The sequence below is a fragment of the Streptococcus sp. SK140 genome (assembly GCF_000259525.1).
Taxonomy (GTDB): domain Bacteria; phylum Bacillota; class Bacilli; order Lactobacillales; family Streptococcaceae; genus Streptococcus.
In genome coordinates this window covers 1-57,671 of the sequence record NZ_AJML01000016.1, presented here as the reverse complement: position 1 = coordinate 57,671, position 57,671 = coordinate 1, and the positions used below count along the sequence as shown (strand labels likewise).

The 57,671-nt window shown below is 40.5% G+C and carries 52 protein-coding genes, 1 tRNA gene and 1 pseudogene (1 of these 54 running past the window's edge); 4 read left to right on the top strand and 50 right to left on the bottom strand.

Translation table 11 applies throughout. The features are described 5' to 3' along the window. The 19 genes and pseudogenes from HMPREF1116_RS11660 to HMPREF1116_RS04785 all read right to left on the bottom strand — a co-directional run. Positions 1-2,314, bottom strand: partial view of an alpha-L-fucosidase gene (locus HMPREF1116_RS11660; protein WP_007554785.1) — the beginning only. Its footprint begins 2,804 nt before the window's first position; only the first 2,314 of its 5,118 coding nucleotides appear in the window; it begins with the start codon at positions 2,312-2,314; the stop codon falls past the left edge of the window. Between the two features lie 322 nt (positions 2,315-2,636). Further along, complete coding sequence (locus HMPREF1116_RS04870) at positions 2,637-3,521, bottom strand: ROK family protein (RefSeq protein WP_000186504.1); 885 nt, start codon at positions 3,519-3,521, stop codon at positions 2,637-2,639. A gap of 15 nt (positions 3,522-3,536) precedes the next feature. Continuing rightward, on the bottom strand, positions 3,537-4,454 hold the full coding sequence (locus HMPREF1116_RS04865) for a dihydrodipicolinate synthase family protein (protein WP_001281464.1): 918 nt from the start codon (positions 4,452-4,454) through the stop codon (positions 3,537-3,539). 163 nt (positions 4,455-4,617) lie between these two features. Further along, positions 4,618-5,268 carry a YesL family protein gene (locus HMPREF1116_RS04860; RefSeq protein ID WP_000940563.1) on the bottom strand — a complete coding sequence of 217 codons (651 nt, stop codon included), beginning with the start codon at positions 5,266-5,268 and terminating at the stop codon, positions 4,618-4,620. Between the two features lie 20 nt (positions 5,269-5,288). Then, positions 5,289-5,741 carry a YhcH/YjgK/YiaL family protein gene (locus tag HMPREF1116_RS04855; RefSeq protein WP_000575435.1) on the bottom strand — a complete coding sequence of 151 codons (453 nt, stop codon included), beginning with the start codon at positions 5,739-5,741 and terminating at the stop codon, positions 5,289-5,291. Between the two features lie 200 nt (positions 5,742-5,941). Next, on the bottom strand, positions 5,942-6,784 hold the full coding sequence (locus tag HMPREF1116_RS04850) for a carbohydrate ABC transporter permease (RefSeq protein ID WP_001183246.1): 843 nt from the start codon (positions 6,782-6,784) through the stop codon (positions 5,942-5,944). A gap of 15 nt (positions 6,785-6,799) precedes the next feature. Then, a complete protein-coding gene (locus HMPREF1116_RS04845) occupies positions 6,800-7,666 on the bottom strand; it encodes a carbohydrate ABC transporter permease (RefSeq protein WP_075227343.1) in 867 nt (288 codons plus the stop codon). A 233-nt stretch (positions 7,667-7,899) separates the two neighbouring features. Beyond that, the gene (locus HMPREF1116_RS04840; protein WP_000669443.1) at positions 7,900-9,225 is read right to left on the bottom strand and encodes an ABC transporter substrate-binding protein; all 1,326 of its coding nucleotides are present in this window, start codon (positions 9,223-9,225) and stop codon (positions 7,900-7,902) included. 117 nt (positions 9,226-9,342) lie between these two features. Beyond that, a complete protein-coding gene (locus HMPREF1116_RS04835; protein WP_001135656.1) occupies positions 9,343-10,041 on the bottom strand; it encodes an N-acetylmannosamine-6-phosphate 2-epimerase in 699 nt (232 codons plus the stop codon). Between the two features lie 294 nt (positions 10,042-10,335). After that, complete coding sequence (locus HMPREF1116_RS04830) at positions 10,336-13,659, bottom strand: SIALI-17 repeat-containing surface protein (RefSeq protein WP_000682248.1); 3,324 nt, start codon at positions 13,657-13,659, stop codon at positions 10,336-10,338. Between the two features lie 623 nt (positions 13,660-14,282). Continuing rightward, positions 14,283-14,579 (bottom strand): SIALI-17 repeat-containing surface protein, encoded by a 297-nt coding sequence (locus HMPREF1116_RS04820; protein ID WP_007554787.1) that lies wholly within the window; start codon positions 14,577-14,579, stop codon positions 14,283-14,285. 15 nt (positions 14,580-14,594) lie between these two features. Further along, a pseudogene (locus tag HMPREF1116_RS12485) lies at positions 14,595-14,645 on the bottom strand (SIALI-17 repeat-containing surface protein); the annotation flags it as partial. A gap of 47 nt (positions 14,646-14,692) precedes the next feature. Continuing rightward, positions 14,693-17,971: an SIALI-17 repeat-containing surface protein gene (locus HMPREF1116_RS04815; protein ID WP_007554775.1), complete on the bottom strand. Its 3,279-nt coding sequence runs from the start codon at positions 17,969-17,971 to the stop codon at positions 14,693-14,695. A 368-nt stretch (positions 17,972-18,339) separates the two neighbouring features. Beyond that, positions 18,340-19,323, bottom strand: coding sequence for an acetylxylan esterase (locus HMPREF1116_RS04810; RefSeq protein WP_001245640.1), 984 nt, complete (start codon positions 19,321-19,323; stop codon positions 18,340-18,342). Between the two features lie 437 nt (positions 19,324-19,760). Then, positions 19,761-20,687, bottom strand: a complete 927-nt coding sequence (locus HMPREF1116_RS04805; protein ID WP_001291283.1) for an ATP-binding cassette domain-containing protein — start codon at positions 20,685-20,687, stop codon at positions 19,761-19,763. Positions 20,688-20,697: 10 nt separating this feature from the next. Beyond that, positions 20,698-21,765, bottom strand: coding sequence for an ABC transporter ATP-binding protein (locus tag HMPREF1116_RS04800; RefSeq protein ID WP_000589653.1), 1,068 nt, complete (start codon positions 21,763-21,765; stop codon positions 20,698-20,700). An 8-nt stretch (positions 21,766-21,773) separates the two neighbouring features. Beyond that, positions 21,774-22,700, bottom strand: coding sequence for an oligopeptide ABC transporter permease OppC (oppC, locus tag HMPREF1116_RS04795; protein WP_000104373.1), 927 nt, complete (start codon positions 22,698-22,700; stop codon positions 21,774-21,776). Then, on the bottom strand, positions 22,700-24,196 hold the full coding sequence (locus tag HMPREF1116_RS04790; RefSeq protein ID WP_000761009.1) for an ABC transporter permease: 1,497 nt from the start codon (positions 24,194-24,196) through the stop codon (positions 22,700-22,702). Before HMPREF1116_RS04790 ends, oppC begins: the two co-directional genes overlap by 1 nt. Positions 24,197-24,261: 65 nt before the next feature. Next, on the bottom strand, positions 24,262-26,262 hold the full coding sequence (locus HMPREF1116_RS04785; RefSeq protein ID WP_000749589.1) for a peptide ABC transporter substrate-binding protein: 2,001 nt from the start codon (positions 26,260-26,262) through the stop codon (positions 24,262-24,264). Between the two features lie 181 nt (positions 26,263-26,443). On the opposite strand from HMPREF1116_RS04785, the gene HMPREF1116_RS04780 reads away from it, so the two are divergent. Continuing rightward, positions 26,444-26,514 (top strand) — tRNA-Cys (locus HMPREF1116_RS04780). A gap of 86 nt (positions 26,515-26,600) precedes the next feature. Here the strand turns inward: HMPREF1116_RS04780 and HMPREF1116_RS04775 are convergent. From HMPREF1116_RS04775 to HMPREF1116_RS04720, 12 genes are all read right to left on the bottom strand, one after another. Further along, positions 26,601-27,932: a hemolysin family protein gene (locus HMPREF1116_RS04775; RefSeq protein ID WP_000390006.1), complete on the bottom strand. Its 1,332-nt coding sequence runs from the start codon at positions 27,930-27,932 to the stop codon at positions 26,601-26,603. 254 nt (positions 27,933-28,186) lie between these two features. Then, positions 28,187-29,017 (bottom strand): DNA/RNA non-specific endonuclease, encoded by an 831-nt coding sequence (locus tag HMPREF1116_RS04770; protein ID WP_001036767.1) that lies wholly within the window; start codon positions 29,015-29,017, stop codon positions 28,187-28,189. A gap of 40 nt (positions 29,018-29,057) precedes the next feature. Next, positions 29,058-29,180 (bottom strand): hypothetical protein, encoded by a 123-nt coding sequence (locus HMPREF1116_RS12315; RefSeq protein WP_000693547.1) that lies wholly within the window; start codon positions 29,178-29,180, stop codon positions 29,058-29,060. A 202-nt stretch (positions 29,181-29,382) separates the two neighbouring features. Then, the gene (locus HMPREF1116_RS04760) at positions 29,383-29,577 is read right to left on the bottom strand and encodes a DNA-directed RNA polymerase subunit beta (RefSeq protein ID WP_081478784.1); all 195 of its coding nucleotides are present in this window, start codon (positions 29,575-29,577) and stop codon (positions 29,383-29,385) included. Beyond that, the gene (gene murA, locus HMPREF1116_RS04755) at positions 29,564-30,850 is read right to left on the bottom strand and encodes a UDP-N-acetylglucosamine 1-carboxyvinyltransferase (protein WP_000411925.1); all 1,287 of its coding nucleotides are present in this window, start codon (positions 30,848-30,850) and stop codon (positions 29,564-29,566) included. Before murA ends, HMPREF1116_RS04760 begins: the two co-directional genes overlap by 14 nt. 25 nt (positions 30,851-30,875) lie before the next feature. Further along, on the bottom strand, positions 30,876-31,106 hold the full coding sequence (locus HMPREF1116_RS04750; RefSeq protein WP_000615324.1) for a DUF1146 family protein: 231 nt from the start codon (positions 31,104-31,106) through the stop codon (positions 30,876-30,878). 56 nt (positions 31,107-31,162) lie between these two features. Continuing rightward, positions 31,163-32,200 carry a SepM family pheromone-processing serine protease gene (locus HMPREF1116_RS04745; RefSeq protein ID WP_000730763.1) on the bottom strand — a complete coding sequence of 346 codons (1,038 nt, stop codon included), beginning with the start codon at positions 32,198-32,200 and terminating at the stop codon, positions 31,163-31,165. Next, the gene (coaD, locus tag HMPREF1116_RS04740) at positions 32,184-32,672 is read right to left on the bottom strand and encodes a pantetheine-phosphate adenylyltransferase (protein ID WP_001280757.1); all 489 of its coding nucleotides are present in this window, start codon (positions 32,670-32,672) and stop codon (positions 32,184-32,186) included. The genes HMPREF1116_RS04745 and coaD overlap by 17 nt, the downstream gene beginning before the upstream one ends. After that, positions 32,662-33,201 carry a 16S rRNA (guanine(966)-N(2))-methyltransferase RsmD gene (gene rsmD / locus HMPREF1116_RS04735; protein WP_000706935.1) on the bottom strand — a complete coding sequence of 180 codons (540 nt, stop codon included), beginning with the start codon at positions 33,199-33,201 and terminating at the stop codon, positions 32,662-32,664. The genes coaD and rsmD overlap by 11 nt, the downstream gene beginning before the upstream one ends. 60 nt (positions 33,202-33,261) lie before the next feature. After that, complete coding sequence (gene asnA, locus HMPREF1116_RS04730; protein WP_000747986.1) at positions 33,262-34,254, bottom strand: aspartate--ammonia ligase; 993 nt, start codon at positions 34,252-34,254, stop codon at positions 33,262-33,264. Between the two features lie 96 nt (positions 34,255-34,350). Beyond that, the gene (locus HMPREF1116_RS04725; RefSeq protein ID WP_001076859.1) at positions 34,351-35,034 is read right to left on the bottom strand and encodes a Bax inhibitor-1/YccA family protein; all 684 of its coding nucleotides are present in this window, start codon (positions 35,032-35,034) and stop codon (positions 34,351-34,353) included. 53 nt (positions 35,035-35,087) lie between these two features. After that, the gene (locus tag HMPREF1116_RS04720) at positions 35,088-35,828 is read right to left on the bottom strand and encodes a TrmH family RNA methyltransferase (RefSeq protein ID WP_025171248.1); all 741 of its coding nucleotides are present in this window, start codon (positions 35,826-35,828) and stop codon (positions 35,088-35,090) included. Positions 35,829-35,861: 33 nt separating this feature from the next. On the opposite strand from HMPREF1116_RS04720, the gene HMPREF1116_RS04715 reads away from it, so the two are divergent. Both HMPREF1116_RS04715 and yidC read left to right on the top strand, forming a co-directional pair. Continuing rightward, positions 35,862-36,140: an acylphosphatase gene (locus HMPREF1116_RS04715; RefSeq protein ID WP_001174500.1), complete on the top strand. Its 279-nt coding sequence runs from the start codon at positions 35,862-35,864 to the stop codon at positions 36,138-36,140. A 77-nt stretch (positions 36,141-36,217) separates the two neighbouring features. After that, complete coding sequence (gene yidC, locus HMPREF1116_RS04710) at positions 36,218-37,144, top strand: membrane protein insertase YidC (protein ID WP_007554779.1); 927 nt, start codon at positions 36,218-36,220, stop codon at positions 37,142-37,144. A gap of 83 nt (positions 37,145-37,227) precedes the next feature. On the opposite strand, the gene pflA is transcribed toward yidC, so the two are convergent. The 14 genes from pflA to HMPREF1116_RS04640 form a co-directional block, all read right to left on the bottom strand. Then, entirely contained in the window at positions 37,228-38,022 is a 795-nt protein-coding gene (gene pflA, locus HMPREF1116_RS04705; RefSeq protein WP_001287990.1) for a pyruvate formate-lyase-activating protein, read from the bottom strand. A gap of 133 nt (positions 38,023-38,155) precedes the next feature. Then, a complete protein-coding gene (locus HMPREF1116_RS04700; RefSeq protein ID WP_000856495.1) occupies positions 38,156-39,409 on the bottom strand; it encodes a diaminopimelate decarboxylase in 1,254 nt (417 codons plus the stop codon). Between the two features lie 72 nt (positions 39,410-39,481). Continuing rightward, a complete protein-coding gene (purR, locus tag HMPREF1116_RS04695) occupies positions 39,482-40,306 on the bottom strand; it encodes a pur operon repressor (protein WP_006146682.1) in 825 nt (274 codons plus the stop codon). A gap of 102 nt (positions 40,307-40,408) precedes the next feature. Continuing rightward, entirely contained in the window at positions 40,409-41,350 is a 942-nt protein-coding gene (locus HMPREF1116_RS04690; RefSeq protein WP_000703215.1) for a 3'-5' exoribonuclease YhaM family protein, read from the bottom strand. Beyond that, positions 41,340-42,596, bottom strand: coding sequence for a DNA recombination protein RmuC (gene rmuC / locus HMPREF1116_RS04685; protein ID WP_000444717.1), 1,257 nt, complete (start codon positions 42,594-42,596; stop codon positions 41,340-41,342). Before rmuC ends, HMPREF1116_RS04690 begins: the two co-directional genes overlap by 11 nt. 1 nt (position 42,597) lies before the next feature. Further along, positions 42,598-43,260: a thiamine diphosphokinase gene (locus HMPREF1116_RS04680; protein ID WP_001001241.1), complete on the bottom strand. Its 663-nt coding sequence runs from the start codon at positions 43,258-43,260 to the stop codon at positions 42,598-42,600. Next, complete coding sequence (gene rpe / locus HMPREF1116_RS04675) at positions 43,223-43,879, bottom strand: ribulose-phosphate 3-epimerase (RefSeq protein ID WP_000085013.1); 657 nt, start codon at positions 43,877-43,879, stop codon at positions 43,223-43,225. Before rpe ends, HMPREF1116_RS04680 begins: the two co-directional genes overlap by 38 nt. Positions 43,880-43,889: 10 nt before the next feature. Continuing rightward, entirely contained in the window at positions 43,890-44,768 is an 879-nt protein-coding gene (gene rsgA, locus HMPREF1116_RS04670; RefSeq protein ID WP_007554798.1) for a ribosome small subunit-dependent GTPase A, read from the bottom strand. 1 nt (position 44,769) lies between these two features. Continuing rightward, positions 44,770-45,642: a 16S rRNA (adenine(1518)-N(6)/adenine(1519)-N(6))-dimethyltransferase RsmA gene (gene rsmA / locus HMPREF1116_RS04665; RefSeq protein ID WP_001216832.1), complete on the bottom strand. Its 873-nt coding sequence runs from the start codon at positions 45,640-45,642 to the stop codon at positions 44,770-44,772. Between the two features lie 19 nt (positions 45,643-45,661). Continuing rightward, entirely contained in the window at positions 45,662-46,375 is a 714-nt protein-coding gene (locus HMPREF1116_RS04660) for a hypothetical protein (RefSeq protein WP_000013639.1), read from the bottom strand. A 191-nt stretch (positions 46,376-46,566) separates the two neighbouring features. Next, on the bottom strand, positions 46,567-46,902 hold the full coding sequence (locus HMPREF1116_RS04655) for a hypothetical protein (protein ID WP_025171247.1): 336 nt from the start codon (positions 46,900-46,902) through the stop codon (positions 46,567-46,569). A gap of 7 nt (positions 46,903-46,909) precedes the next feature. Then, positions 46,910-48,337 (bottom strand): SseB family protein, encoded by a 1,428-nt coding sequence (locus HMPREF1116_RS04650; RefSeq protein WP_000510796.1) that lies wholly within the window; start codon positions 48,335-48,337, stop codon positions 46,910-46,912. A 133-nt stretch (positions 48,338-48,470) separates the two neighbouring features. Next, positions 48,471-49,034 (bottom strand): ribonuclease M5, encoded by a 564-nt coding sequence (gene rnmV / locus HMPREF1116_RS04645; protein ID WP_000727291.1) that lies wholly within the window; start codon positions 49,032-49,034, stop codon positions 48,471-48,473. Next, complete coding sequence (locus HMPREF1116_RS04640; protein ID WP_000575651.1) at positions 49,031-49,807, bottom strand: TatD family hydrolase; 777 nt, start codon at positions 49,805-49,807, stop codon at positions 49,031-49,033. Before HMPREF1116_RS04640 ends, rnmV begins: the two co-directional genes overlap by 4 nt. Before the next feature lie 154 nt (positions 49,808-49,961). Between HMPREF1116_RS04640 and HMPREF1116_RS04635 the strand changes: the two genes are divergently transcribed. After that, a complete protein-coding gene (locus HMPREF1116_RS04635) occupies positions 49,962-51,806 on the top strand; it encodes an APC family permease (RefSeq protein ID WP_000494455.1) in 1,845 nt (614 codons plus the stop codon). A 182-nt stretch (positions 51,807-51,988) separates the two neighbouring features. Here the strand turns inward: HMPREF1116_RS04635 and rpmH are convergent, their stop codons facing one another. From rpmH to HMPREF1116_RS04610, 5 genes are all read right to left on the bottom strand, one after another. Continuing rightward, positions 51,989-52,123: a 50S ribosomal protein L34 gene (rpmH, locus tag HMPREF1116_RS04630; RefSeq protein WP_000831905.1), complete on the bottom strand. Its 135-nt coding sequence runs from the start codon at positions 52,121-52,123 to the stop codon at positions 51,989-51,991. A gap of 144 nt (positions 52,124-52,267) precedes the next feature. Beyond that, complete coding sequence (locus HMPREF1116_RS04625; protein ID WP_000657743.1) at positions 52,268-53,482, bottom strand: pyridoxal phosphate-dependent aminotransferase; 1,215 nt, start codon at positions 53,480-53,482, stop codon at positions 52,268-52,270. A 591-nt stretch (positions 53,483-54,073) separates the two neighbouring features. Continuing rightward, the gene (gene gltX, locus HMPREF1116_RS04620) at positions 54,074-55,534 is read right to left on the bottom strand and encodes a glutamate--tRNA ligase (RefSeq protein WP_000031064.1); all 1,461 of its coding nucleotides are present in this window, start codon (positions 55,532-55,534) and stop codon (positions 54,074-54,076) included. 130 nt (positions 55,535-55,664) lie between these two features. Next, the gene (locus tag HMPREF1116_RS04615) at positions 55,665-57,014 is read right to left on the bottom strand and encodes a glucose-6-phosphate isomerase (protein ID WP_000018249.1); all 1,350 of its coding nucleotides are present in this window, start codon (positions 57,012-57,014) and stop codon (positions 55,665-55,667) included. A 169-nt stretch (positions 57,015-57,183) separates the two neighbouring features. Further along, a partial coding sequence (locus HMPREF1116_RS04610) for a gamma-glutamyl-gamma-aminobutyrate hydrolase family protein (RefSeq protein WP_000295486.1) occupies positions 57,184-57,671 on the bottom strand: 488 nt, incomplete at its 5' end.

Genomic DNA, 57,671 nt, shown 5'->3' with positions numbered 1-57,671 from the left:
CCATATTCATGTCATACTTCGTTGCTGATTTAGAGATTTCTTCGAGAAGGTCTCCCTTACCGTCTTTCCATGGACTTGCAGCTACCGTATGGTCTGTGTATTTAGATGGATAAATTACAAAACCGTCGTGGTGTTTGACAACCATGATTGTTCGTTTGAACCCAGCATCCTTCAAAGTCTTAATCCACTGGTCTGTATCAAGGTTTGTTGGATTAAAGTTTTGAGGATTTTCTCGACCATTTCCCCACTCAGAGTTGGTATAAGTGTTCATACCATAGTGGATGAAGGCAGCCAATTCTTCCTTGTGGTAGTCCAATTGGGCCTTGCTTGGTAGTGGTCCATAGTTTCCAATTTCTGTTTCTTCGTCTTTTGGATCCACTACTGGAGTTGCAGGAGTTACTGGTTTTGGATCTTCAATTTTTTCGTATTCCAAAATAACTTCATTCACCCCTTTATGTTGGATTGTTGCTTCTTGGCTTGCATTGACTGCACGGTAGCCTGCAATGTCTTTGGCTTGGAATCTGTGAACAAAGGAAACTTCATATTCTTTACCATCGTTATCATCCACAGTTGCAGTTGCCAATTCTTGGTCGGTACCTTTCAAACGATAATGAACGTCAAAGGAACCTTTATTGACCTTATAAACAACCTTGATAACGCGAGTTCCTGCAGGAGCCTTGCTCACAACGCTATAATCATCTTCCCAAGCATCTTTTAGTTGCTTATTGACAGTTTTGCCATCAATCGATACAATCTCATATTTTTCTTTATTCTTCTTGAAGAAGTCAGTCTTTTCAATTTCTGTTTTATAGTTATAGTCGAACTGAGTTCCAACTTCTGTCTTTTCAACAAAAGTATCGTTTTCTTTGACTGGATTATCATTTTGGTCTAGGTGTTCGACAACAACTCGTCCATAGTCAACACCTTCAAGGAGAGTTGCTACACCACTTTCATCGAAGGAATATTTGTTTTCACCGATAACAGCTGTCTTATTTCGAAGCATTTCTCCCTCTGGAGTGAAGTAATAACGATTGCCGTTATCGCCTTGATACCAGCCTTTAACACCGTACTTGTCAATGATTTCTTTGACCCATGCCAATTGTTCTGGTGAGAGGACAAGCCCTCCTCCAAAGCGATCTTTTTCAGCAATGTTTGCATTATCAACAGTACCACGTTGGTGAATTCCGATAACTTTTCCTTCACCGTTGATAATTCCACCACCTGAAAGACCTGATACAGAAGTCAAACGATAGGTAACACCCACTGTTCCCTTATCATCATACTTTTCAGTACCTTTAACAACACCGTCCGCCTTATACAATTGACCTGGAACAATTGGTTCCTTCAATTCTGGAGACGTTGAATCTGTAGGGTAACCGATGGTGCTAACAGGTTCTCCAGCTTTGTATTCTCGATGTTCTGCTAAAGGAGTAAAGGTAGCTGCCTTATTTGGACTTGCAATTGAAAGTGGAACTGGGGCTACAACCAAGGCTAGGTCATTCTTATAGCCTTCACCGAATTTTTCTTTGTTCCAGAAATGAATATCTTTTTCCTTGAACAAAACAGTATTTCCTGAGCTTGGCAAAGAATTATTCTTAGCAGTATTTGAACCTACATTGTAATAGAACTTAGCCGTATCACCACCACGGATAGAACCCGCATTAGTATCTGCATCCTTGACCAAGAAGTTGTGGGCCACTGTCAAGATGACATTTGGAGCAACAAAGATACCTGAACCTGAGTTAAGGTATCGCTGACTACCGCCATTGGCCAAAGGTGAGCTAAAGATTGAATAAACCATAGTAGCAGATGTTGCTGGTTGACCTTCATAATTGATATGCTTAAGGTCTTGTCCACCATTGATAATGGCTCTATTTTCTTTTCCAGCTTCAGATGGAGCTGCTTCTGTAGGTTTCAAAATGCTCTTAGTCTCTACTTGTGGACTTTCTTTCTCTGAAACAATTGCTGAAGTATCAAGCTTTTTCACTGGTGTATCAGGATAAGCACGATCAGAAATTTCTTCAGGGAGTAAATCGCCAGCCACTTCAGCAGTCTTTCCTTCCCCTGCTACTTTCTCGATAGCAGGTTCTGTTTTTTCAGTTACTTCTTCTTTAACTGCTTCTTCTTTTTTATGATCTACATCTGCCACTTCTTTTGCTTGACTATCTACTTCAAGTTTTGGTTCCGTCACAAGTTCACTAGCCGCAACATTACCAGATGCAAAAAAAGCAAGACCGACTGCTACAGAAGCAACACCAACAGTCAGTTTACGAATACTAAATATTCGACCTTTTTCTAAAAAATATTGTTTCATCAAATACTCCTAATCTTCTAGAGCAGTCAGCTACTGCCCGAGCCCAGTTTTATCTGGCGACAATTTTTGTTTGATTCCCTAGCTTAAAATTCTTTTTCAGAGCTATTTATTTTGAGTAAATATAAGATTGTAGAAATCGCTTACATTTTCTAAAAATAAAATAATGCTTCCATTAGCAAGAATTTTTCTAGAGTTTTCGCATTATTATAAATATACTATGTTATATTAAAAAATGCAAGGGTTTTCAAATTTTTAACTAGATTTTTACTAAATGATCATTTTGCTGTTTATGACTAAAAAATCCTAAATTGGCAAGGCCAACTTAGGATTGTTTTGTTTTGAAGTGATAGTAAGCTCCAAGCATACCCGCAGTATTTTGATGACGCGCAAACTCTAATCTTGTTTTTTCCGCTAAACTTGGAACAAGCGCATCTTTCAGAGCTGTACGAATTTTCGGTTTCAAAATCGCTTCCTGCCCCATAATACCACCACCTAGTATAACAACCTCTGGATTGGCAACATAACAGATGTTAGCAAGACCTTTCCCAAGATAGTCTACCATACGGTCAATTCCCTCCATACAGAGTTTATTGCCTTCTGTAGCTTCTTTGAAAATTCTACGACCATTCCAATGGGCTACTTCTTCACCATGAGCCTTGGCTACATACTCGACCAAGGCAGTTGTAGAAGCTAAATCTTGGAAAGCCCCATCTTGCATATGCATATAGCCAACTTCACAGGCAGAATTACTAAATCCATGGAAAATCTGGCCGTCAATGATTAAGCAACCACCGATACCTGTCCCAATGGTTAAGCATAGCGTTATGCCCGCACCATCTCCTGAACCAGATACCGCTTCTGCTAGCCCTGCGCAGTTGACATCATTTTCAATCTCACAAGGAACTTGGAAACTTTCTTCAATTTCTTTTTTAAATTGAGTCCCAGCATAGTTCGGAATCTGAGGACCAGCATAAAAAATCTCACCTTTATCAGGGTCAACCATTCCCGCAGAGGAAATCGCCACACCTGCCACTGGACCTTTTTCGAGATAGCTAGCTACAATGTCTTTTGTTTTTTGTAAGATGTGTGGACCACCCTTGTGTGCCTCAGTTGCTACTTCGTGAGACTCTACCAGTTGTCCATCTTGGTCAATCAAACCATATTTGATATTAGTTCCACCAATATCAATTGCAACGTAATTAGTCATAAAGCCTCCTATTGATTAGAGGAAACGCTCCTTAGTTTCACGAATCAATTGAGCAGCTGCTTCAACAACTGGACGATCTTCTTCGGTCACTGGTGTAAGTGGAGAACGGACTGATCCGATATTAAGTCCTTCATTGATTTTCAAGACTTCTTTGATAACACCGTACATGTTTCCATGTGCAGCAGTCAATTTACCAATGATAGCGTTGATTGCATATTGCAATTCACGCGCTGTTTCTAGGTCTTTATCTGCAATCAATTGGTTGAGTTTCAAGAAGAGTTCTGGCATAGCACCATAAGTACCACCGATACCAGCTTTAGCACCCATGAGACGACCACCGAGGAATTGTTCATCTGGACCATTAAAGACGATATGATCATCACCACCAAGACTTACAAAAGTTTGGATATCTTGAACTGGCATTGAAGAGTTTTTAACACCGATTACACGTGGGTTCTTCAACATTTCTGTGTAAAGACTTGGAGTCAAAGCAACTCCTGCCAATTGAGGAATGTTATAGATAACGTAGTCTGTATTTGGTGCTGCTGCACTGATGTCGTTCCAGTATTTTGCTACTGAGTACTCAGGCAAACGGAAGTAAATTGGTGGGATTGTTGCAATAGCATCTACTCCCAAGCTTTCAGCATGGCGAGCAAGCTCGATACTGTCTTTGGTATTATTGCAAGCCACGTGAGCAATGATTGTCAATTTACCTTTAGCAACAGCCATGACTTCTTCCAAGATCAACTTGCGGTCTGCTACACTTTGGTAGATACATTCACCTGAAGAACCGTTAACATAAAGTCCTTGAACACCTTTATCAATGAAGTATTGCACCAAAGCACGAGTACGTTCTGGGCTTACTTCTCCCTCATCATCATAACATGCGTAGAAGGCAGGAATAACACCTTCATATTTTTTTAAATCTGACATAGATTTCTCCTAAGATTTCTTATTTTCTGCTTTGAGCAGATGATTTTTACTATTTTAGTATACACCTTGTGAAAAGCGCTTTCAATACATCCAAGCCACTTAGATTTTAATTTCTATTCATCTTCCATAGCTTTTCATGTTTGAAAGTAGTTTCATATCATTTTCAATCTGTTTGATATTTAGCAAACAATTTTTCCATTAATCCAGCCTGGCAAAATGCAAGAAGACCAAAGCCAAAGAGTAGAAATGCTGATCCACCGAGCACTAGAGTAAAGCCTGATAGATAGAGAAGCATAATGATTAATAAAATAATCGCAAGCATCAAGAAGAACCACACGAAGTTAAAGCTGACCAAGAGCAAGCCCTTTTGAAGAACTTCTTTCCAAGTCAAGTCATAGCGCGCTGCAATAGGATAGCTAGCCAACATAACTAGGGTTAAAAATATCAGAATACCCAAGCAAATGGCTTTAATGAGCTGGAAGCCTAGGCCTGTTTGCCCCCAGAATAGAGACAAGTCAACTACACTAATTAGAAAAATTCCTAGTTCCAACAAACCTAACTGGAGACCTAATTTCAAATTTTGCTTAAAGGCTCTCATATAAGTTTTAAAAACAGGAACACGACGACTACCCTTAACTTCGAAGATTGTCTGATAGAGACTGATCTTCGCTACTCCGATTGTCACAATAGGCAAACAAGACACAACAAAGAGTAGGTTGACCGTCACGATGTCTAAAACCTTCTCACAAAATCGCATAAGAAAGTTATCCGTATCGAATGCTGCTTTTATCAATCCAGATCCTTTATGTGCCATTGTTTGCTCCTCCTAACTGACTAATCGATTAAAATTTTAAATAAGTATTTGCGAACTTTATCTTCCATACCTGCATAACCATTAGGTTGATGAGGTTCACCTGGGAAAAAGACTGCAAAATTGTGATAACCCAATAAAAGTGGGTATTGTTCATGACAATGAACAAAGCCGATATCGCTAGCTTCGTCAAAGGCTACAGCCTCGTCTTTTACACGAGAACCGTAGCTAGAGTACTCATGCCCTTCAACCAGCAAATGCAAATCTGCATATTTTTTATGATGTTCAAAGCGATCATTTTCCTCTTGGTTAAGAACATTTTCCTGTACAACTAAGAAAACCTTATCTCCATCAATCTCGTATTTTCCTAATTCAAAGTTATCTTTACGATGCTCATAGAGATAATCAATGGCCTTATCGAGATTAGGATGAATTCCCTTGTAAAAGCTAATGTTTTTTAAATCATCAAAAATCATAGTAATTTCCTTTACCTGATTGTTACCTTCAGACATACGATGTCTAGCCAGTAAGTTTATAAGTGTCTAACAAAACTTCATGAAGTAAGCAACTCCTCTCCATTTTGTAGACACTTATATATCCTGTATTCTCTTAGTCTATCAACTATACTGCTGCATACTGATAAACAATTTGTACTATATTCAATTTTCGCAGAGGACTATCCTTTGACAGCTCCCATAGTAATCCCTTGAGTGAAGGATTTTTGGAAGACAAGGAAGACTGTTACGATTGGCACAGCTGCAAGGGCAGCACCTGCCATGATCAAACCGTAGTTAGTTGCCATCTCGGCCTGCATAGTCGCAACCCCGAGTGAGATGGTCAAGTTTTGACGTGAAGTCAACATTACCAATTGCATGAAGTAGTCATTCCAAGTATTGATGAAGGTGAAGATTGCAAGAGCTGCAAATCCTGGCTTCACAATAGGGAAGGCTACGCTCCAGAAGGTACGAATCTCGCCGCATCCATCGATTTTAGCAGATTCCAGCAATTCTGTCGGAATGTTTTCACTGAACTGTTTCATAAGGAAGACCCCGAATGGCCATCCGATTAAAGGCAAGATAACTGCCCAAAGAGTGTCATGGATTCCCATGAAGTTGACGATACGTACCAATGGTACAAGGACAACTTGTTTTGGAAGAGCCATGGCAGCGATAAAGATTGCAAAGAGAATGCGTTGTCCATAGAAACGTTTCTTAGCCAATACATAACCTGCTAGTGAAGAGGTTGCACAAACCAAGAACATCGTTACTAAAGAAATGAACACTGAATTCCACATCCATTGCAAGGCTGGGTTTTGCACCATCAATTGTTGGAAGTTCTCCATGGTTGGAGCTTTAGGGAACCATTGTGGTGGAATCATAATGGTATCTGGTTGTGATTTGAATGCACCTGTCAAGATCCAGTAGAATGGGAAGATAAACAGTACAGTCAACAAGAGCAAAATGATTGTTGAAATAACAGTAAAGGCTGTTAATGGTTTCTTTTGTTGTGTAGGTTGCATAGCTGTCTCCTTTCCTTAGTATTCTACATCGTTTCCGAGGATCTTGAATTGAGCGAAGCTGACAAGGGCAATCATAACTGCCAAGAATACACCAATAGTATTGGCATAGCCATATTCAGTCAATTGGAAGGCTTTTTCGTAGAGGTAGTACATAAGTGTACTTGTTGAGTAGTTTGGACCACCAGATGTCAACAACTGAATCAAGGCGAAACATTGGAATGAGTTGATGGTTGTAATGATTGCGATATAAAGTGTTGTTGGAAGAAGGCTTGGCCATTTAATCTTCCAGAATACTTGGAACTCAGTCGCACCGTCAACACGTGCTGCTTCTACAAGTGAGTTATCAATATTACCCATTGCAGCGATGTAAAGAATGATTGGTTGACCAACTGATGTTGTCAAAAGGATAATCATAATCGCCATCAAAGCCCAGTTTTTATCTCCCAACCAAGAAATGTTTTGGCTGATGATGTGGCTTGACTTAAGCACGAAGTTCAAAATACCTGATAGTGGATCGTAGATCCATTTCCATACTACTGTTACGGCAACACTACCTGTTACTACAGGAAGGAAGAAGACGAAACGGTAGAAAGATCTAGCGATGGCATTTTGTTGGTAAGTTTGTGATGCTACAAAGAGCGAGAAGAGTACAACGACTGGTACAGACCCAATAACCAAGATTACGGTATTAATCAAAGATTTTGTAAAGACAGGGTCTTTAAACATACGGATGTAGTTGTCCAAGCCCACAAACTCAAAGCTAGTCATCGAATAGTTGAAGAAACTAGTGATGAAGCCCATGATCATTGGAGCTAAAACGAAGACAGTAAAGAAGATTAATACTGGTGCTAGGAATGCGTAGGAAATAATAGTTTCCCGCATGCGAATTTTATTGATTTTCACAGTCGGCACCTCACTTTCACATAGTTTTGTTTTTTTGACTGTTATCTGACCCTGATCTAAAATCAAAATGAAATTTTTCTAAGATTCGTCAATGTAAAAACTTCATTTTAATTTTGACCTGTCAGTTGCTTCTATTTCAAACAAAAGTCCCCCTTTTCATACACAGATATGCTCAGGGAAAAGGGGGGAACTCAGTTTTTATTTAGGGCTTATTATTTAGCTGCTTTTTTGATTGTTTCATTCGCTTTTTCAGTGAATGCTTTCAATGCTGCAGCAGGTTGTTCGTCACCATTTGATACAGCTTGCAACATTGGGAACCAAAGTGTTCTCATTTCAGCAAATCCGTCGATTGTGTTGTAATATGGTGAGTAGTATTGAGTCCAGCTACCGATTGTTTCCATACGTTTGTCATCATAAAGTTTTCCAAATGAAGTACGAACTGGGAATGCACCTGTACGAACTACGTCTTTAGGACCCCATTCTTTGTCATCTGCGATGAATTGGATGAATTTCTTAGCTGCTGCGACTTTCTTTTCGTCTTTGTTGTTAAATACTGCAAATCCGTTTACAAGGTATTCAAGAGCTGGTTTACCTGAATCAGATGGGAATGGTACTTCTACCACTTCAACTTTACTTGCTTCCAAGAGTTTAGCTTGGATACCATTTTGAGCTGGTGCCCAAAGGATTGTGTAAGAAGTTTGACCGTTTGCAAAGTTTTGGATGTCTGCTCCACCGTCAAATTGTGAACCATTGTTCAACAAACCATCTTTGATCCAGCTTGATGCTTTTTCAAGACCTTTAACGAATTTAGGATCGTCAGTTGTATATTTAGTTACTTCTTTATCAGTTACAGAACCGCCATAAAGGTTAGCGATGAAGGCACGTGTTCCTTGGTCTCCCCCTTGACCTGAACTGAACAATGAACCTGGTGTATATCCTTTATCTTTAAGCGCTTTCAAAACTTTTTCAAAGTCATCAGTTGTCCAACCTTCTTTTACAAGGTTTGCAACTCCTGCATCTTCCAACATTTTCTTGTTCATAGCCATGTAGAATGGTGCAGAACTGATTGGATACATGTAAGCTTTATCACCAGCTTTACTTGCTTGGATGATGTTTTCGTTGTTGACATCTTTAACAAATTCATCTGTAAAGAGGTCGTTCAACTCAGCCAATTTACCATTTTTACCGTATTGGATGATACGTCCTGGTGCGTCAAAGAGAACGTCTGGCGCAGTTCCTGCTTCGATTGCTGTTGTGATTTTTTCTGGACCAGATTTGAAGTCGATTGTTTCTAGTTTAACTTTAACATCTGGATTTGCTTTTTCAAAAGCTTCGATGATAGATTTTTCATAAGTTCCTACACCATCGCCAGTTTTTTCTTGAGTAAAGACTGGGAATGCCCACCAAGTGATTTCAGTTTTTCCACTGTCACTACCAGAGCTAGCAGCATCTTTGTTAGCATCTGATTTGCCACAAGCAGCAAGAGATAGAACCGCAGCACCCGCAAGTACTGTACAAGCTAGTTTTTTAAATTTCATTTGTATTCTCCTAAATGATGATAAGCGTATCCGAATCGGATAATGAGTAATGTCAACTTTGTATACGTTTTCATTTTTTCCTACTAATCAACCACTCTCCTCGTTTTTTATATTGTGTTATTTAAGACCCGCAACAAATCGTTCCGTAATCTCTTTTGGTCTAGTAATAGCGCCACCAACTACGATACCTCGCACTCCGTAACCTAGGATTTGCTTAGCTTGTTCTGGTGTGTGAATTTTTCCTTCAGCGATGACGTCCACCCCTGCATCACAGAGTTTCTTGATGAGTTCAAAGTCTGGGCCATCCACTTTTGGACTGTAAGAAGTGTAACCTGACAAGGTTGTTCCGACAAAGTCAATTCCCGCTTCAACTGCTGTTAGACCTTCCTCAAAGGTACTTGTGTCAGCCATCAAGAGTTGATTTGGATATTTTTCTTTGATCTGACGGATAAATTCTTGGATCTCCAAGCCATCATGACGTTCACGTTTGGTACAGTCAAGAGCAATGACTTCGATGTCAAGAGCTGCTAGTTCATCTACCTCTCTCATAGTCGCTGTGATGAATGGTTCCTGTGGTGGATAATCACGTTTAATAATTCCGATAATCGGAAGTTTAGTGACCTCTTTAATTTCCTTGATATCTCGAACACTGTTTGCTCGGATACCGACTGCACCACCTTGTTCAGCTGCTTTCACCAACAAGGGGATAACTCCTCCCGCTTCTGTGTAGAGCGGTTCATGAGGAAGTGCCTGACAAGAAACGATGATTCCATCTTTGATTTGTTCAATCAAGGCTTCTTTACTAATTTGTGGCATCTACTTTCCTCCTTTTCTTTTCCTTTGTGTTTATGTGACTATTATAGCTTATTATTAAAGCGCTTTCAATAACTTGTGCTAGAATAGATTGGAGTTTCAAAACAATTTTATGCAACAGTTTCTTCTGAAAGTAGTTTCAGGGACATAAAATCTATCCCAACACCTCTTAAATCTTGAAACCAGCCCTTTTTTCTCGCAAACATGAAAGAAAAAAGGCCGTAACAAATTTTCGTTACGACCCTTTCTAACTAAGATCTAGTTTCACTAAGGAAACCTTCACTTTCAACTATTTGACTAATCTTCTTTTCTCTTCCCCAAAGCAAACATACCAAGGAGCATCCCCACAAGTCCTACTGATGCAAGGGCAGAGGCATCTTCGTTTCCTGTCTTAGGAAGAACATCTTGACGAACTGCAGGTGCTTGATAGGTCTTATCTTGTGACATAGCCTGTGATACAATAGACTGCTGACCTTTGTGATCTGGATCTTTATGTCCTGCTCCTTCTGAACCTTTGGTACCAGCTGTAAGTCCTGGTTTTTCTGTCGGTGCGATGTCATTCTTCACACTGCCCGTGAATGCTGGCACTTCATGCACCGCTGGTTCAAGACCATTAACGCCACCCACAAATCCTGGTTTTTCAGGAGTTACAGGACTATCAGCGCTTACTCCGCCTGTGAATTCTGGTACTTCATGTACAGCTGCTTCACTACCATTGACTCCACCTGTAAATTCTGGAAGTTCAGCTATCGGTGCTGCTTCTTCGCCTACTGTACCAATAGGTTCAGTATACTCTGGGAGCTCCGTTACAGCAGCTTCTTCACCATTCACCCCACCTTCGAATTCTGGTACTTCATGTACAGCTGCTTCTACACCGTTAACACCACCTGTGAATTCTGGTACTTCGTGAACAGCTGCTTCACTACCGTTGGCAGCTCCAGGAATACCTGCTCCTTCAAGACTCACTGGAAGATTGTGCATACTCTCGATTGCTCCAGAAGCAAGTCCAGTTATTTCTTGACCAAGATCTGACTTGTCTATTGTAAATAGAAGAGTCTTAGTATCATACTGGGTCATGAAGTTTACTTTTTTACCATTTGCCAACTGAAGTGTTGGAATTTTGTTAACCAAAACTTCTGAATCAAACTCTACTGCAAGAATTCCTGGCCATTTTTCAATAACATTTTTAACTTTGGCTTCTTTAGGAGAAATTCTTTCCTTCGTTAAGAAATCCCAGTTGAATTTCTTGAAGGATAGAGTATAAGGATTGCCACCAGCTTCATGATGTTCATACAAGAGACCAAATTCTTTTGGTCCAATCTGTTGAAGTGAGTTATAGGCATATTCCCCTTCTTGAATCAAATGATGATGCAGCCAAGTCAACTCGCCATCTTCTTCTACGCGAGCCACTCGAATGTAACCATTCTTACGACCTGGGCCATTGGCATTTGCTAGAAGGATATATTCCTTACCATCTTGAACCGTATGAGTCGCTGCCATTTGAACATAGACATCTGGTACATCATAGCGTGCTACATAGTTGTCCCATGTAATACCACCATCATTACTTGTCGCAACTTGCAAATCACCAGTCAAACCACGCATAAAGAGTTTCAACTGACCATTGTTCAACTGAACAACAGAAGATTCCGTATTTTGAGCGTAATAATTGTTCATGTTGCTTGAATCAACTACTGTACCATCATAAAGTGTACGGTTATCATTGACACCGCCACCCATATGCCAAGTCTTACCATGGTCATCTGAGTAGATGATACGAGATGATTGAGAACCATTGAGGTGGTTTGTTCTATTCGTCGTATAGACAGGAACGACGATTCGACCTTTATGAGGTCCATTCTGGAGGGTAATGCCCACTCCAGGTCCCACACCTAAGAATTTCATCCAATCAGCTTTGACCATTGGGGTAATATCTTGTGGCGCAGACCAAGTCTTACCGTCATCATCACTGTAAGACATCCACAGGTAGCTGTCTTTAGCAATTCTAAATGGAGAGGTTTTATTGCTTGTAAAGTAGATATTTCCTAGCAGTTGCTCACCCTGATAAAGATCACCTTTATCGCTATAAGCCGGCTTGACAGGATTTACAACAACACGGTAATCCGTTGCCTGACCATCTGGTGTGTAGACAACACCATTTTCACGAATGGTATAGGCTCCATTTTCTCCTTCACGATAAAGAATTTGGTAGGTTTTCCCATCAATTTCTTTATAAGCTTCCTCTTTTTCAGCTGACATCCCAAAGATACCTTTTCCTTCTGGGAACATATCATAGACTGAAAAGATTCGTTTGGTTTCAGTATCTTGGGCTAAAACCATATCGATATTTACTGGTGAACCAACAGATGGATCAGTAGCTTTTGGATTGTCACGTAGATTCGTAAGTGTGATACGATCACCCCATGTTTGACCATGATCTTCACTTCGTTTGACGACCATACCGATATCGCCCCAGTCATAGTGGTGCAAACGACGTTCATCAGCTCCAGCAATCAAAGTTCCCTTGTCAGTCTTAAGAAGGGCTGGAATACGATAACTATTAATACCATCTGGATTTGACTGCCCATTTTTACCAGCTTCAAAAACATCCTTTTTATCTGTTATCTCAGCTCCTTCTGGAAGCTTTTTCTCTAATTCGGATCTTTCAAAGAGGTAGCTACGATTTTGAACTTCTTCTGGACTCAAGGCACGATCGTAAACAGTTAGATTACGAACTTGTAAACCTGCCCCCCAAACCATACTTCCTGCACGATTTGTGGAACCAATTTGCATATGATTCACATCAGGCATATCTTTGATAAAGCGTCCTGATTTCTTACTTGTTCGTGACAAAACTCCGTTTACATAGAGACGAACTTGCCCATCTGGAGAATCTGCACTTGGTCTTTCAACTGTAAAGGTTACTGAGTTCCACTGACCTGGTTTGACAGTTAATGGTGCGTCTGTGTATCTATCATAAAATTGATCGCCGTTTTGATCGCGGCCCTCAATCAAGGCAACATTGTTGTAAACAGCCATGGTGAAATATTCATTTCGAACCTTATCACTTGAGACTGAGAAAAGGTTGTAAAATGCTGGTGCAGAAGCATCTGGTTTGAACTCCATATGAATGGTCGCATTTTGAAGCTGTTTCAGTTTTTCCAATTGCTCTGTCAGATCAATTCTATTGCTATTTGCAGCATTAGTCTCTACATCTTCCTTTTCAAGAACAGTATTGACATTTTCCAACTCTCTAGCATAGTAATCACGTGGAAGCGCAGCTGGATCTTTTTCGGTTTCTCTAGTTGCTTCTGCCGTTTCTGCTGTTGCAGTTGTTTCTGCCGTTGCAGTTGTCTCTGTTCCAGTATGTGCTTCTGTAGATGCATGTGTGACTGTATCTACCCCATTAGACTCTGTCGCACTCTTTTCAGTATCTACTGCTTTTTCTGCCTGTTCCTTCTCTACTCCTAGTTCTGTCGTCTCCTTATTGGTAGTTGTTGCTTCTTGTGCTAATACCGGCGATGCACCAAAAACAACTGCTCCAATCACTACTGAAGCGGCTCCTACTGTAAATTTGCGAATTCCGTATCGTTGTTTTCTCTCCAACTGATTATGCTTCATCTTTCTTCCTTTCATTTTTAAAAATAAAGCGCTTTCTTTTTTGCTTAAAATTTTTAGCCATCTGACTAAATGACAAAAATTACTTTTTCACGAATGGTTACACTCGCTCTTTCAAATTTTCTCTCACTTAACGACCCATCGTTAACTAGAGTCTCCTACTCCTTTCAAATTTTATCTTATTCTCATTATATAATAAATTTCCCTATTTTAAGATAGATGAATATAGAACAGATTTCACTTTCAGTTTTCGAAACATAAACTCAGACATTTGAAACTACTTTCGGGTACTTTGGATTTTTTCAAACAGAAAATTGCTTCATTCGGTTGAATCGTTTTTTTAATGAACTTTATCTCAAACTTATACTCAATGAAAATCAAAGAGCAAACTAGGAAGCTAGCCGCAGGCTGCTCAAAACACAGTTTTGAGGTTGTGGATAGAACTGACGAAGTCAGTAACACATATACGGTAAGGCGAAGCTGACGTGGTTTGAAGAGATTTTCGAAGAGTATTAACTATTTGACTCCTGATTTATCTAGATCAAAAAGGCCGTAACTAGTTCTAGTCACGACCCTTTCTAATATAAGATCAAATTTCTCTATGAATTTCGTTGATTTTAACTATTTCATTGATCTTCTTTTTTCTTGCCCATGGCAAACATACCTAGGAGCATGCCTACAAGTCCTAGAGATGCAAGAGGAGCAACAGCTTCACTTCCTGTTTCAGGAAGAAGTTGCTGACGAGCAGCAGGGGCTTGATAAGTTTTATCTTGTGCCATAGCTTGAACTACAATTGACTGTTCTCCCTTATACTCTGAGACCTCATGGATAGCAGCTTCAGCACTGTTTGCACCACCTACATAGGCTGGAACTTCTGTACTCGCAGATTCTAGACCATTAACACCGACTGTATATTCTGGCACCTCTAACTGAGCGGCCTCTACTGCATTGACGCCACCTGTGTACTCTGGAACTTCTAACTTAGCGATTCACGCATTGACACCACCTGTATATCTGGACTCTAACTTAGCAGATTCTACGCATTCACACCACCTGTATATTCTGGCACCTCTAACTTAGCGGATTCCACTGCATTGACACCACCTGTGTATTCTGGAGAATCTAACTTAGCGGATTCTACTGCATTGACGCCACCCTCAAATTCTGGGACTTCTGATGTAGTTGCTTCCTCACCATTGACACCACCTTCAAAAGCTGGAACGTCATGAATGACAGACTCTCCTTTTGAGCTTTCTACTAGACTACCCTCTGGAACTTCATGGACCGCGGCTTCCTCACCGTTCACACCACCTTCAAAGGCTGGCACATTATGAACAGCGGCTTCCTCACCGTTGACGCCACCTTCAAATTCCGGAACTTCGTTAATAGTTCCTGGTGGATTTTCTTCAACCTCTATTTCTGAAACTTCATGAACAGCGGCTTCTTCGCCGTTCACACCACCTTCAAAGGCTGGCACATTATGAACAGCGGCTTCCTCACCGTTGACACCACCATCAAAGGCTGGAGCCTCATGAACTGCACCTTCTTCACCATTGACTGCACCTGTAAATTCTGGGACTTCATGGATTTCTGCTTTTGCTCCATTTTTACCACCAGGGACTCCTGCACCTTCAAGACTTACAGGCAAATTATGCATGCTCTCAATTGCACCATCAATGATTTCTGTAATTTCTTGACCAATATCTTCCTTGTTAACTGCGAAAAGCAATGTTTTTGTATCGTATTGCGTCAAGAAAGTCGCAAAGTTCCCATTTGCCAATTTAAGAACTGGTGGTTGATTCACCAATACTTCAGAATCAAATTCTAGAGCAATGACATTTTTGCTCATCTCCACAGCATTTTTCACAGTTGCTTTTGTTGGAGCAATTCTATCCTTGCTTAAGAAATCCCAGTTGAATTTCTTATAAGATAAGGTGTATTCATTTTGAGTGGCAGTTGCATGCTCATAAAGTAAGCCAAATTCACCATTTCCAAGATCTTGCAAGGAGTTATAAGCAAATTTACCACTTTGAATTGGATTATGTTTGAGCCAAGTTAGGTCTCCATTAGCTTCCACACGTGCCAAGTGTACCAAACCATTGTAACGTCCTGGCCCACCTGCATTACTGAGGATGATATATTCCTTACCATCTTGCACCGTATGAATGGCAGACATTTGAACGTAGACGTCTTGGACATCTGAATAGCGTTTTACATCTTTTTCCCAAGTCGCTCCGCCATCTTTACTTGTTGCAACTTGCAAATCCCCTGTCAATCCACGCATGAAGAGTTTGAGATCCCCATTATTCAACTGAACAACAGTTGACTCAGTATTTTGAGCACCTGGATTATTCATAGTTGAAGAATGAATTGTTTGGTTACCTACTGGACGGTTATCATTGACCGCTTCACCAGCGTGCCAAGTTTCACCATGGTCATCTGAGTAAATGACGCGTGAAGACTGAGAACCACTTAGGTAGGATACGTTATTTGTAGTGTAGGCAGGGATAACCAGACGACCTTTATGAGGTCCTGAATGTAAGGCAATACCTGTACCAGGTCCAGTACCTAAGAAGTGCATCCAGTCCTTACGAATTCCGTATGTAATATCTTTTGGTGCAGACCAAGTTTTACCATCGTCATCACTATAAGACATCCAGAGATAGTTGGTGTTTGAAACTCTAAAGATATTCTTGTCGCTATAATCGAAGTAGACATTACCAATCAGTTCTTCACCCTTGTAAAGATCACCCTTATCACTATAGGCTGGTTGCTTAGGATCAACTACAACACGATATTCTGTCTTTCTATTTTCAGGGTCAAAGACTTCACCATTTTCACGTATTGTATAACGTCCCGCTTCACCTTTTTTGTATAGAACCTGATAAACCTTATCTCCAATTTGCTCATAGGCTTGTGGTGCTTTTCCTGGTAAATCTCTTACCGCTTCACCTTCTACGAACATATCAAAAATAGAGAAGATTCGCTTAGTTTTCGGATCTTGGACTAGGGTCATGTCAATGTTGACTGGTGATCCCGCATGAGCTCTTCTGGCATTCTCATTGTCCCGAGGATTTGAGATGACAATTCTATCACCCCACGTTTTGCCCTTATCATCACTACGACGAACAACCATACCGATATCGCCCCAGTCAGAGTGATGCAAGCGTCTCTCATCTGCACCAGCAATCAAGGTTCCTTTATCAGTTTTCAGCAGGGCAGGAATACGGTAGCTTGCGATACCATCTTTATTTGGCTTGCGGTTCTCACCACCTTCAAAAACATCCAGTTTATCAGTAACTTCTGCTCCTTCAGGAAGTTTCTTCTCCAACTCTCCTCTTTCAAAAAGTTGGCTACGTTTTTTAACTTCTTCTTGAGAAAGAGCACGGTCATAAACAGTTAGATTACGGACTTTAAGATTAGCACCCCAGAAGTTTTTGCCTGTGCGTTTTGTTGTACCGATTTGTACATGGTTGACATCTGGCATGTCTTGGATGAAGCGACCAGACTGAGGACTTGTGCGCGACAAGACACCATTTACATAGACGCGAACCTGACCTTTTGGTTGGTCAGCATTTGGTCTTTCAACTGTAAAGGTTACAGAGTTCCACTCACCTGGCTTAATCTTCAAAGGAGCAGTTTTATAATCACCATAGAATTGGTTTCCATTTGCATCACGACCTTCAACGATAGCTGTGTTATCAAGGATGGCCATAGTGAAATACTCATTTACTTTGGTATCACTAGAGACTGAGAAGAGGTTGTAAAAACGTGGAGCAGATGCATCTGGCTTAAACTCCATATGAATGGTCGCATTTTGAAGTTTTTTAAGCTTGTCGAGCTCCTCCTTCATGTCAACTCTTTGACCGTTTGAAGGATTGGTTTCAACATCTTCTTTCTCTATAACAGTATTGGCATTTTCCAACTCTCTTGCATAAAAGTCACGGGGAATGTTTCCAACTTCCTCGTCTTCACTCTCTGTAGCTGGAGTTTCGTTTGATGCTTCTGTTCCGGTTGGTTTTTCAGACCCTGGGTTTGCTTGCAACTCTTCACGTCTCACTTCTGTTCCACTATTATTTACTGTGGTTACTTGGCCTGCAAGCTCCTTATCTAAATTAGCTAGATTTCCTGTCTCTACTTCCTTAGGCAATTCTGGCAAAGATTGCCCCGCTGTTTCACCATTCGTTGATGGTGCCTCTTGAGCCAAAGCCGGTGCAGCACCAAAAACAACGGCTCCAATCACTACTGAAGCTGCTCCAACTGCAAATTTCCGAATTCCATATCTCTGTTTTCTATCAAAATCTCTCTGATTCATGTGTTCCCTTCCGTTATTTTTAATAAATAAAGCGCTTTCTTTTTTGCTTAAAATTTTTAGCCACTCAGACTAGATGCAAATAAGAAACTGTATTATTGAATGGAATTTCCATTCTTTGTAATGAAATGCTGTTGCGCTTTTATAAATTCCAAGTTAAAAGATTCGCAACTAGCTATACTCCTTTCACTTTTTATCTTAATCATATTATATAATAAATATTCTAAATTTTAGACTTCATAATCTATAATAGATTTTACTTTCAAAGATATTTAGAAGTTTCAAACTACCTGAAACTACTTTCTCATTATCTGGGTCACATAAAGAAAAGCCTGTAGTTCATTCGAAACTACAGAGCTTTTTTTCAATTTTTAGTGACCAAGATAGGTAAAGGGGATCTCACTACCACACAACCAATTGTAAACTTGATCATTGACATGAACATTCATGGCCTCATGAGCGTATTCAGGCATGATACGATAACTCTTTTCACAAGTCAGACGGTTGTAAATAGCAAACTGAGTGATTGGATAGCAAACATCGTCATCAAGCCCAGTAATCATTCGAACTTCCCCCTTAATGCGATGGGCAAGATTTTTTACATCGATATAGGCGAGTGTCTCCATAATCTGCTCTTCTGTCTCATGGAATGGATCATGGAACTTAAAGTAACGAAAGAGCTCATCATAGGCTTCGCTGGTATTCCCAATCTCAAGTACTCGTCTAAAATCTGATAAGAATGGATAAATAGCAACTGTACGCTTGATACGTGGATTGAGCCCCGCAGCCACCAGAGCTAGCGCTCCTCCTTGAGAAGCTCCATAGCTTGCTAATTGGCCTTCATCCACTTGTGGGAAGCTAGCTACAATCTCAACTAATTGATAAATATCAAGATAAACATCCTTATAGAAGAGTTGCTCTTTTCCTTCTACTGCACCACGGATGATTTGGCCCTTAACTGTATTTCCAAGAGGCGAGCGTAACCCATCTTGTGAGTAACCAGACTGACCACGGACATCCATAGATACGACACCATAACCAGCGACTGTAAAGGCCAACATATCTGTCCAATCCCAACAACGTCCCATATAGCCATGGAAGTGAAAAATAACTGGTACTTTCTTTTCTGATTTTGGTAAGACCACGCGTGCATAAACAAGGCCTTCCCGAGTGCCCTTAAAGGTGAGTTCATAACACTTCACATTTGGAATACGAAAATCACGTTCCTCTAATTGGTAATCTGGCAAGACCGAAACCTTCTCAATCTCTCCATCCCAAAAATCGTCAAAGTCTTGCGGAACTTCATCTCGCCCTCTGTAAGTTTTCATTTCTTCTATTAGTGCTGGATTTCTCATAAAACCCTCCTTAATTTTGTAACCGTTACCATAACTCTAGCACATAAAGGAAGGCAATGCAAGACTGATATTTTAAATAGAAAGTGATTTTAATTTTGAAGATTCATAAAAGCTTATCTGAAAGTAGTTTTATCCATTCCATTCTGTATAAATTCAATACACTTTCAAAGAATAACAGCTTCTTTGGTCTCTCATCCAAGAGTCATTGAAGACTAGGCTTATACTCAAATCCAAACTAGGTCAGCTTTATCTGCAACCTCAAAGCCGTGCTTTGAGCAACCTGCGACTAGCTTCCTAGTTTGCTCTTTGATTTTCATTGAGTATTAGCATGTTTTCGGGTATATAGTTGTCTATCTTTAATCTAATGTTCTTTTACAAAAATAAAAAAGCTTCATAACCTTAATAGAATTTTTCTACCAAGATTACAAAACTCTTTCTTATTTCAAATCTTTTTTATAGCGTTCCAACTCTGCTTGGTTTGCCCAAACATAGTGACCTGGACGAATTTCTACCATAGAAGGCTTATCAGTTTCATAGTCATGTTGATCTGGATCATAGACTTTCAAAACTTTTTTACGTTCCAAGATTGGGTCTGGAATAGGAACAGCTGATAGAAGTGCTTGCGTGTATGGATGAACTGGATTGTTAAACAATTCTTCAGTCTCAGCCACTTCAACAATGACACCCTTATAAATTACCGCGATACGATCAGAGATGAAACGAACTACTGACAAATCGTGGGCAATAAAGAGATAAGTCAAGCCTAATTCCTTTTGGAATTTCTTGAGCAAGTTCAAAACTTGGGCACGTACTGAAACGTCCAAGGCTGAAATCGGCTCATCCGCAATAACGAAGTCAGGTTGCATAACCAAGGCACGGGCAATCCCGATACGTTGACGTTGTCCACCTGAAAACTCATGTGGGTAACGTGTCAAGTGTTCAGCCAAAAGTCCCACTTCACGAATGATATTTTGAACTTTTTCTTTTCTTTCTTCTTCATCTTTAAATAAATGGTGGTTATAAAGACCTTCAGAAATGATATAGTCAACCGTTGCACGTTCATTCAAACTTGCAGCAGGGTCTTGGAAAATCATTTGGATACGACGGATTAATTCCGAAGCTTGTTCACGTGATTTTTTACCATTAATTTTTTGACCTTCAAAGATGATATCACCTTTGCTGGTATCATTAAGACCGATGATAGCACGACCAATTGTTGTCTTACCACTACCAGACTCTCCAACAAGTGAGAAAGTTTCTCCTTTGTTGATAAAGAAGTTCGCATTTTTAACAGCGACAAACTTTTTGCTTCCTTCACCGAAGGAAATTTCTAAGTCTTTAATTTCTACTAATTTTTCAGACATTTCCTTCCTCCTAGTCCTCAAGATGAGCAAAGCCCATCTTTTCACGAATTTTATCGTGTAAGTCTTCAATCACTGCTGGTTTTGAAACTTTTGGAGCCTGTTCATGAAGCAACCATGTTTTCGCCCAATGAGTATCTGATACTGCAAACTGAGGTGCTTTTTCTTCGAAATCAATCTTCATCGCATAGTCTGAACGAAGAGCAAAAGCATCTCCCTTCAATTCAGTATAGAGCGATGGGGGTGTTCCAGGGATTGAGTACAATTCACCTTTGTCATCCGCAAGTTGAGGCAAGCTTGACAAGAGGCTCCATGTATATGGGTGACGTGGGTCGTAGAAGATTTCTTCAACAGTACCATACTCGACGATTTCACCAGCATACATAACTGCAACTTTATCAGCGATACTTGCTACGACACCTAGGTCGTGAGTGATGAAGATTGTTGTAAAGTGGTATTCGTGTTGAAGTGATTTCAACAAGTCAATGATCTGTGCTTGAATGGTCACATCAAGAGCTGTTGTAGGCTCATCACAGATAAGAATGTCTGGACGACAAGCAAGAGCAATCGCGATAACGATACGTTGACGCATTCCTCCAGAATACTGGAATGGGTATTCATCAAAACGTCTCTCAGCATCCGGGATACCAACCTTGTTCATATAGTCGATAGCCATCTCTTTAGCTTCTTGAGCTGTCTTGCCTTGGTGTTTAATAATAACTTCTGTGATTTGACTTCCGATTGTCTTGATAGGGTCAAGACTGGTCATCGGATCTTGGAAGATAGTTGCAATCTTTGCACCACGAATACTTTCCCATTCTTTATGAGAAGATAAGGTTGTCAAATCTTGTCCACGGTAATTAATACTACCTTGTGCAATACGACCATTTTCTTCCAACATTCCTGTGAATGTTTTTGTCAAAACTGATTTACCTGAACCTGACTCCCCAACTAACGCAAGGACCTCTCCCTCAATCAAATCGATGGAGACACCTCGAATAGCTGTCAAAATCTTGTCACGAACATCAAATTCCACGACAATATCTTGAGCAGTCAAAATTACATTTTTTCCTTTTATCATGTCTACTCCTATCTATGTGTACGTGGATCACTAGCATCCGCTAGGTTCTGACCAACTACGAACAGTGACAAGGATACCAAGACCAAAGTTGTCAATGGAATCCAGAAGAGGTAAGCATTGGTTGTTACGTTCTGAGAATAATCTGAAATCAAACGTCCCAAACTTGGTACCGTGATTGGCAAGCCGAGTCCAAAGAATGACAGGAAGGCTTCATATGAGATAAATGCAGGAAGCATTTGTGATGTAGTTGTAACAATAACAGAAACCAATTGAGGCATGATATTTTTAATAACAATCTTATGAGTTGGTGTTCCCAGTGTACGAGAAGCAAGGTTGTACTCCAAATCACGGTAACGCATGATTTGGATACGAATCATATAAGCAATACCAATCCAAGTAGTTACACTCATGGCAAAAATCAAGTTCCAGAAACCTGCACCGATAGAGTAAGTCAAAACAATAACGATCAAAAGTGAAGGGATGTTATTGATAACGTTATAAACTTCCATCATGATACGGTCAACTGATTTTGAAATACCCCAGATTCCGCCGACAATAACACCAATAACAACGTTGATAAAGGTCGCAATTACGGAAATCAAGATAGAGTTACGTGCTCCAAACCAGACACCGTCAAAGAGAGATTTACCATTACTATCTGTACCAAACCAATGTTCAGCATTTGGCTTAATGTAACGAGCGCTAAAGTCATTTACCTTACTTACATCATTGAAGTCAAAATCAGAAAACATTGGATAGATGAAACTCATCAATACGATGGAAATCAAAATACCAAGCATGATGATTGTTGATTTTTTCTTCAAAAACTGTCTAAAAACAGAACCCCAATATGAGTAGGCAGGAGCATCAATTGCTTCAGAGGCAAAATCATCTCGTTTTACAAATTGAAATTTATCATTACTAATCGTAGACATTATTTGCCTCCTTTCTCTGTCAATTTAATACGTGGGTCAATAATAGTCATCCAAATATCTCCAATCAAATAAGAGAAAATTGAAACACATGTAAAGATGAAGACCAGACCAACTACCATATTGTTGTTTGATGCTTTTACAGAGTCAATCAACATTTTACCCATACCTGGGAAGGCAAAGACTGTTTCAGTAAGAGTTGCTCCACCAATAACACCAATAATTGAACCTGGGATACCAGAAACGAGTGGTACCATAGCGTTTTTAAAGATGTGTTTGTTAGAAATTTCTTTTTCAGACAAACCTTTAGCTCGAGCAAAACGGACAAAGTCTTGAGATTGTAAGTCAATCATGTAACGACGAATCCAGATAGCTAGACCAGGTGCTCCAAGTAAACCAAGAATGACTGATGGAAGGACATAAGATCGCCAATCGCCAGCACCCAAGATTGGGAATGAGTCTGGGAATCCGATAGAAGAACCAATCAAACGAATGATATAAACTAGAGCAATCGTTGGGAGGGCCATCAAGAAGGTCAAAGTACCTGTAGATAGGCTGTCAATCCAAGTATTCTTGAAACGAGCCATTGCTGAACCAAGAGGAACTGCAATCGCATATGAAATCGCAAGACCGATCAAACCAGTGATAGCAGAACTTGCAATCATAGATGGGTACTGATAGTTGCTTTCAGTAGCCGTATATGGATCATCTTTACCGTAGTTGGCTACTTCACGAGCATCTGCTTGACTCGGAGATTTATAAGTTCTTGAGTAAATGTTAACTGATGATGTTTTCTTACCAGTTGGGAATTGAACTTCAGAAGTCTTCGTTTGTCCTTGTCCTTGTGTAATAACTTGAAGAACAGGAGTATTGGCATAAGTTGGATAAGAATCTCCTAGGTTCAAGTTGACAAAGTTTTGGTGAACAAATGGGAACTGACTATTGAAGTACAAGAGGTATTTGTGTTTAGTACCTGAACCCACAAGAGACCAACCGATAGCAGGATCATTCTCAAAGCGTAAATAACGCTCTAAGTTAGGATTCTCAGGGTCTTGGATCTTGTTTGTATGGTCAATATCAAGCAAGTTTGCATAGAATTTGAACACACGCTCAAAAATAGGAATTTCACGTGTAGCGTAGAATTGTCCACTCTCTGTAAACTCACCTAGAGTCCAACCATTCCCAAGTTGTTGGATATATTTTTCATAGATTGCTTTATTTGTATCATTTGCATCTACTGTAACAGAAGAGTCAATGCTACTAGCTTTTTCCTGCAACTCTTTCGTATCATAATATTCGATATAACCCATACGCTCAAAGACGGTATTTTCATAGTTATCACGTTTATCAGCCGTTGTTGCAATTTTATTGTAGTTAGTATCTTGTTTGAAGATCAACTTCCGTGGAACCATCGTATAGATGATTGTGTAAATCAAGGTCGTTACTAAGAAAATAGAAACCAACGACCGCAAGATACGCATAAAAACATATTTTTTCATATTATTTCCTTTAAAATCCCAAAAGAACCTTCTCCTTTAGGAGAGAAAGTTCTGATGAGCATTATTTATTTCACATGACTCGCTAATTCTTTTTGAGCTTTTTCGTTTGATTCAGCTTTTTCTTTGAGCCATTTTTCACGAGCTTTTTGGTATTCTTCTTTTGTAATAGGTTTTTCACCAACCTCAGTGTACTTCAAGTAACCTGAGTTTTCTCCTTTAAGACCCGCAGCGGAGTAAGAAGAAGTAAATGGAATAACTTTAGATACAAATGATACAGCGGTTTCTTTTGGACCTGCCATTACAGGAATTGTCAAACCGTTGTCTGTTAACCAAGCTTGAGCAAGGGCATATTTTTCGTAGCGTTTTTGAACGTCTTGATTTTCTTTATTTGCTTCATCAACTAATTTTTCATAGTCAGACAAACCAAGTTTTTGGATAACTGATGCGTCAGTATCTTTGTCAATACCCATAAGCAAGCGAGTATTTCCGCCTTTAATCGTGTACTGGTCTAAGAAAGTTGATGGATCCTGATAATCTGGATTCCATCCAGTCAAAGTATGAATATCCCAGTCTTGTTCTTTCGCTGTTGGAGCACTGAATGAAAGTGGTAATGCTTCTGCTTGAGTCATTTGTTGAAGATCGATTACAACATTGTCTGATCCAAGTACGTTTTCAATAGATTGTTTAAGTGATTGAACACGGTTTACAACAGCTGTAGATTCTTGGATTGTTAGAGCATCCAAGTGGATTGGGAATTCTACCCCTTCAGCTTTCAAGCTTTCTTTTGCTTTTGCAAAGGCTGCTTTAGCTTTTTCTTCATTGTAGAGACCATTTTGCGAATCAGCAAGTGAAATGTTTGACCATGTGCCTGAGTTTGTCTTCGAAAGACTTTCTTCTACAAGTTCACCAAATTGTTTGTCACCAACTGGAAGATTATATGGTGTGAAAGTATTACGGATTGCAACTGCAGCTCCTTCTGTGCCATTTGTCTGTGCTGAGTAAGAATTACGATCTACCGCAAAGTTTAGGGCTTGACGGAATTCTTTATTTAGCAAGGCTTTTCTTGTAGATTCTTTTTGACTATCTGTTGTTTTTGAAGTATGGTTATAAGTTGAACGGCCATAGTTCACACTGACAGTAGCGATAGCTGATCCTGGTTCGCTAAAGTAGATGTTGTCTTTGAACTCAGACGCATATTTCTCGTATGTTGAGCTAGTAGGATAAATACGAGCTTTACTGTATTGTCCTTCTGAGAATCCTTTAGCAACAACATCTTGGTCTTTCCCATCCCAGAATGTAAATTTAATGTTTTGAATTTTAACTGCATCTTTATCCCAATAAGCATCATTCTTAGCCATTTCGATTGAAGACTTAGCTGTGATTGCTTTCAAAACAAATGGTCCATTATACAAAATAGAAGATGGATCTGTAGGTGCACCAAAGCCTTCCCCTTTAGATTTAAGGAAATCTTCGTTGATTGGCATCATCACGCCATTTGTTGTTTTATCATTCCAGAAAGTCTCTGGCTGATTCAAGGTGTATTCCAGAGTGTTATCGTCAACTGCTTTTACCCCAACAGTTGAAAAGTCGTTTGTTTCACCGTTAATGTAAGCGCTGAGTCCTTTAATTGAAGAACTAATAACAGACAGCCCTTTTGATTTTCCTTCTACCGCGTGTTTCAACCCTGTCACAAAGTCTTGGGCTTTAACTGGAGCGTATTCTTCTCCTTCAGCAGTAACCCACTTAGCATCCTTACGGATTTTATAAGTGTAAGTCAAACCATCTTGTGAAACTGTCCATGATTCAGCAATCGATGGTACGAGGTTGCCATATTTATCATTAGCAAGTAAACCATCTACTGCATTTGTAGTTACAAAAGAAGTAGAATCAACGTTGTTAACAACATAATCCAATGTTTCTGGATCAACTGAATAAACGTATTTATAATCTGATGCTAATTTTGCATTGCTTGAACCTGCATTTGAATTCGTATTTGAACATGCAGCAAGCACTCCTGCCGCAAGCAAGGACACTCCCGCTACTGCAAGAATCCGACTTTTTTTCATGTTTAGTTAACTCCTCTATTAAAATTAATGAGATACTGTTGATTATACCATAATCCCTCTCAAAAGTAAACGAATTTTCAGAATATTTTGTCGCATGCCTTTTGAAAGCAGGAAAACTTACATTTTCAGAAAAGAAACTATTGACGAGATTTAATTTAAAAGGTATAATAATAAAAGTTAAGGCGGTATAGCCAAGTGGTAAGGCACGGCTCTGCAAAAGCTTGATCGTCGGTTCAAATCCGTCTACCGCCTCTATATTATCGAAGACTCCCACAGGAGTCTTTTCTTTTTTACTACTAGAAAAGCTTTATCAGTTCTACTCTGATAAAGCTTTTGTTTTATTCTGTTTCTTCTTCTGATTCGAGTTCTTGGATTTGAACCTTAAGCTTGGTTACACGTCCATTTTTGACCTTATCATTGGTTAGAGTGATATGCTTATTGCTACTTTCTAACTCATAGCTAAGTTTTTCTGATGTTGGAATAGTTCCCACGCCAGTCAAATAGTAACCAGCGATCGTATCTACATCATCACTTTCAAGTTCAACATCAAAGTAGTCATTAAAGTCATTTAAATTCATTGTCCCTTGGACGATATAGGTATCTTCGCCAATTGTATGAACATAGACTTCAGCTCGGTCAGTTTCATCATCAATCTCACCGACAATCTCCTCAAGGAGATCCTCTAGCGTAACTAGACCAGCCATACCTCCATACTCATCCAGTAGGATAGCCATCTGTCTTTGGGAATTTCTCAACTCTTTTAATAAATCATCCACAAAAATAGTTTCAGGTACAAAGAGCGGTTCCTGCAAAATCTTTCTCAATACGATATTGTCAAAACCATCGGTAAACCCTGCTTTTAGCAGACTCTTGGTATGAATCAAACCAATCACGTTATCCTTGTCATCATCATAGACAGGAATACGAGAAAAGTTTTGTTTTAAGATGCTTTCGATAATGGTTTGAGTATCATCTTGAATATCAACCATGAAGGCATCCGTTCGAGGAACCATGACTTCACGTGCCATGAGCTCGTCTAGCGAGAAAATACCTTGTAACATTTCGATTTCATCAGCATCCAAGGTTTCTTCACTCTTAGACAACATGTACTCAATCTCATCACGAGTCATTTTTTCATCTGCATCGTCAAATGTCATCGGTGTCAATTGACTCAAGAGATTAGTTGATGCTGAGAGCATCCAAACGAAGGGACTCACAATCTTACCAAGAGCAATAATAAACGGTACTGTTCTGATAGCCAAGGCATCCTTAAGATTTAGAGCAATTCGCTTAGGATAAAGCTCACCAAAAACAATAGAAATATAGGTCAAGAAAGCTAATGATAAGAAGCTAGCTACCGCATAGGCAGTCTCGCTATTTCCCATCCAAGAGGCGATTAATTCACCTAGTGAATCTGCTAGTTTAGCCCCTGACAAGATCGTGATTAAGGTGATACCAACTTGAATGGTTGATAAAAAGTGATTCGGGTTTTCAAGTACCTTTAGTAAACGGATATAGCGTTTATCCCCCTCCTCAGCTTTTTGCTCAACACGTGAACGACTAAGTGAAACCATGGCCATTTCTGTTGCAGAGAAAAAGGCATTTAAAAAGGTCAAAACAACTAATAAAACAAATTGCAGTAACAAATCCTGACTGCTCGGGTCTTCCATTTTCCTTCTCCTAAAAAGTATAATTGAAACTATTATACCATATTTTCCAATTTCTACACATTAATTTTCAATTTCTATGATAAAGGTTCGCTGAATAGAGAGCTGCAATCCAAGTCCTGACAACCTAGTTCAAGCCTTGTAAATCTTCAAAAATGCTCTTTAAAATCTGAAAAGAGGAAAATACAAGCAATCGTGTCAACAGTTCATGAGTAATAAAAAATGAGGTTGGGATTTCCTCTCAACCTCTTGAACAATTAGTTAGCTTTTGTGACTGTGACCTCACCTGTTCGGTAATCTAACTGAATTCCCTTTTGGACATTTGGAATAACGACATTAAACTCCAATTCTCCGTCAGAGGACTTAGCTTCAATCTGCGATGCGGATGGCACCAAGTCTTCCTCAGTCGCATAGAGCAACGTCACACGGTAACGCACTCGTTTATTCTGATCTAGGGCTTTTCGAACCAAGCTCTCATAGTAGTTTTGACCTGTCGAATCTTCTGCACGCGCTTGGTTGGCCCAAGCTGTCTGTACGGCAATGTTTTTAGGATTGCTAGTAGAAGCATCAAAGCCATCTAAACCACCGATTAAGGCATAGCCCAACAAATGCCCTCTATCGACCGCATGGTTGTAACTTCCCTTTAGATTCTTAACCTGATGCCAACCCGCAGGCGTCCAAGATGTTGAACCATTGCCAGTTTCTTCACGGTCCTTGTACTGTCTGGTCGCTTTTGACATGATTGCATTCGCTACTGTGGGAACTGTCTCTCCTCCTACAATTTTTGTCTTGTTATCCGCATAGGGTTTGCTTGAAACCTTTGCATCCAAATTTGTCTTATTACCATTGACGATAAAGGCTCCTGCTCCATTCCATTCAAGAGAACCCTTAATTTGTTTTTTAACTGAATCGGTCAATACACTTTCAGCCAGTTCTTGACTTGGAGTATCAGACGACTGTGATTTTTGTTTTACTTGTGTTTGTGGTGCAGTGTTGGAAGACTGCATTTGTTTAATATAGTAGCTTCCTGCTGACAAGAGCAAAAAGAGCAAGAGACCAATTAGGGCCTGCCTTGTTTTTTTATTCATATTTTCTCCTTGTACTCTGCGAAAATCTCTTCAAACCATGTCAGCTTCCATCTGCAATCTCAAAATAGTATTTTGAGCTGACTTCGTCAGTTCTATCCACAACCTCAAAACGGTGTTTTGAGCAACCTGCGGTTCTCTTCCTAGTTTGCTCTTTGATTTTCATTGAGTATTACATTCACTTCCTAGAAAAAAAGGCTGAGACAAAAGTCCTAGCCTCTCAATTGTCTTTGGATTATCGAGCAAGACGCAGTGGTTGAGTGGGCTCTACTACGCTGATTTCATCAGCTTTTACAACCCTATTCAACTGTGCGGAGGTGGGACGACGAAATCGAATTCTAACGAATTACCGATTTCTGTCCCACTCTCTATTTTCCTGTAAATTTTGCGATGAGTTCTTGCCATTTTGCTGGTGCTAAAATAGCCCAAGGATCTTGACCTTTTCCTAGAATACCATAGCCAATCATCAAACCAATAGCAAGAGCTAGGAATCCTAGTAGTAATACTACAATTACTAGGACAAAGCGACGTAAGACATATTTGGATCGTTTATTCATCTTCATCAGCTTCCACACTTACCCGTTCAATCTTAGCTCCTAACTGGGCTAATTTTTCATGAAAACGGTAGTAACCTCTATCTAAATGGACAAGCTTTCCTACAACTGTTTCGCCTTCAGCTATCAAACCTGTCAAAATCAAGGCTGCACTGGCACGTAAGTCTGTCGATAGAACTTCTGCCCCTTGGAGAGGCTGTCCTCCGACGATACGGGCTGTATCACGGATGATTTCAGAGTGCAAGCCCATACGACGCATTTCCTCTAAATGTTGGAATCGATTCTCAAATACAGTTTCTACCATAGTTGACTCACCTTGAGCAACGGTCATTAGAGCAGTGAACTGCGCTTGCATATCTGTCGGAAATCCTGGATGTGGAAGTGTCTTAACATGAACAGCCTTTAATTTTTCACGTTGAGAACGAATACGAATTCCTTCGTCCTCATCGATGACTTCAACACCCATTTCCTGTAATTTAGCAATCAAGGGGCGATTATGTTCCCAGATAGCATCCAGAATCAAGACATCTCCACCTGTAATGGCAGCTGCTACCATGAAGGTTCCTGCTTCAATACGGTCTTGCACAACATTGTGGGTTGCACCGTGTAGTTGTTCAACACCAGTAATGGTAATAGTTTCTGTTCCTGCCCCCTTGACTTTGGCACCCATTTTATTTAGGAGAACAGCCAAGTCGACAATCTCAGGTTCACGCGCAGCATTTTCAATGACAGTTACGCCGTTAGCAAGAGTTGCTGCCATCATCAAGTTTTGAGTAGCTCCAACACTAGGGAAGTCCATGTAAATGTGAGCTCCGTGCAAGCGTTCTGCCTTAGCTTCAATATAACCAGCCGTTTGGGTGATCTCAGCCCCCATTGCTTCGAGTCCTTTAAGGTGGAGGTCTATCGGACGACTACCGATCGTACAGCCACCTGGCATCGAAACTTTAGCATGTCCCACACGAGCCAAGATTGGCCCCAATACTACAATAGAAGCACGCATCTTGCTGACATACTTATAGGGAGCTTCTTCTGTGATATCACCGGTTGCATCAACTTCAACAATATGTGCATCTTGATCAAAGTCTACTTTCGCATTTAATCCACGAACCACCTGATTCATGGTAAAAACATCCGATAAAATAGGAACATTTTTTAAGACTGTTTTTCCTTCACTTGCTAAAATAGTTGCTGCAAGCAGTGGCAAAACTGCATTTTTTGCACCCTCGATGGTGACACTTCCAACCAAACGACTATCGCCACCTTGAACTACAATTTTTTCCATAGAGTATTTTCCTTCACTTACAATTTTAGAATAGTGTTCTAACTGCTTCTTGCCAAAGTTGGTAGAGATTTAGGAAAAAGGAACTAATCAGATATCCTAAACCGATACTACACAATACTACCAAGAGTCGAACCTTCTTCGCATTATCCTTTGTCACCTTCAAAATTTGATCCCATCTGACCAAATCTTTCAAGAGCTGAAAGACTAGGTAGACAAAAAACATATGACTACTAAGGGTAAAAAACAATTGAATCATTTGCCTATTATACCATCTTCTTTTTTTCTACGCTAGTTTAGGGATTTGCCTACTGTTTAGGGATTGTTTTTCAAATAGTCAATCGCATCTTGAAGCGTTTTGACTGGAACGATTTTCATGTCTGTTTTAATCATTTGAGCTGCTTCGAGAGCTGTGTCATAATTACTCTTGGCATTTGGATTTGCTTTTTTAGCTTCTTCAGTTACTGGATTGTTAGGAGCAAAGAATACAGTTGCTCCTTTCTTAGCTGCGGCCACAACCTTTTTATCAATTCCACCAATATCACCAACATTCCCATCTCTGTCGATACTTCCTGTACCAGCAATGATGCGTCCATTTCGAAGAGTGGGATCTGCAATTTGCGTATAGATGGATAGACTAAACATCATCCCAGCACTAGGACCACCAATGCCTGCAGTTGAAAACTTGATTGGCACATCACTAGATACTTCTGTGCGGTCAATCAAGCCGATTCCGATACCATTCTTCCCATTTTCCAGAGTAATGATCTTTCCTTCAGCAGTCTTAACTTTTCCATCCTCCTCATAAGTAACCTTAACCTGATCACCTAGAGTTTGAGAATTAACGTAGTCCACCATCTCTTTTGAGCTCTCAAAAGTTTTATCATTCACCGCTGTTACGGTGTCAGCAATATTGAGAACCCCTTTGAAAGTCGAGTTATCTGTTACAGTCAAAACGTAGACACCCAGATATTTGAGCTCTATTTCCTTACCGGCCGTCTTTAGACCTTGATATTTGGCCATGTTTTGCGAAGTTTCCATGTAAAACTGGTTGATTCTCATAAATTCTGCATCTGACGAACCACCCGTCATTTCTTTGGCGCTATGTATGTCCGTGAAAGGAGTTAGCCAGGCATAGACTAAGTCAACCAGTCTAGCGTGCTTAACTCCAACCGTCACAAATTGGTAGGAACCTTCCTCTTGGTCAGGTTGGTTATTAACTTGTAAGACCTTTCGAATATCTTCAGAAGTTCCTGGCACCTCGATATAATATGGCAGGGGCACCGTAAAAGCGATAAAAGTGATAATGAGCCCAATAATGAGATATAAGGGCCATCTAGTTTTTTTCTTCATTGTTTAACTCCTCTAGGACAGCATTTGGTACATACCCGCTGATATCTTGATCAAATTTCAATAGTTCTCTCACAGCCGAAGAGCTGATGTATACATGCTCTGGGCGACTGTGGAGATAGATTGTCTCCATTTCTCCCGCTAGTTGATGGTTGTAAAAATCAAAACTAGCTTCATACTGAAGATCTGTTGCATTACGCAAGCCACGCACCAAGACCTCTGCACCTAATCTTCTAGCAACATCAACGACTAATTCATCGTGAGAAGCTATGACTTGGACATTTTTGAGATGTGCTACTGCTTTTTCAACAGTTTTCTTTCGGCTCTCTATCGTCAAAAATCCTGTTTTATGAGGATTATAAAAAATTCCTACATACAATTGATCAAAGAGCTTACTTGCACGCTCAATGAGATCCAAATGTCCATTGGTCATCGGATCAAAGGAACCTGTAAATAGCCCAATCTTATCTGACATAAACCGTCACCTTACTAATCCCATATATTTTTTCCTTCCAGATACCCAAACAGGCGATTTCTTCTGGAAGTTCTACTGATTTATCGGTCTCACATACCACCATGACATCCTCTGAAAAAAGATTTCTCTCTGCCATTTTTTCAATATCTGACACGATTTGTTCTTTTGCATAGGGAGGGTCCAAAAAAACAAGATCAAAGACACCATCCACCTGCTCCAATGCGCGATTGGATTCCATTTTCAATAATTGAAATTTAGAGGTTTCCTTGGTCATCCGAATATTTTCTGCGACTATATTCTGGGCTCGGCGATCCTTCTCAACCAGAACGGCACTGGACATTCCTCTTGAGACAGCCTCGATGGATAACCCCCCACTACCAGCATAGAGATCTAGCACACGTCCTCCTTCAAAGTAGGGACCAATCATATTGAAAATAGCGCCCCTAACCTTGTCTGATGTTGGCCTTGTCGTTTTACCGTCCAGCGTCTTTAAAAGACGCCCACCGTAGATTCCTGATACGATTTTCATAACGTCTATTATACCAAATTCTTATCAAAAAAAGAAAATCGAACCTTACGGCTCGATTGATTAAAGAATATTTTCGTAAGTATCTCTCACTTCTTGCGGCCAAACACTGGTTTGAACTTCACCGATGTGCTTCTTACGAAGCAGGAACATAGCCATACGAGACTGACCGATCCCTCCACCGATTGTCAATGGGAAGAGTCCATTTAGAAGAGCCTTATGCCATTCTAAAGTTAAACGGTCTTCATCTCCTGTGATAGCTACTTGGCGACGGAGAGTGTCTTCATCGACACGAATGCCCATTGAAGACAATTCAAAGGCTGCACCCAAATTATCATTCCAAACAAGGATGTCCCCATTCAAGCCATGATAGCCATTTTCAGACTCAGTTGTCCAGTCATCATAGTCTGGTGCACGTCCGTCATGAGGTTTTCCATCTGACAATTCTCCACCGATACCAATTAGGAAGACCGCACCGAACTCCTTACAGATAGCATTTTCACGTTCTTTTGGTGTCAAGTCTGGGTAGCGTTCTACCAACTCTTCTGTATGGATAAAGGTAATTTGCTTAGGCAAAATTGACTCAATATCATAGCGTGCTTCTACTGCTAACTCTGTCAAACGAATAGCCTTATAAATCTTTTCGACTGTTTCTTTGAGATAGGCTAGATTGCGTTGCCCATTAGGAATGACCTTTTCCCAGTCCCACTGGTCCACATAGACTGAGTGAGTCGCATCTAGCGAGTCTTCGTCTGGACGAAGGGCCTTCATGTGAACAAAGAGGCCTTCACCCTCGCCAAAACCAAAACGAGCCAAGGTATGGCGTTTCCACTTAGCAAGGGAATGCACCACTTCATAGGTTTCATCTGGGATTTGCAAAACCTTAACAGAAACTGGATGTTCAATCCCTGAAAGGTTATCCTGCATCCCATCACCAACCTTACTCAAGATTGGTCCTTGCACTTCTACAACTTCTAATTTATCTTTCAAATACTGGGTAAAGGTATTTTTTACAAAGGAAATTTCTTCCTGTTGATGGATAAAACTTTTCTTCATACATCTCTCCTTTTGAATAATAAGATGATTATACCCTTTTGCCAGTAAAAATAAAAGTAAAAATTAAAAAAAGAGCTCATTTGAGCTCTAAAAGTATTAATCGTCACTTCCAAAGATACGCAAGAAGCTAAGGAAGAGGTTAATAAAGTCAAGATAGAGGCTAAGCGCCAATGAAATTGCCCAACCTGTAGCGACTTGACCATTTGATTCTTCATAAACATAGCGAATCTTTTGGTTATCCCAGGCAATCAAACCTGCAAAAACAAGAACCATGACAATACTGATAATGTAATCGAATAGACCACTGTTTAAGAATACATTAATAATCATAGCCAAGATGAGACCTACCAAGGCTCCAATCAAAGCACGTCCGATACCACTCAAGTCCTTTTTAATCACAACTCCAATAATAGCCATGACAAAGAAGAGAGCTGCGCTGGAAATAAAGGCCGTTAGAACCGTTCCTGGTAGATAGAGCGACACGATGAAACTCAGTGAAAAACCGTTCACTACTGAATAGATGAGAAACATCGGAAGAGCTGCTGGGCTATTTTTATAAGCCATATTACTGGCTGCAATGACAAGAGCAACTTCAACTACTCCTGTTACGATTAGCCATATGCGGGCGTTAAACATCAACTGAACAAGAAGATCTTGGAAGGTTGTTAACATTAAGGCTGAAACAAGTGCAGATAAGGCGATCCCAATCCCTACAAAAGCATAGACTTTTGCATAAAATTGATTCAAGCCAGAACGTTCTTGAATAATTGTTTGATTCATATCTTTTTCTCCTTATGAAATCTTTTTACTGATTATAACAAAAATAAACTATTTTAACTCAAATAAAACATGAGTATGCCTGCAGCAATGGCAACGTTGAGACTTTCTGCCTGCCCTTTCATGCTGATGTGGACCAATTGATCTGCCTGGTCTGTCATGAATGGACTGATTCCTTGACCTTCATTCCCCATGACTAAGACAAAATCTTCTAGCTGAACAAGATCACGATAATCTTTAGATTTTTGGGACAAAGTAGTTGCCAGAATTGGTAAATTGCCCTTTTTAGCCTCTTCTACAAATGTTTCAACAGGCATCCGATAAATCGGCAAATGGAAATGACTGCCTTGCATAGAGCGAAGCGTTTTGAGACTATAAATATCTGCTGACTTGCTTGAAACAATGACTCCCGAAAAACCTGCTGCATCTGCCGTTCGGATCATTGTGCCAACATTTCCAGGATCCTGCACGTCTTCTAAGAAGAGATATTTCCCTTGGCTCAAATCCGGCAACTGCTCTTCTTCCTTTTGAACAATGGCTACAATGCCCTGAGGAGTTTGTGAATCTGCTAAATCAAGCAAGATTTCTTCGGCCACAAAGACGGTCTGAGGATAATCAGTTAGTTTTTCCCCATATTCCGCCAAGGCAAAAATTTTCTCAATTTTAGCACCTGCTTGAACAGCTTCTTCAAACAAGTGCCAGCCCTCAATCAAGTAAGAGGTTTTCCGATATTTTTTTTGATGTAATTTTTTGGCATTTTTCACCATAGAATTGGCTTTAGAGGTTATAATAGTCATAGAAATATTATAACACAATCAAGGAGGTTTGGTATGCAAAAGGTTAAAATGATCGCCCAAGGTCGCGTCCAAGGAGTGGGTTTTCGCTGGGGTGTCTATAGTCTGGCTCTAGAACTAGGTGGCATTACGGGTCGTGTCTGGAATAACGACGACGGAACCGTTGAGATTCTGGCCCAGGCAGAGTCTTCTGCCATTATGGCCAAGTTTATCCAAGAGATCCGAAAAGGCCCTACACCTTTCTCTAAAGTAACCTACCTAGATGTGCAAATGAGTAACTTTCCATCTTATTCAGACTTCAAAGTCGCAAATTAGGTCTCTAGAACTATTGTATATTTCCCAAAAAAACAGTAGAATAGAAAGGTATAATTTTTAAAGAAGGAATAAAAACAGTGAAATCAATTAAACGAATCGCTCTCTCGGCTATGGGAGTGGCTATGCTATTAGTCTTAACAGGTTGTGTCCAAGTTGATAAATCAACAGGACTCCCAACTGGTCCCGTTTGGGATTTCTTGGGTGCTCCAATGGGAGAAGCTATCAAATACTTCGCCAATGATCAAGGACTCGGTTTCGGTGTTGGAATCATCATCGTAACCATTATCGTCCGCTTGATTATCCTCCCACTTGGTATCTACCAATCATGGAAGGCAACGCTTCACTCTGAAAAGATGAATGCTCTCAAGCACGTCCTTGAACCACATCAGACTCGCCTGAAAGAAGCAACAACTCAAGAAGAAAAACTAGAAGCGCAACAAGCTCTCTTTGCTGCTCAAAAAGAGCACGGCATCAGCATGTTTGGCGGCGTAGGATGTTTCCCTATCCTCATTCAAATGCCTTTCTTCTCTGCTATCTACTTTGCTGCCCAACATACTGAAGGAGTCGCCCAAGCAAGCTACCTAGGAATTCCTCTAGGCTCACCAAGTTGGATTCTTATCGCCTGTGCAGGTGTTCTCTACTACGTCCAATCACTCCTTTCACTACATGGAGTTGAAGACGAGACTCAAAGAGAACAACTCAAGAAGATGATTTACATGAGTCCACTCATGATTGTCATGTTCTCTGTCTTCTCACCAGCCAGCGTTACACTTTACTGGGTTGTCGGTGGTTTCATGATGATCCTTCAACAATTCATCATCAACTACATGGTTCGTCCACATCTTCGTAAAAAAGTACGCGAAGAATTTGCTAAGAACCCACCAAAAGCAAGCAAAACTTCAGGCGCTCGTAAAGATGTAACCCCTGAACCAGCAACAGCTATCACAACTTCTAACAAGAAGAAAAGCAAAAAACGCAATGCTGGAAAACAACATTCTAGATAAAAAATAAAAGGCTTAGCTTAAATGCTGAGCCTTTTCTATAGTCGAAAAGAGGCCGAGAAAAAATCCCGACCTCTTCTTTCTTTTTATCCATGTACACGTTTCATGTAATCTTGATAGCTTTCTGTATCCATTAGTTCCTTAGCATTCTTGACGCGATCTGCTGTTGGAGGTTTAACTCCTTCAAGGGAATATGGAATCCCAAGTTCACGCCACTTGAACTCACCCATGGTGTGGTAAGGCAAGATTTCAAACTTATCAACATTTTTGAGAGTTTTTACAAACTTGCCAAGTTCAATCAAATCCTCATCTCTGTCTGTCAATCCAGGTACAAGAACGTGACGAATCCAAACAGGTTTACCGATTTCTGACAAGTACTGAGCACAAGCCAAGATGTTTTTATTTGTTTGGCTAGTTACAATCTTGTGTTGTGCTTCGTTGATTTCCTTGATATCAAGGAGAACCAAGTCTGTCACGGCCATTAACTTGTTGAACTTTTCTAGATAGCGTGGTTTGTTACGGAATGGAAGGGCACAAGTATCCAAGGTACAGTGGATACCTTTTTCCTTTGCCTTAGTAAAGAGGGCAATCAAGAAATCAATCTGCAAGAGGGCTTCTCCTCCACTGACTGTGATACCTCCCTTGTCACCCCAGAAACCACGATAACGAAGCGCTTCTTCTAGAACATCATCTACTGTTCGTACACGAGATTTATTTGTTTCCATAGCCCAAGTATCTGGGTTATGGCAATATTGGCAACGCATCTGACAGCCTTGCAAAAAGACAATAAAACGAATCCCAGGGCCATCTACCGCCCCAAAACTCTCTGTCGAATGCACCATTCCTGTCACTTGTCCATAGTCAATTATTTCCTCAGACATATCGTTACCTTCCTTGAAAACGTTTTATAGTCTTTATTATACCATGACTGAAAAGAAAAACCACAGATTTTGCCTATTTTTTAGAAAACAATCTGTTTTTCACTTTCAACTTTCATGATTTTCAAAATATTTATTAATCCTTGTCAAAATCAAAGCCATAGAGAGTCGCAAAATAGTCCTCTGGTCGCTCTGCTCGGCGGATCAAGCGTGCTCCACCATCCTCTGTATATAGAATTTCTGCCGAACGAAGCTTGGCATTGTACTGGTAACCCATAGAGAAGCCATGCGCACCTGTATCATGAATGACTAACAAATCACCAATTTCTGTTTGAGGTATCTCACGATTAACTGCAAACTTGTCGTTGTTTTCACAGAGTGAACCAACAACATCAACCACTTCAGTCTGACCATCAGGATGCATCATATTGGTGATGTGGTGATAGGCACCATACATAGCTGGTCTCATCAGGTTGGCAGCTGAGGCATCTACTCCTAGATATGTACGGTAGGTTTTCTTTTTATGAGTTACTTTTGTGACTAAAATTCCATGAGGTGCCAACATAAAGCGCCCTAGTTCTGTAAAGATCTTAACCTGACCAAGTCCTGCTGGTGTGAGGACTTCTTCATAAACCTGACGAACTCCCTCACCAATCAAAGCGATATCATTAGGCTCTTGATCTGGGCGATAGTTAACTCCGATACCTCCAGAAAGATTGATAAAGTCCAGTGAAATACCTAACTTTTCCTTGATTTCTACTGCCAATTCAAAAAGCTGACGTGCTAATTCTGGATAGTAGAGATGGGTCACTGTATTGGAAGCTAAGAAGGAATGAATCCCAAAGGTTTTAGCTCCCTTTTCTTTCAAGATGGCAAAGGCTTCAAAAAGCTGTTCCTTAGTCATCCCGAACTTAGCTTCACCAGGATTATCCATAATATCCGTACCCAGTTCAAATACTCCACCAGGATTGTAACGGCAAGAGATGATTTCGGGAATACCTGCTGCACGTTCCAAATGCTCGATATCTTCAAAGGCATCTAAATTAATCGTCGCCCCCAATTCTCGCGCATAAGCATACTCTCTATCTGGAGTATTGTTAGATGAGAACATCATATCCGCCCCTGAAAATCCAAGCTTGTTACTCATCAAAAGTTCAACATAACTGGAACAATCCACTCCACATCCCTCTTCTTGTAAGATTTTCAAGATGGCTGGAGTTGGCGTTGCCTTAACTGCGAAGTATTCTTTAAAGCCCTTATTCCAAGAAAAGGCTTTATTTACTGCTCGTGCTTTCTCGCGAATCCCTTTTTCATCGTAGAGGTGAAATGGAGTTGGAAACTCTTCAACAATCTTTTCTAAGGCTTCACGTTTAATAAATGGTGTTTTCATAGGACTCCTTCATATTCATTATCAAAGAAAGGCTGGGACGAAAGTTCCAACCTTTGTATTTCAAGTCAATTCTTATTTTTCTGTATCGAATATATTTCCAACTTCAACAGCAATTTGTTGGTTCTTCACATCAATATTTGTGACTCTCAAGAGCGACTTGTAGTCGAACTGTTGTTCACGGTCTTCCTGTGCATTATCAGCAAAGACGGCCACTCCAGCCAACTCTGAATCAAACTCAGACAAGAGGCTAATCATCCCGTTAATGGTTCCTCCACCCTTCAAGAAGTCATCGACGATCAAGACACGGCTTCCTGCTTTGAGGCTACGTTTTGAAAGGAACATCTTTTCGATACGGTCACTAGAACCTGAAACATAGTTGACACTAACAGTTGAACCTTCAGTGATTTTCAAGTCGCGACGGACAATGACAAATGGTACGTTGAGGACATTTGCTACCGCGTTCGCAAGCGGAACCCCTTTGGTCGCAACAGTCATAACGGCATCAATCTTCTGATCCATAAAGCTCTTCGCAATAATGCGACCGATATTTTTCAAAATAGCTGGAGTGCTCAATAGGTCAGACAAATAAATGTAGCCACCTGGAAGAATGCGGTCACTCTCTGAAAGTTTATCACGAAGCTCTTCGATAATCGTTTTAGACTCAAGGGGAGAGATCGATGGTGTAAAAATAACACCACCACCAGCACCTGTCACCGTTTGAATATGCCCGATTTCAATTTCTTCGAAGGCCCGTTTAATGATGACGATGTCTTCAGAAATAGACGATTTGGCAGATTCATACTTTTCCGCAAAAGTGTTGAGACTGGTTAATTTGTATGGATTGTTAATCAAGTAATTGGAAATGACAACCATCCGATCACTTCTTCTTAATTTCATTATATTTTTACCATTCTTTTTTATTTAGTCTTTTTCTCATTATATCACACTAAAGCAAAAAAACGAACTTTATTGCCTAAATAAAGTTCATTTTTTTAGTTTCTAGTCTAATTTCGGCTTGTAGAAGGAACGATTGTCCATAGCAAAGACTTTATTGGTCATTTCTCCCTCATCAACAAGGGCCAGAGCTGTTGTCATCATCATCATGCTGGCATCCAAATTATCAATCATATGAATAATTTCTGCTTCCATCACTCGAGGACGAACTGGACTACCATACTCAAGGAGACCATGGTGACTGAGAATGACATGGCGAAGAAGTACAACCTCTTCTCTAGTATCATCAATGCCAAGCTCCATTACCGCTTTGGTAATTTCACTATCAATCAAAGCAATATGACCAATAAGGTTTCCTCTTACTGTGTACTCTGTCTGGTCGGGACCTGTCAACTCAATAACCTTGGCCAGGTCGTGCAACATAATCCCCGCGTAGAGCAAGCTCTTATTGAGCTGAGGATAAATATCTGCTATCGCTTCTGCCAAACGAACCATAGTAGCAGTATGGTAAGCAAGACCTGTCTCAAAAGCATGATGGTTAGTCTTAGCGGCTGGATAGGAGTAGAATTCCTTGTCATACTTGGTGTAGAGATTTCGAACAATTCGCTGCCAAATTGGATTTTCAATTTTAAAAATCATCTGCGCCATATACTCACGAATCTCTTTGGCATCTACTGGAGATTTGACCTTAAAGTCCGCTGGGTCGTTGGGTTCGCCAGGCTGAGGTAAGCGAAGGGTGATCTGATTAACCTGAGGAGTATTGTTGTACACTTCACGACGACCTTGCATGTGGACTACTTTCCCTGCTGTAAAGGTTTCAACATTGTGAGGTTGAGCATCCCAGAGCTTCCCTTCGATTTCTCCACTATCATCTTGGAAGGTGAAGGCTAGGTAGTTTTTCCCAGCACGAGTCTGTCTCAGGTCAGCTGACTTGATCAGGTAAAAGCCTTCAAAAAGCTCATCTTTCTTCATGTGACTAATCTTCATATTCTTCCTCATCTTCTTGAAATTGGAGCAAATCAAGCATAGGCTCACCTTCTGATAACTCAATGTGACGAAGCGTTCGCTCGATAGCTGTAGTACGACGGTTTAATAAATCATCAATATTGCCAGAGGCATGTTGGAGATGTTTTTGTGCCTTGACCAGAATCCCACCAAACTTGCCAAATTCGGTTTTGACACTAGCTAGGGTTTTACTAATATGGTCGGCACTTTTTTGAATGTTTAGAGTCTTGAAACCAACCGATAGGGAGTTAAGAAGAGCCGACAAGGTACTTGGACCTGCAACGATAATTTGCTCCTCCCGTCTCAAATCATCAAAGAAAATCGGATTTCGAACAATTTCCGAATAGAGTCCTTCTGTCGGAACAAACAAGACTCCAAAATTGGTTGTCCGAGGTGGCGCCAGGTACTTACTCTTAATATCCTTAGCAAAACGCTTGACGCTTGCTAGGAGAGACTTACGACAGCGCTCAATCTCGTCCTTGTCACCTGCTTCATAGGCTTCTTCCAGACGGTAATAATCTGCCAGTGGAAACTTAGAATCAATCGGTAGATAGACATATTCCTGGTCACCTTGTCCAGGTAACTTGATGGCGTATTCCACACGTTCATTAGAGTTTTCAACTGTTGCAAATTCTCGTTCATACTGGGCAGGTGTCATGATATCTTCAATGATCTGTCCCAGTTGTAGTTCTCCTAGAATTCCTCGCGTTTTAGTTCCAGAAAGAACTTTATTTAGCGCACCAACATCACGCGCCACCGTCTGCATTTCTCCAAGGCCACGATTAACAGATTCCAGTTGCTTGGAAACTGTCTCAAAAGAGGCCTGCAAGCGTGTCTGCAAGGTCTTTTCTAGCTTTTCCTCGACCGTTTGGCGCATCTGTTCCAAACGTTGCTCGTTTGACTCCTGCAAGGCTTGGAGTCGTTGGTCAGTCTTATCTCTGGTTTGGAGGAGGTTTTCATTCATCTCCTGTCGAACCTGAGTCAGACCTTGGTGCAATTCAAGTCGCACCTCCTGCAAACGGTCACTGACAGCCACTTCAAGATTTTTTTGGTCAAGCTGACTAGCTTGTCGAGCTTGTTCAAACCGAAAATCCAACTGGTCTGACAAATGATCTGCCTGATCCTCCAAGTTCTTGGTCAGATATTTCTCCTGCTTGTCCTGCCTTTGCCAAATAAGAAAGAGACCGGCTAGGTTAACAATTAATAATACAAGAAGCAAACTCTCCATCCTACCTCCTATCCTTGCTATGCAAGACAACCACATAGCCATCTGGGCAAGTCACTGAAACTTCCCTATCTATATATTCGTTAGAAGCGTAAACTTTCTTAAAGAAAAAATTTTTCTCTGTCAACTCATACTTGGCACCGATAATGGTCAACTGACTATCCCGAACCGGCATAAAGGCCAGATAATCATAGTCCGAACGTGGTTCAAGTTGACTGGTCCCTTCTGGGCAATAGCTAATCAAGTTTTGCCCATCCTCAATCTCTATTTGACGCATATAGGACGCCAATTTAGGATTGCTAGGCAGAAAGACATTGGCCAGCATATGGTCGATGCGACCACCTAGGGCGCCAAAAATGGTCACTCGAGCTTGAGGATCCTTTTCAAAAACCGTTAAAAGTGCTAGTTCCAGATCCGTATCATCTTTTTCTGGCTGGGCTTGGACAAAGTGATGAACACGCTTTTGAATCAACTGACGCTCTTCCATAGTCACCGAATCAAAATCCCCAACGGCTATAGTAAGAGGAAGTTTTTCCTCTAGTATCCAGAGTGAGCCACGGTCCACACCGACAAAGCAATCAAAATCTATCCTATAATGTCCACGGTCTCCACCAGCAAAAACTGCAACTTTAGTCCAGTTGTTTTCGGAGAGCTTGCACTCGTTCATTGACATCTCCCTTAAAGACATAAGATCCTGCTACAAAAACTGTTGCACCAGCTTCCTTGGCTTGAGCAATGGTTTGATCATCAATTCCACCATCAACTTCAATCTCAAAGTTCAGTCCTTTTTCTTCACGAAGGGCCACCAACTCACGAATCTTATCCATGGTTTCCGGCAAAAAGGCTTGTCCACCAAATCCAGGGTTAACCGTCATGACCAAGACTTGATCAACTAAGTGAAGCACATGCTTTATAGCCTCAACAGGTGTTCCAGGATTGATAACAACCGATGGTTTGACACCTAGAGAACGAATCTTTTGAAGAGCGCCATGGATATGAGGTGTTGCCTCTACGTGAATGCTGATGATATCTGCCCCTGCACGCGCAAAATCTTCTAGATGGTGTTCAGGATTAGAGACCATCAAGTGGCAATCAAAAACCATCTTGCTATGGGGGCGAAGGCTTTCGACCACACCTGCACCAAAGCTGATTTGTGGCACAAAGTGACCATCCATGATATCGATATGGGCATATTCTGCCCCAGTTGCTTCTAGGCGTTTAATTTCACGTTCAAAGTTGGCATAATCTGCTGCCAGAATTGACGGAGCAATCTTGTATTGAGACATAGGTTTCTCCTTATTTTGGTATTTTTTTGCTGACTTTTTTATAGGTTTCTCTACGATTTTCAATCTCACTGAGGAATTGCAAATAGTTGTCAAAACGGAAGGTAGCAATAATCCCCTCTTCTACTGCTGGTTTCACTGCGCAAGATGGCTCATGGGTATGAGTACAAGTACGGAACTTGCAGTCTCGGCTAACAGAAGCAATTTCTGGAAAGGCCTGATTAAGGTCTTCTGCTGTTGTCACTTCATAATCCAGTGATGAAAATCCTGGCGTGTCTGCAATTTTCCCACCATTGAGATTGTAAAAACTAACAGCTCGAGTGGTATGACGACCACGACCCAGACTGTCTGAGATTTCTCCTGTTTCGAGATTGAGGTCAGGTGCAATTTTATTAAGGAGAGTTGACTTCCCAACACCTGTTTGCCCCATAAAGACTGTCACTTTATCTGTCAACAAGGGCAAGAGTTCTTCCTTACTAGTCACAAAGTCGTAACCAATAGCACGATAGGTTTTCTCGTAAAAATCCAGTTCTTCACTATCCTCTAGTAAGTCCATTTTGGAAATATAAACGATAGGATGAATGCCCTTGTGTTCTAAGAGAACCAAGAAGCGATCCAACAAGTTGCTATTAAAGTCAGGTTCTTTAACGGACATAATAACAACGGCTTGGTCAATATTGACAATGGGTGGACGAACCAGACTATTTTTTCGTTCATGAATTTCCAATATATAGCCTTCTGAGTTCTCCTCTGCAGAAAATTCTACCCAATCTCCAACATAGGGTGTATGGCCTTTTTTACGGAAATTCCCACGCGCACGTGTTTGATAAACTTGACCATCACTTTCCACATAGTAGAAACCCGCCAAAGCTTTAATGATTTGTCCCTGCATCTTAGAGTCCTTGTCCTTTAAGCGCATCTGCTAGACTAGCAAATTCTTCTAAGCCAAGAGCTTCACCACGTACACTTGGTGACAAGCCTGCCTGGTTCAAAGCCTTGGTCAGCTTATCCTTGATTTCCTCAGTTTTCCCAAAGTAACCAGTCAAGTTGTTCCACAAGGTCTTGCGACGATGAGTGAAACTAGCCTTGGAAACCTTAAAGAAGAAGCTCTCATCTTCGACCGCAACCGCCGGTTCTGGACGACGCACCATTTTCAGGATAGCTGAGTCCACGTTGGGTGCTGGTACAAAGACCGTACGAGGCACGATAAAGGCAACCTTGGCCGTCATATAATACTGAACTGCAATGGACAAGCTACCATAAGCCTTGGTATTTGGCTTAGCAGAGATACGATCCGCCACTTCTTTCTGCATCATAACCACAAACTCACTAAAAGGAATGCCACTCTCGATTAAGTGCATGAGAATAGGGGTTGTGATATAGTAAGGTAAGTTAGCCACTACCTTGATTGGTAAATCAGGGTTTTTAAAATTTTGGATATGTTTCGCTAGGTCAACTTTTAGAATGTCCTCATTGACTACGGTCACATTGTCAAAATCACGCAGGGTATCTGCTAGGATTAGCACCAAACGGTGATCAATCTCAAAGGCCATGACTTCAGCTGCACGCTCAGCCAAAAATTCAGTCAAGGCACCAATACCTGGCCCAATCTCAATGACATTGACCTGATCATCAATTTCAGCCGTATCCACAATTTTTTGAAGGATATTGGTATCCGTCAAAAAATTTTGCCCAAAGGACTTTTTAAAGGTAAAACCGTGACGCTCCAGCACTGCCTTGGTCACGCTATAATCTGCAATTCTCATTTATTCTCTTTTCTATTTATTAGCTAAAAATAATATATAAAACCCACATAATTCCTAGTGCCAACAAAATCCAAAACACTAAAAGAACACGAGACTTGTTCCCTTTTGAATCAAATCCAGTCATATCGAGCACTTTCTTATCTTCTTGGGGGTTCATTTTCTTCAGTTCATCCTGATAGGCATCCGAATCTAGAATATTGTCTTCTGGCAATAATTCTGAAGCATAATAATCAGGAAAGCCCATAGCAAGGCCTATTAAGTTCTTATCCGTTAGAGAAAAATCCAAATCTTTTGGCTGGTTTTCCTGAACAGCTCGGATATTTTTTAACAGTTTATCAGCGGCTACAGACACTTGGTCCATAAAAACTACATCCAAAAGATCAAATCCGAGCACATCACCATCTTTGACATTTGCAAGAATATAACGAACAAAGGCATCATATAGTTGCACGGATTGTGGGGCATTCTCTTCTAAAAAAGATCGGTTTTTGAGGGCATTCTGCTGAAATTTTTCAATAGAAAGCAAGATATCTACATTCTGCTCTTGGTAAAATCTTTCTGCTTGCTCTTCATCTTCTTCGAGTTCTTCTGCTGTTTTCCATAGAACAATCGGAGCTTTTAAATCTTCTTCATCCCAAAACAATTGCCAAAAATAAGGTATCGTGTAGATGCCTTCTGTTAAGATACGAGCTTCATCTCCGTTTTTTAAGTAAATATAACTTCTATTTGCCATATCATTTCCTTTCACAATCTTTGAAAAAGGTTAGTGATTCAAGTAGGATGTAGATAAAACTATATAGTTTCCAATTTCTCATCCCCAATCAAAAACCTAGACTTCATTTAAAAAGATGTTTCATAAAAGCACAAAGGGACGATAACAATACATGACCAGTTCAACCTTGGTCAGGACATCATCTGCAATTCTCATTTATTATCTTTACTAATGTAGTATGCTTCCGGGGTGTAATGATAGAGCAAAACAAATAAGGGTGTCTCAGCAATTCCTTCCAACATCTCTTTTAATACTCCATCTGGATGGATAATCTCTCCTGTTTTAGTGAAATAAACACCTTGTTCCCCATTTCGATTATGGAATTCCCAGGCCACATTATTTCCTTGGATAGACGGTAAATAACGTTCCTTTTCTAGAAAACCAAAAAAATCTTTCACCGTCATATCTTCAGGAACATCAAATTCTATCTCATGCGACAGAACATCGTCCCCCATACAGACAGAATCTCTATCAACTCGTATTTTCATTCTTTGTTTAACCGTTAGCTCTGCCTTCTAGTTCCTCACCAAGCTTTTGCATCTCTTTAAAAGCTGTTAGGCTAACATAGGCACCCGCTTCATAATACTCCGTTGGATTAATGGCATAGTCAAAAACTTCAATCATGCCTCCCGCTTCTTCAATCATGCCATTCCATTTTTCGTCAAAGACCATTCGCAGACGTTTCCAATCGGTAAATACCGGCACAGAATTTCTGCCATCTTTTCCTTCTTTGACTGGAATGTTGAAACTAGAATCTTTTTCTAAAACGAAGGAATTTCCTTCCTGACTATCGCCCTTAAATTCCGAAGCCGCATCTAGAGGAATTAGGAATTTAGCTTTCGGCATAGCTTCTGAAAAGAACTTATAATAGAGCTTATAAATTACTTCTTCATCTTCTGTCGTCGGGCTATCCAATTGTCCCATCAACAACATCCATCTTACTAGGTCAGGATTCATTACAGGAACTTGTATTTCTGGTAAATCAGAAAAATCTGGTTTTTGGACTAAGGCTGAAGCACTGATGCTGACTTCCTTGGAATTAAAGATTGCTCCCAAGGCACCATTTAAGTAAAAGGCTGTTCCAAGGAAATTCTCAATCCCTTTTTTATCTTCCGTATTTTCAATCAGTTTTACGACAGAGTTTGGTCGACTATCAATGGTTTCCTTGAATTGGCGATACCAAGATGGCGTCAAAAGCATGATCATGGGATCCGTACAGAGATACCCCTCTTCTCCCCTGTCATAGGTCGTTGAGAAAAGATAGGGTTCACCTGTTTTTTCTGAGAAAACTGCATAAACTGAATCTGCTGCTAACAACTTATCCTTGACAATTTCTGCTAGACGCTCCAACTTGCGGGTGTTAGCTTGATATCTTTCTTCACTTTCAGTTTCCTGATTTTGACGGCATTTCCATAAAAAGAGACGTAAAATTTCTACGCTATCATCAAGGCTAGCTGCCAAATAGTCTTCATTTGTTAACTGACCCTCTTGGATGGCTACAAAAGCACGATAAAGAGCATCTGAATAGCTAGATAATTTTTGCTCTTCCTCAATACCTGAACTAAAGAGCACACTTCCTTTTTTCAGTTTATCCAAAGAAGGAATCCTATCAACCACTAGATGCGCGAGAACTTCATCAGTAAGACTATCTGCATCTTTGTTTTGACTGCTAAGTTTTTTAACTTCTACAGAGCCAAGACTTTCCATTCCTTGGTCGGGATTGCAAAACTGCAACTGATCCCCAACCTTGAGACTACCTTCTAGACTCCCAACAATCAATAATTGATTCGTTTCCTTCATCGGGAACAAATCTAGAACTCCAATACATGCATTGTTTTTAGATTCTTCTCTTTCTTTCTGTGCTTCACTTATTTCAGTTGCCTCTGCAGTTTCTGTCTTTTTTAAAAAATCAAAGATTCCCATAACTTTTCCTCATTGTCTCCACTTAGCGCAAATCCTATGGAGTCACTTTTCTAATGCTTGCTACCAAGCCTGATTAAACCGTATATGATTACTTCTATTGTATCATATTCCCCCTACATTTTGGGGGAGTTTCTCAATCCTCATAAGATTTCATGGCATCTTCAACTTCAGCTAAACTGATGCCAAATAATTCTAAACGCTTGAGAAGTTGTTTCCCATTGGAATAACCAATACGTAGACTCTCTCCTAGATATTCTCTGCGTTTTCGGCTATCTGCTCCAGCCAAAAATCCCAATCGAATCAAGTCACTACGGCTAATGTCAGAGTCACTTTCTGCTTCAAACTGCTCTGTGACTTGTTCCAGCGCGGTTTTCAAATCTTCATAACTGGCATGTTCGATTCCTAAGGAACGTCCTTTGGTCTTGGACTTAGGAACAGCCTCATTACGTTTGAGAAAAGCGTGTTGAACTGTCGGAATGGCCGTCATAATCATCCGACGAATGCGTTCCCCATTAAAGTCAGGATCTGTAAAGACAATCACTCCATGACGTTGGTGTAGACGTTGGATTCGTTCAAGGTCCTGCTCATTGATAGCGGAGCCACGAGTCTCATAGGTCTCCACATCAAAATAACGTTTGAGATTAGCCGTATCATCACGCCCTTCGACTACGATGACTTGGGAAATTTTCTTTTTCATAATTTACTTTCCAGTCCAAAGATTCGTTCTGCATTTGCACTTGTCGCAGCAGCTAATTCTTCTGTTGTCATGCCACGTAAGTCAGCAATAAAGTCCACTACATAGCGCGTGTAAGCTGTCTTGTTTTCGCGACCACGCTTGGGAACGGGTGCCAAGTAAGGCGCATCTGTCTCTACCAAAATCTTATCCAAAGGTAACTCTTTGGCAGCTTCCTGAATGTCTGTCGCTTTTTTAAAGGTCACCACTCCAGAAAAGGAAATAGTCATACCCAGTTCCACAAACTTCTCAGCCCACTCCAGAGAACCTGAGAAGGAATGCATAATGCCACCACGGGGACCAACTCCCTCACTCTTAATAATCTCATAGGTATCTTCTAGCGCATCACGGGTATGGACCACAAAAGGAAAGTCCAGTTCCTTAGATAGCTGAATCTGACGACGGAAAACTTGCTCCTGCACTTCTTTAGGAGCTGTCATCCAGTGATAGTCTAAACCAATCTCACCCAAGGCAACCACTTTAGGATGTTTTAGTTTTTCCAGTAAGTAATTCTCAACTTCCCTTGTATAGGCCCCTGCTTCTGTCGGATGCCAACCAATCGTCGCATAGAGTTGATCAAACTCATCTACCAACTCCAAGGCTCGCTCAATAGTCGGTTTGTCAAAACCAACAATATTCATCCGAGTCACACCCATTTCAGCTGCTAAGGCTATTTCTTCTGCTTCTCTTCCTGAAAATTCTTCCACATTCAAGTGGGTATGTGTATCAAAAATCATGTATATTCCCTCGTTTTTTCTACCTTCTATTATACCAAAAAACTAGTCTCATTCTTATAGGAAAAAATATTTTAAAATCACTCACTTTTTCTTGACGACTTATTTTCATAGCAGTATAATAACTCTTGTTGAAATTTTCAGAAAAGGAAAGAAAATGTTTACGAAATTAAAATATACCTTTATTGGTCGTCCCCTTAAGTCCTTAACTGAAGGCGAGGGAGGACTACTTGGAAAAACACAGGCACTTGCAATGCTCTCAAGCGATGCCCTTTCATCTATCGCCTATGGACCTGAGCAGGTCGTACTTGTCTTGGCTAGCCTATCTCCCCTCGCTATCTGGTGGAGTCTCCCTATCGGTATCTTCGTCCTCTTGCTACTTGCTAGTCTAACCATTTCTTACCGACAAATCATTCACGCCTACCCTCAAGGTGGGGGTGCCTATATGGTAACACGAGAAAATCTTTCTCCTGAGCTCGGTTTGATTGCCGGTGGAAGCTTGCTTGTTGACTATATGCTAACAGTAGCCGTATCCGTGGCCGCAGGAGCTGATGCTATCACAGCAGCACTTCCTGCTCTCCATCCCTACAACCTCCATATTTCTATTTTTCTGGTCTGTTTACTCATGCTTTTGAATCTGCGAGGCTTGAGGGAATCTGCTAGCTCTCTGATGATCCCTGTCTATCTCTTTATCTTTAGTACGGTCTTCCTCTTATTGTTTGGCTTATTCCAACTGTTGACAGGTTCTCTCAGCTATCATGCAACTTCTGCAATTGGTCAAACTGTCCCAAGTCTCTCAATCGTCCTGATTTTAAGAGCCTTTACCAGCGGTTCAGCTTCATTAACCGGGGTTGAAGCAATCTCAAATGCTGTTCCATTTTTCAAAACTCCTAAAGAGAAGAACGCTGCTCAGACACTGACCATCATGTCTCTGATTCTTGGATTTCTATTTGCAGGAATTACCTTCCTAAACTACTGGATGGGGATCACTCCTCAACACGGAGAAACAATCCTCTCACAAATGGCTAAAGGAATTTTAGGGGATTCAACTATCGGTCAGATTGTTTATTATCTCTTCCAATTCTCAACTGCTCTAATCCTAGCCGTTGCTGCAAATACTGGTTTTTCTGCCTTTCCGATGTTGGCTTACAATATGGCTAAAAACAAGTACATGCCCCATCTCTTTATGGAAAAAGGAGACCGCCTTGGTTATTCAAACGGTATTTTGACCTTAGCCTTTGGCGCTATGATCCTTCTGCTCATTTTCAACGGAAATACAGAACGCTTGATTCCTCTCTATACTATCGGAGTTTTTGTTCCTTTTGCCCTTTCTCAAACAGGGATGATTCGCCACTGGAAAAAAGAAAAAGGCTCTCATTTCTTAAAATCTGCCTTCGCAAATATCCTCGGCGCTATCATTTGTTATGCTATCGTTCTTATCTTACTCTTCTTCAGACTTGGAGATATCTGGCCCTTCTTCCCAATTATCCTAGTCTTAACCTTCCTCTTTTTGTCTATCCACAGTCATTACCAAAAAGTGGCCAAACAGCTTCGACTTTATGAAGGAATTCAAAAGAAAACCTACGATGGCAATGTCGTCCTTGTCTTAGTGGGAAATGTGACCCGGGTCAGCGTTGGAGCGATTAATTACGCGCAAAGTATTGGAGATGAGGTTTTGGCGATGCACATTTCCACCAAGGAAACTGAGGAAAAAGACCAAGAAATCCTCCAAGAATTTGCCGACTACTTCCCAAATATCACTCTAAAAAACATTAATACTAGCTATCGCGATATCATCACACCTACAGTTCGCTATGTTCGTAAAATCTCTCAAGAAGCCAAGAAAAAGAACTACACAGTCACAGTTCTAGTACCCCAATTTATCCCTAACAAACCTTGGCAAAATATCCTACACAATCAAATGAGCCTCAAATTAAAATATGCTCTCAGATGGCACGAAGATGTCGTCGTTGCCAGCTATTCATATCATTTGAAAGAATAAAGAAAAGCTCAAAATCAGAAATTCACCTTCTGATTTTGAGCTTTTTTCTATATGTTGTCTTTCCAATACATCTGCTGAAGTTTTTATTCTAAAAAAGGTATTTTAGAAAATTCACTTTTTTAGGCAACAGAAAAGCCAGTAGACTCGAGTTCCTACTGACTTCTTTGTTGAATTCGTTTGGATTATGCAGCCAAAACTTTGCGTCCTTTACGACGACGAGCTGCCAATACGCGACGACCGTTTTTAGTTGACATACGGTTACGGAATCCGTGTTTGCGCGCACGACGTAGTTTACTTGGTTGATAAGTACGTTTCACGATGAATACCTCCTCATAGATTTTGTATTCGTTTAGCCGGCTATAAAGTGATCAGTTACTAAACATACTTTACTATTCTATCTGATTCTTTCGCATTTGTCAATAGCTCTGGCAAATGTTTCCAGCTTTTTTGCTATGAAAGCCTTATCTACGATACTGCTTCAAGAAACGAGTCATCTTTTCTTGGATTTGGGCTAACTCATCTACGCGTGGCAGATAAACAATACGGAAGTGATCTGGCTCTTTCCAGTTAAATCCTCGTCCATGGACCAAAAGTACTTTTTCTTGCTTCAAGAAATCAAGGACAAATTGTTCATCATCATCGATACGATACATATTGCGGTCAATTTTAGGGAAGATATAAAGACCCGCTTTAGGTTTAACCGCTGACAAACCTGGGGTATCTTGAATGGCATTATAAATGAAGTTTCTTTGCTCGTAGATACGACCACCTGGCAAGAGTAATTCGTCCACCGATTGGTGACCACCGAGTGAAGTTTGAACAACCTGTTGAGCCAAGACGTTAGAACAAAGGCGCATGTTTGAAAGCATGTTGAGACCTTCAATATATCCCTTTACATGATGTTTAGGTCCAGACAAGACCATCCAACCCACACGGAAACCAGCGATACGGTGAGATTTAGACAGACCATTCATGCTGACACAGAAAAGGTCTGGAGCCAAACTAGCAACTGGTGTGTGGACATTGCCATCCATAACCATACGGTCGTAGATTTCATCCGCAAAGATAATCAAGTCATTTTGACGAGCAATCTCAATGATATCTAGTAAGAGTTCTTTAGGATAGAGGGCTCCCGTTGGATTATTTGGATTGATTAAAACGATAGCCTTAGTATTTGAACTAATCTTAGACTTAATGTCATCTAGGTCTGGATACCATTCAGCTTCTTCATCACAGACGTAGTGAACGGCATTTCCTCCAGCCAAGCTAACAGCAGCAGTCCACAGAGGGTAGTCAGGCATTGGAACCAAGACTTCATCGCCATTGTCCAAGAGACCTTGCATGGACATAACAATCAGCTCACTAACACCATTTCCAAGATAAATATCATCAATACCTACATTTGGGAATTTTTTGAGCTGACAGTACTGCATAATCGCTTTGCGGGCTGAAAAGATACCTTTTGAATCTGAATAACCTTCACTATCACGCGCATTCATAATCAAATCATGGATAACCTCATCTGGTGCGGTAAAACCAAACTCAGCTGGGTTCCCTGTATTCAAACGGAGGATTTTTTCTCCATTTGCTCGCATACGCATGGCTTCCTCAAGAACTGGTCCACGAATATCATAAGCCACGTGCTCTAATTTGATTGATTTGTTAAATTCTTTCATTTGATTTCCTCAATTCATCAGGATAGTTAATATTATACCACTTGATAGAAAAATCGTAAATCGCCCACTACTATTCCACAAAAAAACCTTGCTTAACGCAAGGTAAACAGAGCAAGGTCGATTTCTTTCTATTTTTGGGAGAAGAAAGAGAAAAATATGCATCTCTAGTAAGATATACATCTAAATCTAAAGTCTCGCATATAAACTTCGAATCGAAAACGAAGGCATCGTTATGGATGATAGTTGCATGAACTCATGAATTTCTTCCTGTGTCCAGCAAAACGCAAAGAAAAAATAAGTCGACTCAACAAACAACATAGACGATGTCTGGGCTAATTCGAGTCTGTTTGTAAAGAATTTTACCATATCACTGACTTCTTTTCCCTGCCCTGTCACTTAGTATTATACACTAAAACTTTTGCATTTTCAAATAAGTATATATGAAAATTGCTTTTTTTAAAAGGGATTCCTAAAAGTATCCTTTATCATACATTTAATAGATTTTTCTATGTTCATAAAAAAGAGAGAACCATGTGATTCTCTCGGTTTTTACTTCTACAAATATCTAGAAGGAAATTTAATTTCGTAAGATTATTTCGCAATTTCAGCCAACATTTTTTCAATGTGTTGAATTGATTTTTCACGTCCAAGCAAGTAGATGGTATCTGGCAATTCAGGACCATGCATTTCACCTGAAACGGCGATACGGATTGGCATGAAGAGATTCTTCCCTTTGATACCTGTTTCTTTTTGGACTGCTTTGATTTGTGGGAAGATATTTTCTACCACAAACTCATCTTCTGACATAGCTTCAAGTTTGGCTTTGAAGGCTTCAAGTACAGTTGGCACCGTTTCACCAGCCATGACTTCTTTCTCAGCTTCTGTCAATTCTGGGAAGTCTGAGAAGAAGAGGTCTGTCAATGGAACGATTTCATCCACTGACTTCATTTGTGGTTTGTAGAGTTCCACCAATTTTTCAGCCTTATCTGTCAAGCGTCCTGCTGCTTCGAGGAATGGTTTGGCCATTTCAAAGATGGTCGCAAGATCCGTATTCTTGATATACTCATTGCTCATCCAGTCCATTTTCTTTTGGTCGAAAGCTGCTGGAGACTTGCTAAGGCGGTTTTCATCAAAAAGTTTGATCAGTTCTTCGCGAGAGAAGATTTCGTCTTCCCCACCAGGGTTCCAACCAAGAAGAGCGATAAAGTTAAAGACTGCTTCTGGCAGGTAGCCCTTCTTACGGTAGTCTTCGATGAACTGAAGAGTATTGGTATCACGTTTAGACAACTTCTTACCAGTCTCAGAGTTGATAATCAAGGTCATGTGACCGAACTCTGGAGCTTCCCAACCAAGAGCCTCATAAACCATAAGTTGTTTTGGTGTATTAGCAATGTGGTCATCTCCACGGATAACGTGAGAAATTTGCATATCGTGGTCATCGATCACAACGGCAAAGTTGTAAGTTGGGTAGCCATCTTTCTTTTGGATAACCCAGTCCCCACCGATATTGCCACCTTCAAATTCGATATCACCTTTGACCATATCATGCCATTTGTAGATACCAGACTCATTAACTGCCAAACGAACCGTTGGGATGATTCCTGCTGCTTCACGTTCTGCAACATAAGCTGCTTTTTCTTCCTCGCTCATACCAAGGTATTCGTTAATGTAACGAGGTGTTTCACCAGCTGCTTCTTGGCGTTCACGTTCAGCTGCCAACTCTTCTTCAGTGACGTAAGATTTGTAGGCTTTCCCTTCGGCTAGCAATTGATCGATGTATTTTTGATAGAGTTCCAAACGCTCTGATTGTCGGTAGTTTTCATGAGTTTCTGGACTTTCATCCCAATCCATGCCCAACCAACGAAGGTTTTCAAGCTGAGAACGTTCTCCATCTTCGACGTGACGCTTACGGTCTGTGTCTTCAATACGGATGATAAAAGTTCCACCATGGTGGCGTGCATACAAGTAGTTAAACAATGCTGTACGGGCATTTCCGATGTGTAGTAGTCCTGTTGGACTTGGTGCATAACGCACACGAATATCTTTTGACATATCTTCTCCTATAAAGTCTCTAGGCGTCTGCCTTTTTGCTCTCTATATTATATCACAAGTCGTGCCAGAGTCCAATTTCTCTTTTCGAGAAATAGTAAAAAGAGTGGTAAAACCACTCTTTTCAGCTCTATTATAGACGAGCGTTGAGTTCTTTGCTCAATTCTTCAAATCCTGGTTTACCAAGAAGGGCAAACATATTACGTTTGTAAGCTTCAACACCTGGTTGGTCAAATGGGTTGATAGCGTTCAAGTAACCTGAAAGGGCGATAGCCAATTCGAAGAAGTAGATTGTGTAACCAAGAGTGAAGGCATCTTGCTCAGGAAGAGTCACGTACATGTTTGGCACGTCACCGTCAGTGTGGGCAAGAAGAACACCGTCAGTTGCTTTTTTATTAACGAAGTCAACGTCTTTTCCTTGAAGGTAACCAAGTCCGTCAAGATCTTCTTCCAAAGTAGGGATGATCACGTTCTTACGTGGTTTGTCCACACGGACAACTGTTTCAAACATGATACGAGTTCCTTCTTGAATAAATTGACCCAATGAGTGCAAGTCTGTTGAGAAGTTAGCTGAAGTTGGGTAAATACCTTTTTGGTCTTTCCCTTCTGACTCACCAGCCAATTGTTTCCACCATTCTGAGAAGTATTGAAGTGATGGCTCGTAGTTTACCAAGATTTCAGTAGCATATCCTTTACGGTAAAGGATGTTACGAACTGCAGCGTATTGGTAAGCTTCGTTTTCTGAAAGTTTGTCTGATGTGTAATCTTTACGAGCAGCATTAGCACCTTCCATAAGGGCTTTGATATCTGCACCTGATGCAGCGATTGGAAGCAATCCAACTGCTGTCAATACTGAGAAGCGTCCACCGATATCATCTGGAACTACAAAAGTTTCCCAACCGTTAGCATCTGCTTCAACCTTAACTGCACCTTTTTGGCGGTCAGTTGTTGCATAGATACGTTTGTTAGCTTCTTCTTGACCGTATTTCTTCACCAAGAGTTCTTTGAAGACACGGAAAGCGATGGCTGGTTCAGTTGTTGTACCTGATTTAGAAATCACGTTTACTGAGAAGTCTTTATCTGAAACATACTCTACCAAGTCAGCAAGGTAAGTTGATGAGATTGAGTTCCCAGCGTAAAGGATTTGTGGTGCTTTGCGTTCTTCTTTGGTTTGCAAGTTTGCAAAATGGTGGTTCAAGAAGTCAATGGCTGCTTTAGCTCCAAGGTATGATCCACCGATACCGATAACAACCAAAACATCGCTGTCTGATTTGATTTGCTCAGCAGCTTTCAAGATGCGGTCAAATTCTTCGCGGTCGTAGTTTTCAGGAAGGTCCAACCAACCCAAGAAGTCGCTACCAGCACCAGTTCCTTTACGGATCAATTCGTCTGCTGCTGTAACTTGTGCTTGCATGTACTCCACTTCATGTGGTGCAACAAATTTGTCTAATACTTTTGAATAATCAAATTTAATATGTGACATAGTATTCCTCCAAAATTTCTTCCTTTCTATCATAACGCTTACTAACAATTTTTTCAAGTTTTTATACTAAAAATTTCCAATTTTTGTCACAATTCAAACGTTTGCGTAAAAACGCAACTCTATAAATATTCGTAAACAACGAATAAAAAAACGACTAAATTTCTAGTCGTTACAATTCATTCAATAAATACTCAAATAACTCTAAGTTGCCATCTTCTTCATTGACCAAGAATTCTGGATGCCACTGGAGACCAATAATACGGTGTTCGTCGATAGATTCGATTGCTTCAACAGTTTGGTCACGTGGATCTACTGCTGTTACGCGGAAATTTGGAGCTAAGTCTTTAATGCTCTGACGGTGCACTGAATTAACTTGACTTTCTTTACCAAACAATTTAGACACTACACTGCCAGCCACTGTCTCAATAGAATGTGAAGTCCCAAAAGGTAAGCCTTGCCAATGACCTTCAATCTCCTGATTGAGCGTACCACCAAAGGCAACGTTAACTAGCTGGACACCACGGCAAATGGCTAAAATTGGTTTGTTCTGACGTAGGGCCTCTTGTAGAAGAGCTAGCTCAAACTCATCTCGAGCTAGGTTATAATCATCGCTATCAATCGTTTTTTCCTCACCATAAAACTGAGGATGGACATTTT

Coding starts and splice junctions, on each gene's coding strand:
- HMPREF1116_RS04650 (WP_000510796.1), bottom strand. CDS start 48,337: ATGGGAATCTTTGATTTTTTAAAAAAGACAGAAACTGCAGAGGCAACT.
- HMPREF1116_RS04690 (WP_000703215.1), bottom strand. CDS start 41,350: ATGAAGATTAGTCACATGAAGAAAGATGAGCTTTTTGAAGGCTTTTAC.
- HMPREF1116_RS04640 (WP_000575651.1), bottom strand. CDS start 49,807: ATGATTTTTGATACACATACCCACTTGAATGTGGAAGAATTTTCAGGA.
- HMPREF1116_RS04635 (WP_000494455.1), top strand. CDS start 49,962: ATGTTTACGAAATTAAAATATACCTTTATTGGTCGTCCCCTTAAGTCC.
- HMPREF1116_RS04800 (WP_000589653.1), bottom strand. CDS start 21,765: ATGATAAAAGGAAAAAATGTAATTTTGACTGCTCAAGATATTGTCGTG.
- HMPREF1116_RS04725 (WP_001076859.1), bottom strand. CDS start 35,034: ATGAATCAAACAATTATTCAAGAACGTTCTGGCTTGAATCAATTTTAT.
- HMPREF1116_RS04720 (WP_025171248.1), bottom strand. CDS start 35,828: ATGACTATTATAACCTCTAAAGCCAATTCTATGGTGAAAAATGCCAAA.
- HMPREF1116_RS04680 (WP_001001241.1), bottom strand. CDS start 43,260: ATGAACGAGTGCAAGCTCTCCGAAAACAACTGGACTAAAGTTGCAGTT.
- HMPREF1116_RS04840 (WP_000669443.1), bottom strand. CDS start 9,225: ATGAAATTTAAAAAACTAGCTTGTACAGTACTTGCGGGTGCTGCGGTT.
- HMPREF1116_RS04745 (WP_000730763.1), bottom strand. CDS start 32,200: ATGAAGAAAAAAACTAGATGGCCCTTATATCTCATTATTGGGCTCATT.
- purR (WP_006146682.1), bottom strand. CDS start 40,306: ATGAAATTAAGAAGAAGTGATCGGATGGTTGTCATTTCCAATTACTTG.
- rsmD (WP_000706935.1), bottom strand. CDS start 33,201: ATGAAAATCGTATCAGGAATCTACGGTGGGCGTCTTTTAAAGACGCTG.
- rmuC (WP_000444717.1), bottom strand. CDS start 42,596: ATGGAGAGTTTGCTTCTTGTATTATTAATTGTTAACCTAGCCGGTCTC.
- HMPREF1116_RS04845 (WP_075227343.1), bottom strand. CDS start 7,666: ATGCGGGAAACTATTATTTCCTACGCATTCCTAGCACCAGTATTAATC.
- HMPREF1116_RS04625 (WP_000657743.1), bottom strand. CDS start 53,482: ATGAAAGAATTTAACAAATCAATCAAATTAGAGCACGTGGCTTATGAT.
- HMPREF1116_RS04860 (WP_000940563.1), bottom strand. CDS start 5,268: ATGGCACATAAAGGATCTGGATTGATAAAAGCAGCATTCGATACGGAT.
- HMPREF1116_RS04870 (WP_000186504.1), bottom strand. CDS start 3,521: ATGACTAATTACGTTGCAATTGATATTGGTGGAACTAATATCAAATAT.
- HMPREF1116_RS04865 (WP_001281464.1), bottom strand. CDS start 4,454: ATGTCAGATTTAAAAAAATATGAAGGTGTTATTCCTGCCTTCTACGCA.
- rsmA (WP_001216832.1), bottom strand. CDS start 45,642: ATGAGAATTGCAGATTATAGCGTGACCAAGGCAGTGCTGGAGCGTCAC.
- murA (WP_000411925.1), bottom strand. CDS start 30,850: ATGGAAAAAATTGTAGTTCAAGGTGGCGATAGTCGTTTGGTTGGAAGT.
- HMPREF1116_RS04700 (WP_000856495.1), bottom strand. CDS start 39,409: ATGAAAACACCATTTATTAAACGTGAAGCCTTAGAAAAGATTGTTGAA.
- HMPREF1116_RS04785 (WP_000749589.1), bottom strand. CDS start 26,262: ATGAAAAAAAGTCGGATTCTTGCAGTAGCGGGAGTGTCCTTGCTTGCG.
- HMPREF1116_RS04715 (WP_001174500.1), top strand. CDS start 35,862: ATGCAAAAGGTTAAAATGATCGCCCAAGGTCGCGTCCAAGGAGTGGGT.
- HMPREF1116_RS04830 (WP_000682248.1), bottom strand. CDS start 13,659: ATGAAGCATAATCAGTTGGAGAGAAAACAACGATACGGAATTCGCAAA.
- HMPREF1116_RS04810 (WP_001245640.1), bottom strand. CDS start 19,323: ATGAGAAATCCAGCACTAATAGAAGAAATGAAAACTTACAGAGGGCGA.
- HMPREF1116_RS04760 (WP_081478784.1), bottom strand. CDS start 29,577: ATGAAGATGAATAAACGATCCAAATATGTCTTACGTCGCTTTGTCCTA.
- pflA (WP_001287990.1), bottom strand. CDS start 38,022: ATGTCTGAGGAAATAATTGACTATGGACAAGTGACAGGAATGGTGCAT.
- coaD (WP_001280757.1), bottom strand. CDS start 32,672: ATGTCAGATAAGATTGGGCTATTTACAGGTTCCTTTGATCCGATGACC.
- HMPREF1116_RS04855 (WP_000575435.1), bottom strand. CDS start 5,741: ATGATTTTTGATGATTTAAAAAACATTAGCTTTTACAAGGGAATTCAT.
- HMPREF1116_RS04770 (WP_001036767.1), bottom strand. CDS start 29,017: ATGAATAAAAAAACAAGGCAGGCCCTAATTGGTCTCTTGCTCTTTTTG.
- oppC (WP_000104373.1), bottom strand. CDS start 22,700: ATGTCTACGATTAGTAATGATAAATTTCAATTTGTAAAACGAGATGAT.
- HMPREF1116_RS04660 (WP_000013639.1), bottom strand. CDS start 46,375: ATGGCAAATAGAAGTTATATTTACTTAAAAAACGGAGATGAAGCTCGT.
- HMPREF1116_RS04615 (WP_000018249.1), bottom strand. CDS start 57,014: ATGTCACATATTAAATTTGATTATTCAAAAGTATTAGACAAATTTGTT.
- rpe (WP_000085013.1), bottom strand. CDS start 43,879: ATGTCTCAATACAAGATTGCTCCGTCAATTCTGGCAGCAGATTATGCC.
- HMPREF1116_RS12315 (WP_000693547.1), bottom strand. CDS start 29,180: ATGAAAATCAAAGAGCAAACTAGGAAGAGAACCGCAGGTTGCTCAAAA.
- asnA (WP_000747986.1), bottom strand. CDS start 34,254: ATGAAGAAAAGTTTTATCCATCAACAGGAAGAAATTTCCTTTGTAAAA.
- HMPREF1116_RS04815 (WP_007554775.1), bottom strand. CDS start 17,971: ATGAATCAGAGAGATTTTGATAGAAAACAGAGATATGGAATTCGGAAA.
- gltX (WP_000031064.1), bottom strand. CDS start 55,534: ATGTCAAAAGATATTCGTGTGCGTTATGCACCAAGTCCAACAGGACTA.
- HMPREF1116_RS04805 (WP_001291283.1), bottom strand. CDS start 20,687: ATGTCTGAAAAATTAGTAGAAATTAAAGACTTAGAAATTTCCTTCGGT.
- HMPREF1116_RS04850 (WP_001183246.1), bottom strand. CDS start 6,784: ATGCAACCTACACAACAAAAGAAACCATTAACAGCCTTTACTGTTATT.
- HMPREF1116_RS04835 (WP_001135656.1), bottom strand. CDS start 10,041: ATGCCACAAATTAGTAAAGAAGCCTTGATTGAACAAATCAAAGATGGA.
- rnmV (WP_000727291.1), bottom strand. CDS start 49,034: ATGAAAAAGAAAATTTCCCAAGTCATCGTAGTCGAAGGGCGTGATGAT.
- HMPREF1116_RS04655 (WP_025171247.1), bottom strand. CDS start 46,902: ATGAAAATACGAGTTGATAGAGATTCTGTCTGTATGGGGGACGATGTT.
- HMPREF1116_RS04775 (WP_000390006.1), bottom strand. CDS start 27,932: ATGGAAGACCCGAGCAGTCAGGATTTGTTACTGCAATTTGTTTTATTA.
- HMPREF1116_RS04790 (WP_000761009.1), bottom strand. CDS start 24,196: ATGAAAAAATATGTTTTTATGCGTATCTTGCGGTCGTTGGTTTCTATT.
- rsgA (WP_007554798.1), bottom strand. CDS start 44,768: ATGCAGGGACAAATCATTAAAGCTTTGGCGGGTTTCTACTATGTGGAA.
- HMPREF1116_RS04750 (WP_000615324.1), bottom strand. CDS start 31,106: ATGATTCAATTGTTTTTTACCCTTAGTAGTCATATGTTTTTTGTCTAC.